Annotated in this window: 53 protein-coding genes; 16 read left to right on the top strand and 37 right to left on the bottom strand. The window is 43.3% G+C overall.

The window, feature by feature from the left end:
- The first annotated feature begins 220 nt into the window (after positions 1 to 220).
- Both F0145_RS25170 and F0145_RS25165 read left to right on the top strand, forming a co-directional pair.
- Positions 221 to 469: a hypothetical protein gene (locus F0145_RS25170; protein WP_223816230.1), complete on the top strand. Its 249-nt coding sequence runs from the start codon at positions 221 to 223 to the stop codon at positions 467 to 469.
- 131 nt (positions 470 to 600) lie between these two features.
- The gene (locus F0145_RS25165) at positions 601 to 867 is read left to right on the top strand and encodes a hypothetical protein (RefSeq protein ID WP_150093306.1); all 267 of its coding nucleotides are present in this window, start codon (positions 601 to 603) and stop codon (positions 865 to 867) included.
- A 35-nt stretch (positions 868 to 902) separates the two neighbouring features.
- Here the strand turns inward: F0145_RS25165 and F0145_RS25160 are convergent, their stop codons facing one another.
- Both F0145_RS25160 and F0145_RS25155 read right to left on the bottom strand, forming a co-directional pair.
- Positions 903 to 1757, bottom strand: coding sequence for a DNA/RNA non-specific endonuclease (locus F0145_RS25160; protein ID WP_150093304.1), 855 nt, complete (start codon positions 1755 to 1757; stop codon positions 903 to 905).
- 5 nt (positions 1758 to 1762) lie between these two features.
- Positions 1763 to 2020: a hypothetical protein gene (locus tag F0145_RS25155; protein ID WP_150093302.1), complete on the bottom strand. Its 258-nt coding sequence runs from the start codon at positions 2018 to 2020 to the stop codon at positions 1763 to 1765.
- A gap of 291 nt (positions 2021 to 2311) precedes the next feature.
- Between F0145_RS25155 and F0145_RS25150 the strand changes: the two genes are divergently transcribed.
- Complete coding sequence (locus F0145_RS25150; protein WP_150093300.1) at positions 2312 to 2767, top strand: LexA family protein; 456 nt, start codon at positions 2312 to 2314, stop codon at positions 2765 to 2767.
- Positions 2764 to 4032: a Y-family DNA polymerase gene (locus F0145_RS25145; RefSeq protein WP_150093298.1), complete on the top strand. Its 1269-nt coding sequence runs from the start codon at positions 2764 to 2766 to the stop codon at positions 4030 to 4032. Before F0145_RS25150 ends, F0145_RS25145 begins: the two co-directional genes overlap by 4 nt.
- Before the next feature lie 159 nt (positions 4033 to 4191).
- Here the strand turns inward: F0145_RS25145 and F0145_RS25140 are convergent, their stop codons facing one another.
- The 5 genes from F0145_RS25140 to F0145_RS25125 all read right to left on the bottom strand — a co-directional run bounded on the left by F0145_RS25140 (position 4192) and on the right by F0145_RS25125 (position 7467).
- The gene (locus F0145_RS25140) at positions 4192 to 4437 is read right to left on the bottom strand and encodes a hypothetical protein (protein WP_150093296.1); all 246 of its coding nucleotides are present in this window, start codon (positions 4435 to 4437) and stop codon (positions 4192 to 4194) included.
- Between the two features lie 580 nt (positions 4438 to 5017).
- Entirely contained in the window at positions 5018 to 5143 is a 126-nt protein-coding gene (locus F0145_RS26915) for a hypothetical protein (protein ID WP_262719958.1), read from the bottom strand.
- 99 nt (positions 5144 to 5242) lie between these two features.
- The gene (locus F0145_RS25135) at positions 5243 to 5680 is read right to left on the bottom strand and encodes a beta-barrel fold lipoprotein (RefSeq protein WP_150093294.1); all 438 of its coding nucleotides are present in this window, start codon (positions 5678 to 5680) and stop codon (positions 5243 to 5245) included.
- Between the two features lie 24 nt (positions 5681 to 5704).
- The gene (locus F0145_RS25130; RefSeq protein WP_150093292.1) at positions 5705 to 6811 is read right to left on the bottom strand and encodes a DUF3991 domain-containing protein; all 1107 of its coding nucleotides are present in this window, start codon (positions 6809 to 6811) and stop codon (positions 5705 to 5707) included.
- Positions 6812 to 6816: 5 nt separating this feature from the next.
- Positions 6817 to 7467 carry a DUF4099 domain-containing protein gene (locus tag F0145_RS25125; RefSeq protein ID WP_150093290.1) on the bottom strand — a complete coding sequence of 217 codons (651 nt, stop codon included), beginning with the start codon at positions 7465 to 7467 and terminating at the stop codon, positions 6817 to 6819.
- Positions 7468 to 7643: 176 nt separating this feature from the next.
- Here F0145_RS25125 and F0145_RS25120 point away from each other — a divergent pair, with 176 nt between their 5' ends.
- Positions 7644 to 8246: a M23 family metallopeptidase gene (locus F0145_RS25120; protein ID WP_190277639.1), complete on the top strand. Its 603-nt coding sequence runs from the start codon at positions 7644 to 7646 to the stop codon at positions 8244 to 8246.
- Here the strand turns inward: F0145_RS25120 and F0145_RS25115 are convergent.
- The 17 genes from F0145_RS25115 to F0145_RS25035 all read right to left on the bottom strand — a co-directional run bounded on the left by F0145_RS25115 (position 8243) and on the right by F0145_RS25035 (position 22926).
- Positions 8243 to 8602, bottom strand: a complete 360-nt coding sequence (locus F0145_RS25115; protein WP_150093286.1) for a helix-turn-helix domain-containing protein — start codon at positions 8600 to 8602, stop codon at positions 8243 to 8245. The genes F0145_RS25120 and F0145_RS25115 overlap by 4 nt on opposite strands.
- Positions 8574 to 10568 carry a type IV secretory system conjugative DNA transfer family protein gene (locus F0145_RS25110; protein ID WP_150093284.1) on the bottom strand — a complete coding sequence of 665 codons (1995 nt, stop codon included), beginning with the start codon at positions 10566 to 10568 and terminating at the stop codon, positions 8574 to 8576. The genes F0145_RS25115 and F0145_RS25110 overlap by 29 nt, the downstream gene beginning before the upstream one ends.
- Positions 10569 to 10574: 6 nt before the next feature.
- Positions 10575 to 11366: a conjugative transposon protein TraN gene (traN, locus tag F0145_RS25105; protein WP_150093282.1), complete on the bottom strand. Its 792-nt coding sequence runs from the start codon at positions 11364 to 11366 to the stop codon at positions 10575 to 10577.
- Between the two features lies 1 nt (position 11367).
- Positions 11368 to 12546, bottom strand: a complete 1179-nt coding sequence (gene traM, locus F0145_RS25100; protein WP_150093280.1) for a conjugative transposon protein TraM — start codon at positions 12544 to 12546, stop codon at positions 11368 to 11370.
- Positions 12533 to 12913, bottom strand: a complete 381-nt coding sequence (locus F0145_RS25095; protein WP_150093278.1) for a hypothetical protein — start codon at positions 12911 to 12913, stop codon at positions 12533 to 12535. The genes traM and F0145_RS25095 overlap by 14 nt, the downstream gene beginning before the upstream one ends.
- On the bottom strand, positions 12891 to 13499 hold the full coding sequence (traK, locus tag F0145_RS25090; protein ID WP_150093276.1) for a conjugative transposon protein TraK: 609 nt from the start codon (positions 13497 to 13499) through the stop codon (positions 12891 to 12893). The genes F0145_RS25095 and traK overlap by 23 nt, the downstream gene beginning before the upstream one ends.
- A 43-nt stretch (positions 13500 to 13542) precedes the next feature.
- Entirely contained in the window at positions 13543 to 14526 is a 984-nt protein-coding gene (locus F0145_RS25085) for a plasmid transfer protein (protein ID WP_150093274.1), read from the bottom strand.
- Complete coding sequence (locus F0145_RS25080; protein WP_150093272.1) at positions 14526 to 15149, bottom strand: hypothetical protein; 624 nt, start codon at positions 15147 to 15149, stop codon at positions 14526 to 14528. The genes F0145_RS25085 and F0145_RS25080 overlap by 1 nt, the downstream gene beginning before the upstream one ends.
- A 5-nt stretch (positions 15150 to 15154) precedes the next feature.
- Positions 15155 to 15826, bottom strand: coding sequence for a plasmid transfer protein (locus F0145_RS25075; RefSeq protein WP_150093270.1), 672 nt, complete (start codon positions 15824 to 15826; stop codon positions 15155 to 15157).
- Positions 15801 to 18245, bottom strand: a complete 2445-nt coding sequence (locus F0145_RS25070) for a TraG family conjugative transposon ATPase (RefSeq protein ID WP_150093268.1) — start codon at positions 18243 to 18245, stop codon at positions 15801 to 15803. Before F0145_RS25070 ends, F0145_RS25075 begins: the two co-directional genes overlap by 26 nt.
- Before the next feature lie 44 nt (positions 18246 to 18289).
- Positions 18290 to 18592: a DUF4133 domain-containing protein gene (locus F0145_RS25065; protein ID WP_150093266.1), complete on the bottom strand. Its 303-nt coding sequence runs from the start codon at positions 18590 to 18592 to the stop codon at positions 18290 to 18292.
- A 6-nt stretch (positions 18593 to 18598) separates the two neighbouring features.
- Entirely contained in the window at positions 18599 to 18916 is a 318-nt protein-coding gene (locus F0145_RS25060) for a DUF4134 domain-containing protein (RefSeq protein WP_150093264.1), read from the bottom strand.
- A 37-nt stretch (positions 18917 to 18953) separates the two neighbouring features.
- A complete protein-coding gene (locus tag F0145_RS25055) occupies positions 18954 to 19436 on the bottom strand; it encodes a hypothetical protein (protein ID WP_150093262.1) in 483 nt (160 codons plus the stop codon).
- A gap of 72 nt (positions 19437 to 19508) precedes the next feature.
- Positions 19509 to 19940 (bottom strand): hypothetical protein, encoded by a 432-nt coding sequence (locus F0145_RS25050; RefSeq protein ID WP_150093260.1) that lies wholly within the window; start codon positions 19938 to 19940, stop codon positions 19509 to 19511.
- A gap of 122 nt (positions 19941 to 20062) precedes the next feature.
- A complete protein-coding gene (locus tag F0145_RS25045; protein ID WP_150093258.1) occupies positions 20063 to 20689 on the bottom strand; it encodes a ParA family protein in 627 nt (208 codons plus the stop codon).
- Positions 20690 to 20710: 21 nt separating this feature from the next.
- Complete coding sequence (locus tag F0145_RS25040) at positions 20711 to 22288, bottom strand: relaxase/mobilization nuclease domain-containing protein (RefSeq protein WP_150093256.1); 1578 nt, start codon at positions 22286 to 22288, stop codon at positions 20711 to 20713.
- 197 nt (positions 22289 to 22485) lie between these two features.
- The gene (locus F0145_RS25035; RefSeq protein WP_150093254.1) at positions 22486 to 22926 is read right to left on the bottom strand and encodes a plasmid mobilization protein; all 441 of its coding nucleotides are present in this window, start codon (positions 22924 to 22926) and stop codon (positions 22486 to 22488) included.
- 257 nt (positions 22927 to 23183) lie between these two features.
- Between F0145_RS25035 and F0145_RS25030 the strand changes: the two genes are divergently transcribed.
- Both F0145_RS25030 and F0145_RS25025 read left to right on the top strand, forming a co-directional pair.
- Positions 23184 to 23450 (top strand): hypothetical protein, encoded by a 267-nt coding sequence (locus F0145_RS25030; protein ID WP_150093252.1) that lies wholly within the window; start codon positions 23184 to 23186, stop codon positions 23448 to 23450.
- Positions 23451 to 23497: 47 nt separating this feature from the next.
- A complete protein-coding gene (locus F0145_RS25025) occupies positions 23498 to 23746 on the top strand; it encodes a hypothetical protein (protein WP_150093250.1) in 249 nt (82 codons plus the stop codon).
- Here the strand turns inward: F0145_RS25025 and F0145_RS25020 are convergent.
- The 4 genes from F0145_RS25020 to F0145_RS25005 all read right to left on the bottom strand — a co-directional run bounded on the left by F0145_RS25020 (position 23743) and on the right by F0145_RS25005 (position 25716).
- Entirely contained in the window at positions 23743 to 24024 is a 282-nt protein-coding gene (locus tag F0145_RS25020) for a hypothetical protein (RefSeq protein ID WP_150093248.1), read from the bottom strand. The genes F0145_RS25025 and F0145_RS25020 overlap by 4 nt on opposite strands.
- Positions 24025 to 24066: 42 nt before the next feature.
- Positions 24067 to 24300 (bottom strand): hypothetical protein, encoded by a 234-nt coding sequence (locus tag F0145_RS25015; protein WP_150093246.1) that lies wholly within the window; start codon positions 24298 to 24300, stop codon positions 24067 to 24069.
- Positions 24301 to 24542: 242 nt separating this feature from the next.
- Positions 24543 to 24731, bottom strand: coding sequence for a hypothetical protein (locus F0145_RS25010; RefSeq protein WP_150093244.1), 189 nt, complete (start codon positions 24729 to 24731; stop codon positions 24543 to 24545).
- A gap of 49 nt (positions 24732 to 24780) precedes the next feature.
- Positions 24781 to 25716, bottom strand: coding sequence for an ArdC family protein (locus tag F0145_RS25005; RefSeq protein WP_150093242.1), 936 nt, complete (start codon positions 25714 to 25716; stop codon positions 24781 to 24783).
- 379 nt (positions 25717 to 26095) lie between these two features.
- Here F0145_RS25005 and F0145_RS25000 point away from each other — a divergent pair, with 379 nt between their 5' ends.
- The 6 genes from F0145_RS25000 to F0145_RS24970 all read left to right on the top strand — a co-directional run bounded on the left by F0145_RS25000 (position 26096) and on the right by F0145_RS24970 (position 31889).
- Entirely contained in the window at positions 26096 to 26866 is a 771-nt protein-coding gene (locus tag F0145_RS25000) for a ParA family protein (protein WP_150093241.1), read from the top strand.
- A 35-nt stretch (positions 26867 to 26901) separates the two neighbouring features.
- Positions 26902 to 27192, top strand: a complete 291-nt coding sequence (locus F0145_RS24995; RefSeq protein ID WP_150093239.1) for a hypothetical protein — start codon at positions 26902 to 26904, stop codon at positions 27190 to 27192.
- 476 nt (positions 27193 to 27668) lie between these two features.
- Complete coding sequence (locus tag F0145_RS24990) at positions 27669 to 28232, top strand: Crp/Fnr family transcriptional regulator (protein ID WP_150093237.1); 564 nt, start codon at positions 27669 to 27671, stop codon at positions 28230 to 28232.
- An 81-nt stretch (positions 28233 to 28313) separates the two neighbouring features.
- Positions 28314 to 28733: an inner membrane protein YiaA gene (gene yiaA / locus F0145_RS24985; protein WP_150093235.1), complete on the top strand. Its 420-nt coding sequence runs from the start codon at positions 28314 to 28316 to the stop codon at positions 28731 to 28733.
- Between the two features lie 186 nt (positions 28734 to 28919).
- Complete coding sequence (locus tag F0145_RS24980) at positions 28920 to 30047, top strand: DNA alkylation repair protein (RefSeq protein ID WP_150093233.1); 1128 nt, start codon at positions 28920 to 28922, stop codon at positions 30045 to 30047.
- Positions 30048 to 30962: 915 nt separating this feature from the next.
- Positions 30963 to 31889 (top strand): replication initiation protein, encoded by a 927-nt coding sequence (locus F0145_RS24970; RefSeq protein WP_150093231.1) that lies wholly within the window; start codon positions 30963 to 30965, stop codon positions 31887 to 31889.
- 353 nt (positions 31890 to 32242) lie between these two features.
- On the opposite strand, the gene F0145_RS24965 is transcribed toward F0145_RS24970, so the two are convergent.
- On the bottom strand, positions 32243 to 32923 hold the full coding sequence (locus F0145_RS24965) for a recombinase family protein (protein WP_150093229.1): 681 nt from the start codon (positions 32921 to 32923) through the stop codon (positions 32243 to 32245).
- Between the two features lie 1400 nt (positions 32924 to 34323).
- Here F0145_RS24965 and F0145_RS24960 point away from each other — a divergent pair.
- On the top strand, positions 34324 to 35517 hold the full coding sequence (locus F0145_RS24960) for a DUF3800 domain-containing protein (protein WP_150093227.1): 1194 nt from the start codon (positions 34324 to 34326) through the stop codon (positions 35515 to 35517).
- An 8-nt stretch (positions 35518 to 35525) separates the two neighbouring features.
- Here F0145_RS24960 and F0145_RS24955 read toward each other — a convergent pair whose 3' ends face one another.
- The gene (locus tag F0145_RS24955; RefSeq protein ID WP_150093225.1) at positions 35526 to 35816 is read right to left on the bottom strand and encodes a hypothetical protein; all 291 of its coding nucleotides are present in this window, start codon (positions 35814 to 35816) and stop codon (positions 35526 to 35528) included.
- A 1129-nt stretch (positions 35817 to 36945) separates the two neighbouring features.
- Between F0145_RS24955 and F0145_RS24950 the strand changes: the two genes are divergently transcribed.
- On the top strand, positions 36946 to 37506 hold the full coding sequence (locus tag F0145_RS24950; RefSeq protein WP_150093223.1) for a cupin domain-containing protein: 561 nt from the start codon (positions 36946 to 36948) through the stop codon (positions 37504 to 37506).
- Positions 37507 to 37708: 202 nt separating this feature from the next.
- Here the strand turns inward: F0145_RS24950 and F0145_RS24945 are convergent, their stop codons facing one another.
- The 3 genes from F0145_RS24945 to F0145_RS24935 all read right to left on the bottom strand — a co-directional run bounded on the left by F0145_RS24945 (position 37709) and on the right by F0145_RS24935 (position 39899).
- A complete protein-coding gene (locus F0145_RS24945) occupies positions 37709 to 38587 on the bottom strand; it encodes an IS3 family transposase (RefSeq protein ID WP_150093221.1) in 879 nt (292 codons plus the stop codon).
- 17 nt (positions 38588 to 38604) lie between these two features.
- Entirely contained in the window at positions 38605 to 38985 is a 381-nt protein-coding gene (locus F0145_RS24940) for a hypothetical protein (protein WP_150093219.1), read from the bottom strand.
- Positions 38986 to 39137: 152 nt separating this feature from the next.
- The gene (locus F0145_RS24935) at positions 39138 to 39899 is read right to left on the bottom strand and encodes an NUDIX hydrolase (RefSeq protein ID WP_150093217.1); all 762 of its coding nucleotides are present in this window, start codon (positions 39897 to 39899) and stop codon (positions 39138 to 39140) included.
- 102 nt (positions 39900 to 40001) lie between these two features.
- Between F0145_RS24935 and F0145_RS24930 the strand changes: the two genes are divergently transcribed.
- Positions 40002 to 41666: a carboxylesterase/lipase family protein gene (locus F0145_RS24930; protein WP_150093215.1), complete on the top strand. Its 1665-nt coding sequence runs from the start codon at positions 40002 to 40004 to the stop codon at positions 41664 to 41666.
- Positions 41667 to 41855: 189 nt separating this feature from the next.
- Here the strand turns inward: F0145_RS24930 and F0145_RS27080 are convergent, their stop codons facing one another.
- The 4 genes from F0145_RS27080 to F0145_RS24910 all read right to left on the bottom strand — a co-directional run bounded on the left by F0145_RS27080 (position 41856) and on the right by F0145_RS24910 (position 43827).
- The gene (locus F0145_RS27080; protein WP_223816232.1) at positions 41856 to 42203 is read right to left on the bottom strand and encodes a transposase; all 348 of its coding nucleotides are present in this window, start codon (positions 42201 to 42203) and stop codon (positions 41856 to 41858) included.
- Positions 42204 to 42368: 165 nt separating this feature from the next.
- Positions 42369 to 42548: a winged helix-turn-helix domain-containing protein gene (locus F0145_RS26395; protein ID WP_223816231.1), complete on the bottom strand. Its 180-nt coding sequence runs from the start codon at positions 42546 to 42548 to the stop codon at positions 42369 to 42371.
- A 193-nt stretch (positions 42549 to 42741) separates the two neighbouring features.
- Positions 42742 to 42951 carry a hypothetical protein gene (locus F0145_RS24915; RefSeq protein ID WP_150093211.1) on the bottom strand — a complete coding sequence of 70 codons (210 nt, stop codon included), beginning with the start codon at positions 42949 to 42951 and terminating at the stop codon, positions 42742 to 42744.
- A 204-nt stretch (positions 42952 to 43155) separates the two neighbouring features.
- Positions 43156 to 43827 (bottom strand): hypothetical protein, encoded by a 672-nt coding sequence (locus tag F0145_RS24910; RefSeq protein ID WP_150093209.1) that lies wholly within the window; start codon positions 43825 to 43827, stop codon positions 43156 to 43158.
- Between the last annotated feature and the right edge of the window lie 325 nt (positions 43828 to 44152).

Below are 44152 nucleotides of genomic sequence, written 5' to 3'. Positions count from 1 at the left end.
TGCGGTCTGCAACAAGCTGCTCAAACAAGCTTTTGCCATTGTAAAATCTGGTATTCCCTACCGCCCTGATTTTACTACTATTTCCGCCTAAGAAGCTTGACTTTTAACACAGTTCATGTTAAACTGAGCTAGTTCATTAAGCTTGTTGGGGATCTTCTCTGTATTAAAACTGTACTTCACCGCCAAACATTTTCTTAGACGTAAATCGTATAATTCTCTCATGGAATTATATGATTTCAACCGGTATAACATGGCCCATCGAGCAGCGGCCGTTTGGGAGAAGGGACACTTCTTAGCCGTGCGGCAAAGTGGTGATTGTAGAATCTGTCTTTACGCCATGGGTAAGTTTTTTGCCGAAGTCTGGTACCAGACTGATAATAATCAAATTGAGTTAGTCCGAGGCTTTAAAAGTATTGCTTGCCTGCAGCCTTACCTGGAGCTGGTGGACCTATCCGATATTATATCCTAGACCTAAATTATAGCAAACAAATGAAACAGGTTGTTCTTTTGGCAGCATTCGCTTTAACGACACTCGGCTGCCGGCAGGCGAAAGCACCGGCCACGCAGGCCAATGAGTTTTTTCATCTGATAATCTACGAAATGGAAGTTAGACCCGCTAATAAGTACCAGGCCTTTGTGGTTTATCCCGATGAGCAGGGAAAGCTCGATAGCGTACTCACCGCAAAGCCTTGGCGGCATGAATTCAAAGCCAGCACCGGTACCGTGCTCCGCGCCCAAGTAGCGGCCCGCCCAATTGACCCCGCTGAAAAAACGCCCGGTATGGTCCGCTTTAAAATCTATGTCGATGGTGCTTTGGTCAATAACAGTGTGAGCCGAAGAGCCGATATAGAACATAAAGTGGAGTAGCTAATCACAGACCAAAAGAGCGTGAATGCTGGCTGCTATTGCGTAGGACCATTATCTACTTTGGCTTCCAGGGCTACCTGCAGCTGTTGAGAAAGCGAAGAAAGTAAATCATAACCGGTTGTACTTTCAATTTCATCGATACTGGTGCGATAAGTACCCCAATCCGAACGTACCGTCTGGTTATTGGGGGTATTTACTGCTATCACGCGGGTGCTGCTGGTAATACGATTCAGGTCATCATTGCCCTCCGGCAAGACCACCAGCACTTTCCAGATTTGTGCCGGCACCGTGACCTTTCCATCCGCTATGGTTTGTTTCCTGCCATTACTGCCCGTACCCCCTACCCCATAGCTGCCCATAATCACATACACTTCCTGGCCATCCCCAACTAAATCCCGGGTATAATCTTCCAGGTTCGCCCAGGCTTCCTGATTGTTCTTAGGGGCCTGGGGAATCATGTTGGTCATGAGAAAGGTAGCTGAGTTATCTTCCTCCGTTTTGGTTCTATCGGCCGAGGGAACGTTATGCCCTCTATCAAAGCCACTGCCACTATAGGCAGATGGCCCTACTCGGTACCAACCGGCCGGTAAGGTATTATCTGCCCGGAAATCATCCTGGCGGGGAGCGGAGCCTAACCAGTCCTGGCTTACGTGCCAGCTCACCCAATTAGGCGTGCCACGGTCCCGGCTGTAAGAGAAGGTGTACTGTGGTTTTTGGATAAGAAAATTAGTAGCATTAGTTGGGTCAGCCGTGGCATTACTTGGATTACCCAGCAGCAGATGCTCGCTGGGAATCAAATCTATTGTCCTGGCCGGGGCAACTTCGGTTTCTTTACACCCAGCCAGCACGAGGATAAAAAACAAAAAGGAGATTAGTTCTTTACTACGCATGCGTTTTACTTCACTACGGAGTTAATTACGGAGGCAATCTCTTTCAGCAGATTAACATCCTGTTTAACCCCCTTCTCTATTTGAGCGGCATCCAGCACCGGCCGATAATTTCTTTCTTCATCCGGCTCAAACATAATCCAATGTCCGTCTACCTCCACCTGTATTTTATGGGTATAGCCGGTCATGAGCACCTGAGCCGGGAAGGAAAGTTCTTGGCCTTTATAGGTAACGGGTATTTCTAAAGAATTATCGAAGGTATCCATAGTAGGGGAAACGCAAGGTTTATATTTAAAGTTGAAGGCTTGTTTTTACTTCCAAAGCTAAAGGGTTGTGACGAGCATCATATTTTTACCTCTCCTGTAACTTCAAACGGCTGTTCATAAGGGTCTGACTAGCAGCAAGTCTTTCCGGTTTACCCCTCCCCTTTTTTCAAAAAGCACCTGGTTGCACTTTGTTGTACTAAATAAATTAGTAAATATTTACTAAATATGATATATAAAATTTACTTTTGTTCGTATATGCTAATTATATTAGTTTAATCTTACCAGTAGCTTATGAACAAAGTAAAAAATGCAGACACGGTCCATTGGATATTGTTAGGGTATGATGCGGAAACCAAGCTGCCTTTATTTAGTTCTTACGTCAAAGCTGGCTTTCCTTCCCCGGCCGAAGATTATGCTGAAGAGCGCATCAGTCTCTTAAACTTTCTATCGGGTAATCCCACCGCCACTTTCTACGTCTTGCTGGAAGGAGATTCCATGATTGACTTTAACTTATTTGAAGGGGATTTACTCGTGATTGACCGCTCCCTGGAAGTCCGTTCGGGAGATATTATCCTGGCCAACCTGGATAATGAGTTTACGGTTAAAATGCTCGAAATTACCGAATCTGGGGCCAGGCTGGTCCCGGGTAATAAGAAATACGCACCGGTTACTATTACTAAAAATTCAGAATTGGAATTACTCGTCTGGGGCGTAGTACGGGGCATTGCCAGGAGGTTCCGCAAATGACTAGCTTGTTCCTCCATGCCGATATTAATAACTGTTATGCTTCTATCTTCCGGATTTTTAAACCAGAGCTGAATGGTGTGCCCTTGGTGGTCCTGAGCAACAACGACGGCTCAATCATCGCCCGGTCCCAGGAAGCCAAGGATTTAGGCATCCAGATGGGGCAACCATTTTTTGAAGCCAAACCCATTATTGACAAATACCAGGTACGCGTTTACTCCAGCAACTACCCACTTTTTCACGATATGAGTACCCGTTTCCACCGGACGCTGGGCACCTTCTCGCTTCACCAGGAAATCTACAGCATCGACGAGGGCTTTTTAGACCTGGGGAATTTCTATCAGACCAATCTGCAGCAGTATGGCGCGGACATCAAGCGAACGGTTTGGAAATGGCTGGGTCTGCCTATCTGCGTGGGCATTGCCCCTACTAAAACCCTGGCCAAGCTGGCCAACCGGATTGCCAAGAAATCAAAAAAAGCCCAAGGCGTTTTAGTCTTAAACCAGCCGGCACATATTACGGCGGCCCTCAAAATCACGGACGTCGGCGACGTGTGGGGCATTGGCCGGCAGTATGCTACCAAACTCCGAAACTTCGGGGTACTAACGGCCTGGGATTTAGCCAATGTAAACGATGCTTTTGCCAAAAAACATTTAACCATTGTGGGTTTACGCATTGTAAAGGAGCTGCGCGGCGAAGCCTGCGCGGATTTGGAAATTGAACCACCGGCGAAGAAAGGTATTTGCACCAGACGCTCCTTTGGCCAGCCGGTAATGTCGCTGGATTTGTTGCAGGAAGCGGTAGCCACTTATATGACCCGCAGCGCTTTTAAACTGCGAAAACAAAAAAGCCGCTGTTCGCAGTTGAGCGTTTTTGTGGAAACCAACCCTTTTAACCCGAACCAGGCCCAGTATAACAATTGCAAAACCATTCAGCTGCCGGTGCCGACCAACTCTACCCTGGAACTGGTGAGCTATGCGCTTACCGCCTTAAAAGCCATTTACCGCGAAGGTTATAAGTACAAGAAAGCGGGTGTACTCCTGGATGATATCAGCCCAGCCACGGCCATGCAGGGCAATATTTTCGATACCATTGACCGCGGCAAGCACCTGGACCTGATGCAAACCCTGGATTTACTAAGCAGCAAAATGGGCAGCGGCCTGGTAAAAGTAGCCAAAGAAGGTATGGAGAAATCCTGGAAAATGAGACAGGATTATAGTACGCCGTGTTATACCACGCGCCTGGAAGATATACTGGTAGTGCGATAAATTAAAAATAATCCTTAAAAGCTAAAGACAGGGGCTTTGCCATTGGACTAGCGGTTAAACCCCAATAAGGTCGGCGAATCTTAAGGTTACTTAGGCTATTATAAGATTGATAGTTATTCGCTTATGAGATTGTCCGTTCTTAATAACAGCTGTAAAGTGCTACTGATTATTAAAGAAACTGAGCAGTATTTCTATTGATAAAACTACGCCGCATAAACCCATAAGCAGTTGCCAGAATGGCAGCAGCCAGCCATTGAATACCGGTTTAAGAAAAATAAGACCAATGGCCATTAAACTATAAACCACCCAGACCGGTGCGTTTTCTTGCCAAAGTAAAAGCAACATACCAATGAGGAGCGGTATTGCTGAAAAAATAAATTTAGGAGACAGTTCTTTTGTTGCCATTTATAAATAATGCATAATCAACATACTTACTACATAAACAGATGAAAACTGCGACGAACCTATGGTAAGGGGATACTATTTTTCCACTTACTTCCTGCCATTATTATGTGTCAGCTTAAACAGATAACATGAAAACACATAGGACACTACCCGTCATGTTAAAAGCAAAAGAAATCATGCTGAGGGTCTTGTACGTTTCCTTTTCCATAAATTCTTTACGGTCATTCAGTGTAAGCAAAAAGGTACAAATAACACCGATAGTTAGGCTGACGATAATAATATAAGGTATTGCGTCCATGATTCTCAGTTCTTTGTATTAGGATAAAATACCAATAAGCAATAAATACCTATTCCAAACAATTACGATTTATCTTTAAGCAGGGTGCCAGTAAACGAATTTTACAAAAGGGAAGAAAAGAGAACCTATACAACTATAGTACGCTCCACTATACTATTATTCCGTCAATTGATTCCCAATGTTACTTATATTACTTATGATTCTTTATTACTTATCATATAATAATTCGGCACACAAATAAGATAATATTACTGAGCCCTATAAAAACATAGTAATACAATATTACTCATCAGCTAAAAAGAAAATACTAGCGGTGGGCAACGTATTCCCCGGCTGGGCGCCTTGCCAACGGTCGTTCGCTGGTCCGGAACTTACCCGCATTTCCGGTACCTGGCTTCTGGTATCCATCGGACCGGACGCTGATACCAGTTAGACAGCCTGCTAACCAATTGCTGTCAGTTATTTTTAGCTAACTTTTAACAATAATCTCAACGGAATCTAGCCCTTTCAATTAGCCTTATAATTAAGATCCTCGCTTTTGTCTCTTGTTACTTCTGTATAAGTAAAGCTTTTCTCATCCAGCAATACCCCATTCTTATAGACGGTAAACTTCATGGTCATAGTAGCAGGACCAGACTGAACCGGAGAAAACCCGGTTATTGTCGAAATTTCTAATTCTTCTACATTGTCCGCTTCTATAGAGAAACTAGCAGCCTTTAAATCATCGCCGATTAAAGCTGCCGGCACTATGTCGTTGGTACCCCTATATTTAAACTCTCCTCCGCTGATAGAAATAATTTTATTGAATTTCTCATAATCTCCGCTTTGATTGAAGTCTACCCGGAAAGAGGCTGTATTGGGTGTTGGGTCAGAACCATCCTTACCACAACTAGCTAGCAAAAGAAACAGTGCTAAAATGCTACTTAAGTACGATAAACTTTTCATGGAAGTAGGCTTTAAGGATATTTACTATCGTAGCTTTATTTTGTTTATTTGAGAGGCATTTTTTGGATGAATAATATCATTAAAATCCTTAAATGGTATTCCATTCCTGTTCCCACCCGTAGCTTTATGCACAGTCACGTTTGACCGGATGCCGGAAGCCTTTTCAAACCTAGCCAGGCTTATCTTATCTACCGGAATTTCAAAGCTTTTGCCTTCCACTTTAAACAAAAGGCTATCCGCCAATTTCTGCGGTAAAGGAACATCCTTGCCGGTTACGTGGATGGCCAAAGCGATATCGTACATTTTGCCTTGATAGTCATTATCAAAGGCCGTATGTTTTTTTACATCAGCCCAATACCTTACAGCTCCCTGTAACTGGCCCTTGGCTATACCGCCGCCAAAAGAAATAAAAGCGGCGTTATCTAAATCAAGCTTATGTTTATATAGCTGGTAGAAGCTCATTAGGTCAATGGGATTCTCCCCAAATAGAACGTTCCTGGTGCGCGCCGGGCTGCCTACAAAATCAGCTATCCACATTCCGTTCTGCCGGTCACTGCCCGCGGCTACTCCTTTAAAACCATAATTCCGTAAATCCCATCCCACTATTATTTCACTGCCTGGTTTGGTCAGAGGGAACCCTATGTTCTCGTAGGGTCTGCCGGTGGTTTCTTGCGTATCCTTAACCAAGTGAATAAAGGGAGAAAACCGCTTTATCGTATCCATATCCAACCCTCTTTCCTGGATGAGATAGTGCAATTTAAACACAGAAGCTTTAGGAGCTTCGAAGCGGCTTGTATCAAATGCTATCGGCGCAGGGGGGGTGTACTTTATAGGAATGCACTGAGACTCGTTTACATAGGTTTGGAGTACCTTATTTACGCCGTTAATGGGGTGTTCATAGCTAATGTTAAACTTATCGAGCCTATTTTTCACGAACTCTATTATATCCCCCCGGTCCTGGGTACCATTCCGATTATAATAAAGCTTTCTGGCTGGGTCAATCAGAACGGTATCGCCATCCGGGTGCTTAAATTCCAGGGTTACGCGTCCCTTTTTCAAATCAACCCGGTAGCCCAAAGATTCCGCCACTGCGGTTATGGGAACGTTCTCTCGGTAGTCCTGAAAAGTCATGACTTTTACATTTTAATACCCCGGCTTACATTTTCTTTCCCTTTTGTAACATCTAAATTGGAATTGCGGCCTTGCTCCCTGGCTTGTTCAACGGACGTTATGATGTAACCTCTGCTCTCATTTAAATCGAGCCGGACAACAATAGCTTCTTTGGTGGCCTTGCCTTCAATTTCTATGGCCAGCCCGTTTCTTAATTGCTCTTTCTGCGCCGGCGTTAATACGGTGTCCTGGATAGAATGCGGTATCTGAATGGCCCCTACCCGGGCACTTAGAATTTCTTTTGTGTCTTTATCCAACTGGTGCAGATGGGGTTCTATGGTGCCGTTATAGGACTTAGACGCTTTTACAATCGGCTCCCCGGTCAGCATTTTAGCCCATTGCTCAGGCGAGGCCTCAATGGTATTTATTGGTTTAGCCAGAATGGGATGAACACCCAATGACAAGGTATTATCCGGGTTGCGGGTGAGGCTCAGCTTAGCCTGGGTCTGCATCGGCTTCATCCCTTCTCCCAATTGAATTTTCAAAGAGATTAAACCCGTCCGGTGCCCGTTAAGCAAATCGGCCAAGTCCTGAGGTTGCATGGTAATTACATCCCTTCTACTCATTCCCAACTGCTCAAATTGAGCGTACGGCAAATCTTTAATTTGGAAACTCATAGCAGATATTATTTAAATGTATTTTTAAGAATTATATTTGAGTAAATATACATATTATAAGAGGATTTACTGACCAGCAACCAAAATTATTTCTTTTTTATATACCATATAAGTATAATTGCAAACATTATATACAATATATGAAAACGCTAAAAACACTATTTATTGTTCCTGTAGTGGCTTTTTACACAGCTGTCTACGGCCAGTTCAACACGATTAAGCAGGTAAAAAATCTGCCGCAGGTACAAGTGGATGCGGCTACAGCCAGGACAGGGATAGTGGCGATAACATCGCCTTTACAAGCGATTGACTCCACCAGATTTAAACCGGTAGCAGGCCCCACTGGCACCGGGGTTTCCATGCCGCTTTCCAGGCCGGTTATTAATAGTCATTTTGGGTATCGGGTAGACCCTTTAACGGGCAAAGAAAAGTTTCATGATGGCATCGACTTCAGGGGGTATGCTGATTCGGTAATGGTCATTATGCCAGGGGAAGTAAATAAAGTGGCTTATTCCCGAGGCTTGGGAAACTATATTGAGGTGAAGCACGGTGATTTTCAAACCACCTACGGCCATCTGTCTTTGGTGATGGTCCGGGAAAAAATGAAATTAAATGCCGGCATCGTCATCGGTATAACTGGTAGCACCGGCAGAAGCACCGGAGACCATTTGCACTTTGCCATCAGGCACCGAGGCCAGAACATAGACCCCGTCCCTTTTTTAGATATAATTTACCGGACCCTGAAATTACAAGCCCGAAAAAAAAACAGCGGCAACTAACAACTCCCTTCCTTTTCGATAATGCTGATAATATCGGTTATCTGGTCCGAGAACTCTGTTTTTAAAAGTTTCAACCGCTCTACCGCAATACTGTTGTAAACTAGCGGTTGGGATAAATTTTCAGATTTTTTTATAACTTCAAATTCCTCTGAAAACATGGAATGTAGGTGAAAGTGTTCTCCGTAATAATTAACGAGCTGCAGGAGCATCTCCAGGGTTCCTCCTATTCCATTTTCTAAGCGTGATATCTGGTTTTGCTGTACCTCCAACGTCGCTGCCAGTTCTTTTTGAGAAAGTTCCATCGCCTTCCTAAGCATTTGCAGGCGTTCACCCAGATCGGTTATGGTTAAGTTCATGCGTGTAGAAGTGGTCTTTTAAGGATTCTATTTCCCGGTTGATTCTGGCAAAGTTCTGATCTAGGATATAATTTCTTTCCCCATCATCACCAAAATTATAAAATATTGGCATATTAACATATAATTCTTCCTCCTGTGATATGAATTTTACATCCAGGTCGATTTTACAGTTATAGGTGCTGTTTACGTGCTGCCCGTCGTACTTGGTGTTATCAAAAGCCACCTGTGCCACCACCTCCCCGGCAGCCAACGTGGCTATTTTAGAAGCTGGAATTAAGTCGCCCATTTCCTCATTCATCGACATCGAGGTGCTGCTGCGGTCAATGCTGATTCCTTCCCGCTGCTGCCTTACCTTACCAAAAAGCTTTTCCAACCAATCCAGCGTATCCTTGTTTCTGACGGATCCGGAAATAACATTAGCGGCCACCGAGCAAATGGAATCAGCCGTTTCCTGACCGTATTGCTGCTTCAACTGGGGCAATTCCTGTAAGCCCAGTAAAACGGCTATTTTGTTGCTTCTGGCCGTGGCAATCAGGTTCTCTACCTTGTGCACGTACAAGGTTGGAGATTCGTCTATAATCAGGCCACAAGGCAAGTTCCCTTTAGAATTGATAAGCTTGGTCATGCGATTCAGAATAAGCGCGTTGCAGGCGTTGTTAATGCTCTGCGTGGCCGGGTCATTGGCGATTACCACCACCGCCGGATTATTAGGATCTGTAATTTTAAGCTCAAAATCATCCCCGGAAAGCACCCAGAACGTTTCCCTGGTGGCTAACCGGCCCACGTTAATTTTCAGGGTACCTATCTGGCCCTCCAGTTGGTCAAAAGCTTTGTGTTGGTAGGCACTCCGGAAAGGAGATAGTAAACTGATTAATTGCGGTTCTGAAAACAGCATTTCAAATATTTCATCATAGCCCAGGTTTATAAAAGCCAGTACGTGCGGGAAAGTAGAATACTTGCCGCCCTGGTGCCGGCTCAGAAAAAAGATGCAGCTGGCCAGAAAGTTTACCGCGGACTGAGTAAAAAACTGCGCAACCCCGGATTCTTTATCGCTCTTCATCAGGCTTTGCAATAAGGCCTCGGCCGTTTCGGTGGCATCAGCCAGCGTAGGCAGGTACTTGGGTTTTAGCGGGTTAAAACGGCGGCTGTGCGCCACGCTGTTAAAATTTATCACGTGGAATTTAAAATCCTTCAGCGGGCCCTTTTTCTTGTTGAGCAGGTAATGGTAATAAGCCATTTTGCCCAGGTCCGGAAACTTAAAATCATAGATAGCCATGGCAAACCCTTTGGCCAGCATCTGTTTAATAAAAGGGTTGACAATGGAGTAAGACTTACCGGAACCAGGGGTACCAATGAGCAGCGTAGCCCGGAAAGGGTTAACAATATTCAAATAGCCTTTATTAATTTTCCGCTGGTGATAATAGAGCATGGGGATGTTAATGCTGAAGGGTGTTTCCATCAGCTGTTGGCTTTGCGCGAAGGATTCATTTTCTATGTTGAACCTATCTTTCATCAAGCCACTCTGGATGTGCTTGGAAATATTATCCAGCGCCATGTTTATCATCACGGCGCCCACCAGGGAAAGGACCATGTAAGCCGCATCATACCAGGTAACTTCGAAGGCTAAAATTTTAGTTGTTTGGTGGAAGTAGAAATAAACCGAGCCAAAGAAAAAAACCAAGCCCATCAACAGCGGTAAAAAGATGTGCTTAACCGGGTTAAAGTTTAAGTTCTTCCGGGCCTTGGTACCGATGGCCACCATTAAAATCAGCAGGAAGGTAAAAGCCTTGGCGTAATAGATATCCTGATAGATGCCGATGCGTTGCAGCTTGGATAATACCGGCTGGATGCTGGCGGTAAACCCGGCCTCCGCAAATAGGAAAATCAAAAACTCTAAAAACAGCACAAAGTAGACAAAGCCCTGCAGAAAGGAATGGAGCTTTTTTAGTTCGCTTGATTCTTCCATCGCTGCCTACAAAGTATCTGCCTTTAATACATCCGAATAATCGACTTTCAGGGAAATAGCACGGCCGGAAACCTGTTTTTCGGCTATCTCAATGTTAAACACCTTCTCCTCCGGGAAGCTGAATTTCTTGAACACAAACACGTTGCGGTACCGGCGCTTAAAGCTATCCTGGTTAAAGAGCCGGTGCACCGGCTCGACTTCTAACTGCTGGAAATTGGTTGATTTCACCTGTTTTTTATCCTGGATTTTAAACCGGATTTGGTCTATATCATAGCTGATATTGGTTTTATTTTTCAGGGAAAGGTCAATAAAGAAGTAATCCCCCATGGTATAAATGTTATTCACGGCGGCCACCACCTTATCTTTTCGGGTGGTAACGGCAGGCCGCTGCGCCTTGTGCTGCATGGCCTGGAGCGAGAAGCTTTTCATCTCCTGCACACTCATGGATACTTCCGGATTTAAATATTCATCGACCTGGGTAGGATCAATTCTCACCTCGGTGCTGGCCATGGCGATAGGCGCATAAGTAAGTTTATACTGGACCAGGTACCGTTCCCCTACGATGGTGACAACACCCAGCCGGGGATTGGTTTTCTTGGGCTTGATGCGAAAAATATTATCCACCGGAATATCGCCGGCCACGTCGTCGGTAGAAATATCGACGTACTTGATGGGGCCCGGGCTGACAATGTGGGTAGAAATACATTCATTCACATAAATTATTTGGGGCGGTTGGGACTGACTGAAAGCAGCAAAATCTATAGCCAGCAGGGCCAGCAGCGTCATGATATTTTTCATATTATAGTTTTTTGGCCTTGTTATCAATTAAATAAACTATCGTGTTGTATTTGAGCTTGGCTTTGTTCTGCTTCACCGCCTTGCCTACGGCCCTGGTGGTGGTCTGCGCCATTTTATCCATCATGGAGAAAAGCATTTGATTGGTGTTTTCGGGGTTATCGCCAAAGTCAATCGTCTGGCCACTGGTAGTGTTGGAGGCCAGCTGCCTGGTGAACTCCCGGAACTGCGAACCAGGCACGTATAAACCAGCTAAACCGTCGTTATCATAAATGCTTAGGTCTACCGGTATAATCTGGTTACCATACAAAAGGGAAGAAACCGTAATTTCCACCCGTTGCGCATTGAATCCCGAAACAATGCCGTACAGATAGGCACCTTTTTCTATCTCATAATCACGCACGTAAATATCATCCAGCAGCCTTATGCGAATGCGGCCACCCTCCCGAACCTTCAGACCTTCATCCAGGATAGCTTTTATAAATTGTTCCTGGCCATCATTGCGGACGGTGTTGAAATATGCGGCGTTGGGATTGGCTGTTTTGCGAACGGCCAGGGGTTCCGGGGCCTGCTCTTTGGCTGCTTTTGGCGGGGCTGCAGCCTTGCTGTAAGCTTTTTTACCCTTTGCCTGCTCCTCGTCTGCTTTCCCGAGGCTGTCAATAAAGCGCATTTGCTCTTTGAACAGGCGCATTTCTTTCTCGTAGGCGGATTCACTTTTTTGGTAGAAGCGCGGTCGGGAGCTGGCAGCGGGTGCGGTAGCCGCATAGCGGTTCCGGTTGGCATTTTGCCTTTCCTGTACCTGGCTCATAAACTCGGGGCTTTGCCTACCGGTAAGAATGGCGTTGTTAATGCTATCGAGCATCCGCTTTTCCTTATCGGTATACACACTGCCGTATGGTTGCTGCTCTCCGCCTTCTTCCTCCAGTTCCTGGATGGCAGAATAATCCGTGGTGTATTTATGTTCTTCCAGGCCGGCCCCCAGTTTATTGTTGATACCTTTCTTTTCCAGGTTGGCATCGGGCAGGGTGGTTATAATTTCATCGGTTTCCTGTAAGCCATGCTTAGTTTCCAGGGCGGTGGCTGGCGGGAAAGTTTCCAAATACAGGTAGTTCAACAAAAATGAAAAAGGCAGCACAATTAAGGGCAACACGTATTTGGGCTTTTTAAAATCAATCTTTTTCATCTAAAATTTTATTAAGGTCTCTATTGATTTCTTTTAGCAACAAGCTATCCTTTAGGGTCAGACTATCCGGATTGATGGCCTTGGTTCTGCCGTAAAGGGTGAGCAGATCCAGGATGTCCCCGGTAATGGGTTTGCCGGCTGGCGGGGGTGCCGGGGCGCTTATCCGGTTCAGGAGGGCGCCGGCCGAACGGTTGTAGTCTTGCTGATGGGTAGCTTTTGTAATCAGGAAAATAGTTACGGCTACCAGGAGAATAAGAAACATGGCGGCAATGACCTTATCCGGCTGTTTCTCGGCATAAAGCCTGACTTTCTCCCTAGTGCCCGAATAAAGCCCAAGCATGCCATTAAAAGGATTTCTTTGCTTCATGTTCCAGGTCTTTATTGACTACTGTTTTCCAATTTTTGATTATTAGCCCGTGCGGGTTGTTTTCGGTGCGGGGCACGTCCTGCAAATCCCCTTCGGTTACCAGCAGCCTTTTTAAAATGGAAGTTTCCCGCTCTACCCGCTGCCTGGCGTAATAGCGGAAGTGCCGGTGCTGGTCTACCACAATACTATCGGTCTGGATGGTAAGCAGGGCTGAGCTGGCCAGGATGGAATTGTAATAGCCTTTTTCTTTCAGGTTGTTGTATTGGGCCAGTCCGCTTTCATCCACCAGGTACATGGCTTTGGTCAGGTTGTTTTTGATGTAAGCGTCGTCCGGAGGAAGCGTAAAAAAAAGCAGGTGGAACATATTGATGTGGCTTTCCATTTCTACCTGCCGGTTAGCTCCTAAATCCGTCTGCTGGACCAAAAGGGGAACATTGTGGTCTATCACGTAGAGCTTTTTGCGCTGCTCGTTAATAAGCGAATAGGCAAAAAAGAAAGTCATTCCGGCAATTAAAAGGCTCGTTAAAAAACTGCCGATGCTGATAACAAAGGCCAGTTTTATTTTATTTTCGATTTTGTTGATCATAATTCCCTCACTGAGTTTTTATAAATTCTCTCTCAACCTGTCATTATTTGAGCATGCCGGTACCGGCGCGGGCTACGGTGGTAAAGGCCTGGCTCACGCCCGTGGTATTGATTATCCAGGTAGAAATAACTGGGATGCAGAGCATGGACAGGGCCGCCATCAGCAGCGAAACAATGTAAAACCCTACCCCGCCGCTGGCCTGGCTCACGTAGGCAATGAACAACTCTTCATTCTCCATTACCGCTTTTAAAATTTCTATTTCCCGGTCCTGGCCATACCGAACCAGGACAAAAGAAATGGACATAATGATGTAGGCAATGGTGGAATACAGGCCTACCGAAATGTAGCGACCTATCCAGGTGAGGTAAGAATCGCGGAAGCCGGGAAAGATGCTCAGGGCAAAGGAAAACGGCCCTAGAATGACCAGAATGGCGGCGAAAATGATTTGAAACAGGAAAACGATATAGACACAGAACTGGAAAAGAACAATTACCAGGTACTCCAAAAGCCGCATTAAAGCAAAGTTGAGTTGGGCGGTTAGCATCAGGTAATAACCTTTCATTTTATCCAGCACCGGCGATAGGTCAATACCGAGCTTTTCCATCCAGTCCTTTTCTCCCGTTTCACCTTTTACCTGTTCAAAGCCCCCGGTGTCCTCGCTCATTTTTTTAGCTACCTGTTCCAATAAGGCTAAGCGCTCCAGGTGGCCATGCTCTACCGTGGCAATCTGCATTTCGTACATAGATTTAGCGGTGTCATTGACCACGGTAATAGGGAAGTTCATCACCTCGATAAAGCTGCTCCACAGCACAATGACCAGCGTTAAACCAAAGGGCCGCAGCAAGGGCATTATCTCCATGGTTTTGTCGCCGGCTATCATCTTATAGGCCTCCATCGCGAAATACAGCAGCATGGCAATGGCGGCGATGGCCTGCGCGTCGGAGTAAAAATTAAAAGTCAGCTCCGCTATATCCAGGTACAGCGTCTGCATTAAATCAAAAATGGTTTGGTCAATAAGCTCGCGCATTATTTCTGAGGAAGGGTTTTACTGGTTTTAAAAAGGGTGATGATGCGCAAATAATAGCCCCGCAGCACGGTTAAATCTTCCAGCGCTATTCGGAACCGCTCCGCCTTTTTAGCATCTGCCTCGTAGGATTCTTTGATTAATGTGATATCGCCATTGATGCGCTCCTGCTCACCCTTGAGGGCCAGCAACATATCGAAATCAACCCCTGCCGTAATAGCTTCGGCGTTTAGCAGGGCAATGCGGTTATTTAAGGTTTTTACCTTGTTTTCGTAGAGCAGGTGCCAGCTTTTATTCAGGCTCCGGTCTGCCATTTTAAACAGCTCCTGGTCCCGGATATCGGTTACATCTTTATCTTCCTGCTCCGTATTGGCCAGGTTAATTTTAGTAACGGCCAGCAAAGGCAATAACTGTTTCAGGTTGCGCCGGTCCGGGCCAGTGCGGTACTGGTTGTGAAACAGAATAAAATACCAGCGCGGGTTAAACCGGTTCCACCGAGTCATTACCTCCCGCTCCAGCTGGTAGCGGGTATTGGGACTGGTCACCGGTACTGCAGCGGGAGCTTGTGCCGTCCCTTCTGCAAAAAGGAATACCAACAGCCAACTGATAAGTAAATGTTTTCTCATGACCCTTACTTTCTTCTGCTTTTGTATTCATCCACTAGGGACTGAGCAATGGCTTTGCTGTTATTGGGGTATTTTAAACCCAGTGGATTCATGGCTTTCCAAAGTCCGGCGTACTTGGCTAGCCGCATTTTCCGGTTAATGCTGTAGGACAAACCCCGCATGATGCGTAATTCGTCTACCACGTGGCGAATTAGGGCCAGCCGCTCGGAATTGCTCATTAGGTTTACATCGGTGCCCACCACGGCTACCTGGTAGATGTAGGTAAACAGGTCAGCGGTCCGGTTAATTAATTCCAGTTCTGTTTTGACGGCAATAATCATTAATTCCGGATCACCTTTGGCCGTCTGCATCATTTCTGCCTGGTAGGTGCCTATATCCTTGGCAATGGTAGAGGCATAAATGATGTTTTTGCTTTGCCCGATAATGGATTGCACCGATTTCAGGGAATTGTACATCTTTTCTTCCAATTCCTTAATCTCAATCATTTTCAAAGTAATGGCCTTCTGGAAGGTGGCAATTTTGCTTTCATTATCCTTGATGTCATTCAGCGCAGCCTGTTGCGCGGTATGATTTATCACCAGCGTAGAAACCACGGTGGGGTCAAAAACAACTTGCTGGGCCAGTACCCCCCTGGCACTCCAGACCAGCATACTAAGCAGGTAGAAATACTTTTTCATGATATTGCCGATTTATAAGATTGGTGAAGTCATTTAGCTTTAGGCCTGATTGCCGGAAGTCCTGCACGAACCTGTCTAATGCTTCCTGATAGCTAGGGTATTGCTGCAGGTAAAGCGCCACCGCTTCCTTTTCTTTGCGCTCCGTGGTAAAGGTGAGATACTCGTGCAGGGAAACTTCTACCCCATACACTTCGCCCCTGGCTCCCCGCTTGATATAAACCTCTTTGAAGCGGCCCCGGCCCTCGTGGTTGTCCAGGTTGTTAATCGTGAAGATTTTATTTTGCTCCACTTCATTCAGTGCGAGCAGGTTGGCAATTTCTGAGAAGTTGTCTTTGAATTTGGTCTGGTCCAGCAGACAGATGGTGTCCGAGTTATTGATAATGCTGTTCTTTACCACCGCATTGCCGATAATATCATCCAGCTCCTGGGTGACGACCACCGCCTCACCCCAAAATTTTCGGACCGTTTTATAAACATACAGGATGTAACCGGCCATCAGCGGCGAGGCAATGGCTTTCCAGGCTTCTTCAATAATTAAAGCCTTGCGGTTCTTCTTATGACGCATTTTCTGCAGGAACACGTCCATAATAATGATGGTGGTAAGCGGGAAAAGTATTTTATGCTCTTTGATGGCATCTATCTCAAAAACAATAAACCTATCGTCAAACAGACTGGAATCCATTTCATTGTTCAGGATGGCCCCATACTCGCCGGCTAAACAAAACTTCTTCAGAATGAACCGGTAACTTTTCAGGTCGAATTCAATGGTTTCCTTTTCGGTTATCTCCGCGATTTTGGAAATAGAGAAATCATAAAAGGACTGAAAAGAAAGGTACCTGGCCTCTCTTTGTTGGGCATAAAAATCCTCGTAGTAGGCCGATATCACCGAGGAGATAACGCTATCCTCTATTTGGTTGACAGCGCCTGCCGCACCTTTCCAGAGTAAGCCGATGAGTGATTTTAAGAACTCCCGCTTTTCTTCGTTAAACTCCTCCCGCACAATCCGGAAAGGGTTCATGGTAATGGGCTTTTCTTCGCTGTAAGTAATGTAGCGGCCACCGTAGTACTGGCACAGCCCGGAGTAGCTGTGGCCGGTATCTACCAGGATAATATCCGTGTCCTGCAGCGCATATTGCCGAATCATGTGGTTCATGAAAAAGGACTTACCGGTACCCGAGGGCCCCAGCACAAACTTGTTCCGGTTATTCATGCGCTGGGTATGAATAGGTAGATCACTGGTGTCAATGGCAACCGGGATGCCTTGCCGGTCCGAAAACAAAATCTGAAATTCGGAGGCCTCATCCTGGAGCAGGCTTTCCTTAAACAGCAGGCAAATGGCGGCATCAGTGGTGGTCTGAAATTTATCGTAGTGTTTCAACTCCTCCTGGTTGCCGGGAATAGCGGCCCGGAAAAGCTCCAGTTGGTTAGTGGCTTGCTTGGAGGGAATGATGCCAAAACTAAACAGGCTGCTTTCCAGGTAATTGGTAGCCCTATCAATCACCTGGTCAGGGGCCGAAAGGATAATGTTATAGTGGCCGAATACCAGCAGTTGATTGTCCCTGGCTATATCGGTCATTACCCGGTCAATATCTGCCACGGCCAAATCATTGGCCGGGTCTGGCATGGAAGTATGCTTTTTTCTTTTAGCCGCAAGCTTGGCCAGTTCCAGGCGCTGGTCTGGTATCTGGATGGTTTGGTTATAGGCAATACAGTTGGTACCGGGTATCGCATGCAGAAAGTGCATCAGATCCACCGGTAAGCTATAACCTAAATTCAGATCGGTGTGGGGCTTGATGGTAGCCGGAAAATTAATTTCGTCAATGTCCACCAGCGAAATACTTTTAACCGTACGGTTACCGATTTTGATGCTCTCCTCCGAAGCGGAGAAATTGTTAAAGGAATAAACTTCATCGGAAAAATTAAAGGCCACAAACCGGTTCAGCAGGCTTATTATCTCCTTTTCTTTTAAAGGGACCGGCTGAAAGTTACGATTCTGCAGCACATCCACTACCTTGGCTACATTGCGCTCAAAATTCTTAAAATCTTTTTCGTCGTAGGTAAAAAATGTGGTCCGCTTCACATTCCGGGTGATGGTGAGATAAGTGGTAATATCCCGGTATTCCCGGCCGGTAAAAGCCTCGTTGTATTTTTGGCTTAAATAATCCGCGGACGCCTTCCCCCTGAACTTCTTTAAGGCCAGGATATCCAGCTTCTGAACCGTATACCCAGCTCCCAGGATTTTAATAATGTTGCTGAAAACATGGTGAAAATCCTGGTAGGCGGCAACGTCAGCGGAATATTGCAATACCGGATTGGTAATTTTTATAATAACCGAATGGTCGCTTTTCTCATGAAAAAGTACAGCGTAGGCATAGGTTTTAATACCTATGAAGGGTCGGGAAAATTCTTTGGCTTTCATAACGCACAAAAAGTAAAACGGTAAAGCAGCGAGGGGGAACAGTGCTAGGGTCTGGGGGTTCGCCTAAATTGCGGAGTAATGATATAGTTGCCGGCTGACCTGGTTTTGGTATGCAGGCCGTTTTTCTGTTGGTTGTGAATAAAAAGCATACCGCCTAAACCGATAACGATTAATCCCACCATTCCCGCTAGGGCGTGTACCAAGGTGGAAAGCAGTACGGCTGCTAAAAAAGCAAAAAGCATACAAGCCATTCCCCAATAGATAAACTTTCCTTTCAAAGATTTAAAAACAAGGGGCCGTTGCAACCCCTTATACACCTTAAATCCTTTTCCTTTATCGGGCTCCATAGCGGTTTAGATCCCGAAGAAAGCTTTGATAACGGTACCCACTAACATCAGGAAGATACAAGAACCCATCCAGCCCATAATAGACTTTTGCACGTCATTGTCGCCGGTGTTCCACTTGATGTAAACCCGAACACCACCTATCAGGCCAACCACCGCGCCAATGGCCAGGATTAAATTACCAATCGGGTCAAAGTAAGTGGCCAACTCGGAAGTGCCAGCATCAATGCCTGCCGCGCCCTGGGCGTTCGCCGCTAGCGCAGCGGTAATACCCAGCATCAATAAGAAGGCTCTTTTGGCAAATGGGGAGAAAAAAGAAGTCTGCATAACATTTAATTTAAGATGTTAAAAATGAGGAAACTGATTAAAAGGAAATGGATTGCGCTTCCAGCCTGGCCTGGTCCCTTAAGGATTGGAGATAAGCCGTTACCGATACGGCCTGTCCCTGTACCGGAATTTCTATTCTATCTGCCGCCGGTTCCTCCTGGTCAATTACACTGGCCCAGTCTTCGGCCTCCGCTGGGGGTGCCGGTTCAGCCACAGCCGGAGTGGCTAGTATTTCGCTGTTTTGTCCGGCATTATCAGCCGCGGAAGCATTAGTCGCCACGGAAGATGATGGCACCGGTGGTTCGGTCTGGTGAACTTCGACCGGCTTTTCTTCATAATCCGCTTTATGCACGAGTTGGGCCTTTTCTTCTTCGGCCATTAAATCGCTTACTTTATAGTGGATACCGGCTGTGGCCGCTATTTTAGGCCTTCCGGCCACGAAGAGGTCAAACAGAAAATTGAAGCCGTACCAGGCCAGGTAAATCGCAATAATTACCGTTATAAAGTTTCCCCACTCCATGATCTGCTATCTTAAGTTAATTGTTAAGTGCTATGCTAACCGTTAAATAGGAGCCAGGAATTGGAGTTAATGTCAATCAAAAAACAGGTTATCTCTTTTCTTTTCTCTTAAGACTTTTATCAGTTCTTTATGCTGTAATAAGAATTGTTTTAAAAGGTAACTGGCCAGCACATTGGAGTTGATCTTCGCCTCTTTCCTTAATAAATCCAACGCCTCACCGATGTTGTCATCGATATAAACCAGTCGCCGGTTAAAGCTAAACCCCTCTTTTTCCGCTTTTAATAGCTGTTGCAGTTCTGCCAAGCTACTAAAACCTGGCGCCTGCTGCCCGGTAAGCTTTTTTTTAGAGGTAGCCTTCGCTTTGTCGGCGCTACGGCTTGCCGGGGTGGGCTTGGTAATTGCCACCGGCTGAACCGCCGCCTTATCATCGGCGGGTGTTACTACATCGGGTGCCTCGTTATTTTCAAGGGCGCCTCTAATCTTGTTCAACAAATCCTTGCTCATAACAAATATACATTTAATAAGAATATAAAAAAATAAAATATCTTTTTAATATAAAATAATTTTTAAATACGTTATTTATAATTGTTGTATATACAAAAAACGTATTAATTTATATAACTTATCTATATTATATATTTATTATAGATATAATCGAACGGCTCCTGAATCAGGGACCGGGCTTCGCTGCTGATAGAAACCGAATCGATGCGTTCCAAGGCTACCCGTTCCGGAATTTTGGGGGCTATCGTTCCATAAGCAGCCAGCACCGCTCTTACCTGATCTTCGGTTTCATATTTTACCGTACCCTTAATCCGCATGGGCAGGTAAACAATTTTAACCGCGGGGTTTACATGCTGCGCTACCTTGGAAAAGAAAAGCGAGCTTTCAAAAATTGATTTTTCGTAAGCAAAAGGGCAGATAACCAGGTCTGCATCCCGGATAATGGCCAGCATGTTATCATCATCCAGTTGGCCGGGTGTGTCCAGCAAAACGTGGCCTTCTCCTTTCACCTGTTCCAGGGCCTTGGCGTATTTGGGATATTGTTCCATATCCAGTTTCATTACTTCGTACAAGGGCTCATTGGCATACATTTGTTTATCGCCTTCCCACCGGGCAAAAACCGTCTCCTGGTAGTCCATGTCTAAAATGATGATATTCTCCTTTTTGTCGAGCACCAGGTAATTAGCCAGTAACAGCGTTACGGTACTTTTACCTACGCCTCCTTTTTGGTTTGCCACAATTATTTTCATCTGTTTTTATTGTTTATCCGGTTACTGATTCCGTTTTCTTTTGCGCTGGTTCGCTGGTTCCTGCTCGTCTGCGGGGGCTGCCATACTGTTTAAAACCAGGCCCAGGACCTCTTCCAGCGTTCCCTGGCTATACTCCCCCAGCTGACGATACTCCGGCCGGCTGATGCGGTCCGCATCAATCATATCGACGGCGCGATAATCTAACTTGCTATCGGTTAATTCCGCCCAAGGATAAAGTACCTGGCGCTGCTTGTCTATCAGGAATACCGCCTCTCCTTGTTTGGCAAAAACATAGTTATTTTCGCTGGCGATATCCCCCAGGTTTTTGCCGGTAGCCAGCAGGCTGTTTAGTTTATCCGCCATCATGATTCTGTTCTGGTCCCGGTCCGCGGCTGGCGTCCGGGAGCCCAGCCAGGCGGCATCTTCTATTTTCAGGAACAGGAGGCGGCGGATTATTTCCGCTTCCGCCGGACTATGGATGGCAAATTTTTGCGCTTCATACAAGCGGTCCTGGTACAGGGCCTGCTGTATTCTTTCCCGGGCTATACTAAAGCTTATTTTTTCTTCACCGGTAATTTTAACCTGGCCGGAAGTAGCCAAATCAAACCCCAGTTTCGCCAACGCGCTTTTAAATTCCCGGTACCGCAGGCTCCGGATTTCTACCATCGTCGAGATGAGTTCCCCGCCGGCTTGCAATTGGTCCTCCCGGGAAGCAGCTGCAAGCAAAGCCGCCAGGGGCATGACCTGGGAGCCTTTCAAAACCTGGCCTTGGGCATGATCCAGGATGCTGTAGCCATAGGGCATTGCTTTTCCCTTAGCCGTATGGAAAACCACCTCTACCCCGAATTTATCTTTCATAAACGCCGAGAACTTTTCGGGCGTAAGGGCGGGCTTATACTTGCTAAAAAGGGCTTTTAGTTGTTGCGTTCTTTCCCCGGGTTCCTGGTAGTTTTTAATTTTATTTGCTACCAGGTCGTTCTTTATTTCATAGACCACCCTGCCGGCCCGAATGAATTGATACTGGTTATCCTGGGGCTTTACCGTAATGCCTTGGCCTTCCAGTATCATTTTAAATTGCGCCTCCGAAGAAAAGTTATAAGCCAAAGCCCTTTTAACCTGCTGACTTACCTCCTGGCCGGCATTCTGTCCTAAAATTTCTTTCATCACCACCTGGGAACGCACGCGCTCGAAAGAATCATTAATTTTCAACCCCGACTCGTCTACCCGGCTGGATACCAAATGAACGTGGTTATTGGCCGTGTCTTTGTGGAAATAAATTAAATACGGGTTGTTTTTATAGCCCATCCGGTCCAGGTACTGCTCGGCAAAATCTTTCAGCTCGGTACCGCTGTAAGTCCTTCCTTCGCAGGAGATAACCGCGTGAAACTGCGGCTTTTCAATCATCCCCCTTTCATTGGTAGACCAGGCTTTAAAGAATTGCTGGTACTCATGGATGGCGCGGCCACCCGCACCACCGTTTAACTCCAATAAGCCAAAGTTCTCGGCGGCCATCAGCTCGGCCGTCCCGGCACTGACCTTATTCTCATTGTATTCCACCCCGGAGAAGCTGCCGGCGGAAGAAAGAATTTTAACAACCATAAAACCTCCTTGCCCTCAAAAGAAAGGGATAAACCTTAAACCAGGGGCAGTCCTATTGGCGGAAATGCCCGTTACCCCTGGCGCATTAAATAATAAACATTGTTTATGGTACATTGAACATTGTGTCATAAACATTAAACATTGCGCCATAAACAAGGTGCCAGCAGCCATGCTTCACCCGCAGCGCGTCACCATCCCTATTTCTGGGCGAGGGCTCTCAGGTAGGCCCGGATGGCCAGGGTGTACTCCTGCTGAACCTCGGTCATCTTTTTAAAGCACTGGTTATATTCGGCCAGGAACCGTTGGTCTACCATATTATTCTTATCCAGGTAATTGACATACCGGGCTATCTGGTTGATATTATGGCCTACTTTGTTCAATTCCGGATTTAATTTATTTAAAACTTTAAATAATTCCTGCGGATTGTGGCTTACTTTGCCTTCTTTCGACAGCAGCTTTTTCCGAAAATATACCAGGGGCTGTTTCCAGCCTAAATCTTCCGATTCTTGATATAAGGCTGTCTTTTCCGTTTCGGTAAATTTGATAATCACCTGCTTGTTCCGCAGTTCTTTTTGGTCTTTCCGGGGCCGTCCCCCCTTGGGATTCCAGGTTTTCTGGTCTTCTTCTTTTTCTGCCATGCTGTAAAAAATAGGAGTTGCGACTATTTTTACCCCGGGCGGCTAGGCGTAGCCAGCAATCCGGGCATTTAGTTTTCGTATATACGAAAACACATCTTGCAAAGCAAACTCCCACCCCTTCCAAGAGTAACTTTTTTTGCATTTTTTATTTTTCAGAGGGGAAGAAAGTGGGGATGAAAGTCGTATTAGGTAATTATAAAAGATTTAGGGGTTTCCTTACGTTTTAAATAGATTCATAAATACCGTTTAGATAAAATATGGAAAACACGATTGCGGCAAGTAAAGAACTAGAGCTGCTGCGGCGGGAATTAATAAATAGTGGTTTTGCGGTTGGGGAAAGTAAGTTTCCCCATACGGTTTATGCCATAAAACCGGCGGGCATGTTTAAGAATGGTCTGGGAAAAATGGCTATTGAATATTGGGCAGGCAGGGAACAGTTTCTGATGATGGGCCATTTCTACAAAACCGTAGCGGAGGTTATTTCTTATTTAAATAGCCAGAATAAGGGTGCCACTCCTATCTAATACCTGCTAAATTCGTTTAATATGCTATGAACTTAGTTTAATAGGCTATGAACTTATACCAGTTCAACCGTCATAACATCCAAGGACGAGCGGCATTAATTTGGCGGCAGGGAATCTTTTTTGACTTCCGCGATGAGGGAGAATATAGAATCATCCTGCATGACATGGGCAATTTTTATGCGGAACTCTGGTATGATGCGGATATGCACCATATAAAACACGTTAGGGGCTTTAGAAGCCTGGAGTGCTTAGAGCCTTACCTGGCTACCATCAAGCTAGCGGATATGATGGTTTAAACCTGCTCTTTTTTAGCGGAACTTTCTTGCAGGACTAGCGCATAAAGGGCTACCGAATCTATCTTTAAGAGGTTGGCTATCGCATTGAGTTCGCCAAGCTTTAAGGTCATTGGATTCTCCAGCTTCTCTTTAAACCGGATATTGTTGGTATTAATTTTTTTGGCGACTACACTGTAAGGGGCCACATCGAACAACTCCTTAAATTCCTTAATTAAGCCTTGATCAAAAAGTAACTTAGCTTTTTCAAACTTTTTATTCGCAATAGCATCACTACTCATAAGGGCTATGTGTATTTTATAATGGCTAAAATATTCGCCTGCCTAAAGCTGGCCGAGCTTGATTTGGTTTAGGTAGGGGTCTAGTTCTTCAATGCTTTGGAATGCCCGAACTTCCTGAATTTCGTTTAAATTATGGTTATAAACTACCTCGGCGTAAAAGCCATCCATATCATACAAGTTGCCTATATCCTCGCAGATGTTTAGAAATGAGCCGAAATGCCAAACGTGCTCGGCGCGTTCTGCCTGAGTTAGTCTTAAAAAATCTTCAAGTACCATATTTTATATTTAATAGCGCTGGCGAACCAATTCTCGCGGCCATCTCTAGCTAGTAGAATAGATCCGTTGCGCTTTCGCGGTTTACCGTTCCTAGTTGTTTTTCCTTTTCATGCCAGAGGCAAATTTTAATAAAAGCAGCAACGTAAATATATACGTTTTCTATCTAAAAAAGAACATCCTATTAAATAGTGGAAATTTAAAATTTTATAAGAAAAACAAACCCGCCTTTCGGCGGGCGGTACCTAATACTTTGAGTAAGATTTTATATAATCACATAAATTAGAGTATTTAGTATGAAGCTTTAAAAAGTTGCTTCTATGGACCGGTTCTTTTTCTTTTTCAGCTGCTGCTTTCCAATAAGTGGCGGCTAAATCAAGAGAAATTTTGATTGTTTCAAAATCTTCCTTTTCTAATTCGATATTTATTTTCATAATCTTATGGATAAAAAGTACCTGCCTTGCTACAGGCAGGCTTTAACATTTAGGCTGCCATTGCTACATTTTTCTCTTCCTCATGCTCGGCTGTTAAGCCTAAAATAAAACTGGCTGCTTTAAAAGCTTTGGTGCTGGCGTAGATTAGCATGGTTTTATCATCCTTTAATCTTTTAATCCAGCCTTGCAGATAGGCTACTGAATTTTCAAATACCACCTCTTTTATACCGGTAACAGCATTTAAAAAGCTAGCTCCCATCTCGGCTACTAATTCTTCCTTGGAATAATTCTCATCCCCGAACCGGGTTGCTTTATCTGCTTCCGTAAAGCGATTTAATCTTATTTCGTGGCCAGTAGCGTGGATCAGTTCGTGAAATAAAGTAGCGTGGTAAGCCTGAGCATTCACAAAGGTTTTAATAAACGGCATCTGCACCTTGTCAGAGAATGGCATGTAATAAGCCGCTGCGCCGCCATGCTCTATGTTAGGAGCCGGTACCGGGTAGTTATTTACGACTTGCTGGCAGGCTTCTATTATTAAGTTTTCGTTACGGCTTATATTGGTGGGAAGGACAAAATCAACCCCTTCTACCTGGTCAATGTTGAAAACAGTCCAGATAAAAGGAACAAATTTGGTTTGTACAATTTCTTTGGTTTCGCCGGCCGCAGTGTTTTTTTCGTCAATGGTGTTAGTAAAAATTTTCCAGAAGATAATCTGGGCACCCTTTTCACCTTTTCTAACATGGCCACCTAATTCTTTGGCCTGTTGAAAGGTGATGAAATAAGGGGTGGTGTAATTTCTTTTGCCTGTAATATAGTTCAGGTAAAAGGCATTAAAACCTTCGTAAGGACGTTTAGATTGGTAATTTTTTGGTAGTCCATAAGAGCTCCAGGGCTTTTGCCAAAACACATTGCCTTGCTCTAATTGGGCAATAACTTCATTTGTTACCTGGTCAGCTAATTGCGAGAACTTTTCATTAGGTGTCATAAGGTTAAGATTTAAAGTGTTCTTGTTTGATTAATTGCCTATATAAATATATACGTTTTCTGTACAAAAAAGAATATTTTGTATATATTTATTTATCAACAAAAACAAGCTTTTTCTTCCCTTTTGTAAAAACATTGTTTGTCACTTCAGGCATGCAGCTGTCTCATCAACTTACCTATTCTTGATTTATCGGTTTTATTTGTGACCAAAGCAATCTATTTTACCAATGATTTAGTAATAAAAAAATATTCACTATGTAATAACATAGTAATATCAAGCATATTTATTACTTTTAACAAGATATTAATAAGTAACTTTTTTTATTGGTTAACATTCCATTATTTTGGAGATTACTAGTAACAAAGTTATAAAGTAACATATGAAAGTCTTTGCCCTTCTCAATCATAAGGGTGGTGTCGGAAAAACTACCAGCACCATTAATATTGGTGCCGCGCTTAATAGGGCGGGTAAATCTGTTTTGCTGATTGACTTAGATCCGCAAGCTAACTTATCGCAAAGCTTGGGCATTCAGGAACCTGACCAGACCATTTACGGCATCGTTAAAGGCGATTACCTCGCTGGCAATGCCATATTGACTATTAGGCCTGGGTTAGATGTTATCCCTTCTACCCTGGATTTAAGCGGTGCTGAAATAGAGTTAAGTACCAAAATTGGCCGGGAGCTTATTTTGCGGGAAGCAATTGAACCCTTAAAGAAGAAGTACGACTTTATCTTAATCGACTGCCCTCCATCGCTGGGCTTGCTTACGGTTAATGCATTAACTGCTTCGGATAGAATTCTGGTCCCGTTGCAGGCCGAGTTCTTGGCTATGCAGGGACTTGCCAAAATGTTGGAAGTGGTTTCAATCATTCAGAAACAGCTGAATAAATCCTTAGAGTTAGGTGGAGTTTTCATTACCCAATATGATAGTCGGAAGGTGCTGAATAAAAATGTATTTGATACCATCACGGAACACTTTCCGAAAAAAGTCTTTGCTACTAAAATTCGCGATAATGTTGCTTTGGCGGAGGCACCGGCTACTGGCCAGGACATTTTTACTTACAATAGTAAAAGCGCGGGCGCTGCCGATTATGAAGCATTAGCGGGAGAAATATTATCCAAGCATACTAAGAAGAAAAGCACAAGATAACATAATAATAAAAAACATATAGTAATATCAGTAACATGGCAAAGAAAAATTTCTCAGGTGGATTAGGCAAATTGCTGCAGAGTACAACAGAAAATGCGGAGCAGGAAGAAGTGCAGGAAGCAAATGAAGCAGTAGAGCCCACCAAATTTCCCGAGCGCCGCACTACCTTTGTTATTCGGGAAGATTACCTGGATAAAATATCCGCAATAGCTTATTGGGATAGAACCTTGCTTAAAGATCAGATAAACGCTGCCTTGTCTGCGTACATAGAGGAGTATGAAAAGAAAAATGGGGAAATTAAGGTGGCACCCCCTAAAAGAAAATAGTGGACTATATATCCTGTCCTGCTGCAACAGGACCTACTGGATTTCCATTATTGTTTGGGTAGGAGTTTTAGGCTTTTTAAATTTAGGTTTCTTCTTAGGGAAACAAGAAGATAAGCTGAAGATCCAGTGCAATCCTTTATAAGAAGGTTTACTATCTCTGGACTCGCTGGAATATTAGGAATTGGAATACCGGTGCTTCTAAATTTCTTCCTAAATAGAACGGTACTTCAGGATAATTTTACAATTAACCTGAAAAAATTATTTATAAAAAGTTCTCTAATTGTATTAACAGCTTGTTTTGTCGGAACTTTAGTATTTATTCTAGCTTAGAACAGAAAGAAAAAGGAATTACTTCACCCAACCAAAATTAAAGTACATTTAAACGGGCCATAGCAGCAGTACGTTGGCTTTATTTTAAGAACATTTTTTCTGACAAAGAAATTCTAATTCCATATCTATAGTACAAGAGCCTTAAAATGAATGCATTGTTTAATTGCATATCGCAATATTATCCTATTTCTTCAGGAGCATGGGAGGCCCTTTCCAAAGCATCAACACAAATAAAGATTTCAAAAAATTCTTTTCTAATCCAAGAAGGAATGGTGTGCAATAATTTGTACTTTCTGGAACAAGGTTGTTTGCGTGGCTATTATAACCTGGATGGGAAGGAAATTACCTATTGGTTTGGCTTCGAAAATAATTTCATTACTTCTTTTTATAGCTTTATTTCCCGGAAGCCGGGGGTAGAAAACATACAGATTTTAGAAGACTCCACCTTGTGGGGGATTAGTTATAAAACTTTAAACCAGTTGTTCGATTTTCATAAAGACCTAGAGCGCCTAGTCCGTATTATAAATGAGCAGTATTATATTAAACTGGAAGAGCGGTTAATGGCCATGCAATTTAAATCGGCTCGGGAGCGGTATGAACAGCTTATGGAAACTTCTCCCCATATTCTGCAAAGAATCTCTCTCGGGCAAATTGCGTCTTTCCTGGGTATCAGTCAGGAAACGTTGAGCCGAATCCGAAGCCAGGTATAATATTCATTTTTTTTGACTATTGTCAAAAGAAAGGATAAGTGTCTGCTATACCTTTGATTCATCATTCAACAAAAGACAAAAATGAATCAGAAACCATCCAATGCATTTATGGCGGCCTCTTGGGGCACTTTACTTACTGGTGTAACAGCATACATAATCGGGCTGTGGAATGCCGACATGTTGCTCAACGAAAAGGGTTATTATTTTACCATCCTCATGTATGGTTTATTCTCTGCTATCTCTCTCCAAAAAAGTGTGCGCGACCAACTGGATGGTATTCCGGTTACCAATATCTATTATGGACTCAGTTGGTTTTCTACCATGCTGGCGGTGGCGTTGCTGGTAGTGGGGCTTTGGAATGCCGATATGCTCCTTAGTGAAAAAGGGTTCTATGCCATGTCATTTATTCTAAGCCTTTTTGCTGCTATTGCGGTTCAGAAAAATACCCGAGACAGTTTAGGAAAAGAAGTGCCTGCTAAGAACAATGTTGAAGTATATTAATTGTTAAGCAGGAATTTATTATAGCGTATAAAAATGAGAAGCTCCCGTACAACACTTTTAGAACTTATCGTCCTCCATTCTGGAATTACCTCATCCTTTCCAATTATTCTATAAACGGAACAATAAGTAACGATTAAAAAAATTGCCTAACCTTGTTTAAACACACCTAATAAGTTCCTGACACGCATGGCTTTGATAAAAGATATTTACTCCCCTACCTTTTATGACCGTTTGGCGGATAGCCTGCAGGCCGAAGTATCTGGGTTCAACAAAACTACTTTCCTCAGGCAAATATTTACGCCCGCTTTTGCCACAATGGAATGGAAACAACGCCTGAAGCACACCACCCAAGTGCTGCACACCTTCTTTCCGGTTGTGTTCCCAGAGAGCGTCGCCCTGCTGCCCCGAATAATCAATCGTCTAAAAGCCGACGGCTTTAGAGAAGGAAGGCTTGAGTTTATGTTTCTGCCGGATTATATCGAAACTTATGGCCTCCACGATTTTGATAATGCCGTACACGCCCTGGAGTTTACTACCCAATACATAAGCTGCGAATTTGCCGTGCGGCCGTTTCTTTTAAAATATGGAGAACGCATGATGCAGCAAATGTTGCAATGGTCTAGCCACCCTAGCAGCAGCGTTAGGCGGTTAGCCAGCGAAGGGTCCCGGCCGCGTTTGCCCTGGGGCTTGGGTGTACCAGCCCTAAAAAAAGACCCTTCACCTATCCTGCCTATCCTAGAAAATCTCAAAAACGACCCCTCCGAATCGGTACGCCGCAGCGTAGCCAACAACCTGAACGATATTTCCAAAGACCATCCGGAACTGGTGCTGCATCTAGCTGCCACTTGGAAAAATACTACCCCAGAAACCAATGCTATTCTAAAACACGCCTGCCGCACCTTGTTAAAACAAAGCCATCCCGCAGCACTCTCCCATTTTGGACTGGCTTCTACCCAATTGGAGGTAAGTGGATTTGAGGTATTAACTCCTCAAGTCAGCATTGGGAGTAACCTGGAATTTAGATTTGTCGTGCAGAACAAGGCGGATACGGCTCGCACCATAAGACTGGAGTATGCCCTGTATTACCGGAAACACAAAGGTCAACTTTCAAAAAAGGTTTTTAAAATAAGCGAACGGATCTACGGCCCTGGTGAAATGGCCGTGATTGTGCGCAAACAAAGTTTCCGGACCATCACCACCCGCACGTTTTATGTCGGCGAACACCAGGTTGCAGTACTGGTAAACGGGCAGGAAACCAAGACGCAAACCTTTACCTTAGTAGCCAGTATTCTTGAATTTTCCGGTACCGAGTAGCTAAGCCATTCATAACGTGTTTTCGACTACTCGGCTTTTCGATAGCTTCCTAGAATAAATCACCTGGCCTCTCTTTTGAAACTCTGCTACTATGCTACTAGGTCATCCAAGTCTCAGAGCGAACGTCCTAACCAGCTTGCAGACCACCACTGTATCACCTGCCCGTAGTTGGCCTAACAACTTCTCCAACTCCGGTCGTTCTTTGCGTTTTGGAAGGCAAAAGCAGGGCTCAAGAATACGATTTCATCAGCTTATTTTTAATCAACTACAGTAAGTGCATGAGGAAGTCGAGACTTAATTTCCTGCTTTTGCCAAGCCTTTTACTTGGTGTAATTAGGAAAAGATTAAACTTATAACTGGTCCTCTTCTTTACTATCGCTCGATTCTAAATCTCGTCGCAGTTGCTCCTGCTCCCGAATAGCTCCCACGTTGCCGTTTTTAATGGCCTGACAATAAGCAATAACATTTACTTTATTTCTTTAACTTAGCCCGACACATTATGATTTACTAATATTTTTAGCCATTGAGAAGCTTATCTGCTTATAAAACCTGTTTTTTCGCGCGGCCCAGTTTCCTCTCTTTAGCAGATACTTGCTCCCTTTTTGACTTGTTCACTCAGATTCATTGTATGTGGCCAAATAAAACTCCCTAAATTCCTTATTCAGATCACAAATTTGTGAATACTTGAATTATTTGATCTATTTGTAAGGCTCATAAGACACAGATTATTAAACTGATACGTAAATTTCAAAACAGATTTAATAAGCCTATAAACAGGTTTCATAAGCTTATAAACAGATTTGATAAGCGACAAAAACAGATTTCATAAGTTGATTAAACAGATTTCATAAGTCAATAAACAGAAATACTTAAAGTCTCTGTTTTTTCTCAAGCCTTTTATATAAATTGGGCCCCATGGAACAGCTGGAAATTAAAGAAACCAAAATCCAGGTACGGCATCATAATGTAATAACTAATGCCAGGCACGAGCTTTCAGCGGTGCAACTGGACATATACTTTATGATGCTCTCCCGGTTAAAGCCTGGTGATAGTAAGGACACCAAGTATACCATCAGCGTTAAAGAAATCGAGGAGTTAACTGGTCGGCAGTGGAATTACCAGCAGTTGCGGGAAGCTACTGCCGGTCTGATTGGCAAGGTGTTCGAGATTGAAGAAGAAGACGGACTGCTGCAAGTAGCCATGATGAGCAGCGCCAAATATTTAAAAGGCCAAGGCCGTATTCAACTTTCTATTGCGGAAGATTTAAAGCCGTACCTGGTAGACCTAAAAAACAATTTTACCAGTTTCCAGCTCTTCTGTGTACTTTCCATGACTTCCAAGTACGCCAAATGGCTCTATGTGCAGTTTTCGAGGTGGAAAGATTTAGGTGCTATGACTTTCGAAGTGGAGCAGTTACGCTACCGGCTGAACCTGAAAGACCCGTCTGGTAAAGCGCCCGAACAGTACAAGCAATGGGGACAGTTTAAAGATTATGTGTTAGAACCGGCTATTCGGCAAATTAATGAAGTATCGGATTTAAGGGTGGCCTATGCGGTAACCGAAAAGAAAGGTAAATCTATTCACAAACTTACCTTCACCATTAAAATGGTTTCCCAAGTACAAACGGTTATTCCTTTCGAGTCTGAAGAATTGGACCGGGAAGCAGCCCAGTTGAAAGGACGTCTAAGGGATATTGGAATATTAGACACGAACCTCATCAGCAAAATTCTTAATAGTACTGAGCTCCGGAAAAAAGCCAATAAATGCCTCTACGATATTTCCCTCCGCCGGAAAGATATCAATAACCCAGGGGGTTACTTTCGGACAACATTGGGCATATAGACTTATAAAACCTGTTTTTTGTCGTTTAGCTTATAAAATCTGTTTTTAAGCTTATAAAACCTGTTTATAGGCTTATCAAATCTGTTTTTTGTCGTTTGACTTATAAAACCTGTTTATAGGCTTATCAAATCTGTTTTTGTTGCTTATAAAACCTGTGTTTTCGGTTCTTGACTTATAAAACCTGTTTTTAATATAAAATCTACTGAAAGGCTTCTAAAATATTTAAATCTTAATTACATATGTTTAAAATGGGCCTCAAAGCGTTAGATGTGCTCAGCTAAAATATATGTTTTATTTACTCACCCTATCACAGCTTTCTTCACCCAGAGGAAACACCAAATGACTTTCAGGTCTTAAGTACTAGCTAAACGTTCGTAGATTCGCTGCACCTGCACCGCCTGGAATGCCCCTCCCCTACTGGCCTTAAATCCGGCATTGTTTAGTTCCAAAGCAATTTCTTTCCAGGCTTTATTTTGTTGGCGGTGCAACTGGATAAGTGCCGCTGCCCGCTTATTGTTTTCATTTGCCCGAGCCTTATTTTTATTTACCGCCACGGCCAGGTGATTAGCGGTCTTATCCGTAAAGGGAGTGCTTGCTTTCCGCCACTCCCCCTGCCGTTTGGTTTTTTCCGCTAAAGCATTAGCGGTTCTCAGGCTGATCAACTCCCGTTCCCGGTCGGCGATGGCCATAAACAATGTAAGCGTAAATTTATCCAGGTTCGGAATATCACAACTCTCCAACCTACCATCCAATTCAGCATAAATCCAAAGTGCTTGCTCGGTGTTCCGGCTTAACCGGTCAATCTTGGCCACCACCAGCACGGCCTTCTCTTTTTTGCACAAGGCCAGGGCCTGCTGCAACTTCGGCCGGTTACTAATATCCTTGCCGCTGACATTTTCAGTAAATTCGGCAATAATATTCTTCCCGTTGTAAAAATGGTCCAGGTAAGTTTGCTGGGATTGCAAGCCCAATCCGGATTCTCCTTGTTTTTTGGTGGATACTCTTATATAAGTAACGTACTTGGTTTGCTGCATGGGTAAAGTCTGCCAATTTTACAGGTAAAGATAAAGAAAATTCGTTCTATTTACATTATCACTACGCTCGTAGTGGTAATGTAAACAGCAGCTTTGAGGGATTCAGGCAAGCGGTAACCCGTAGATTATTGCCTGAGAAAACAGCATTCCTTTTAAATCACCACTATCGGAACAATCACTTTCGGAGAATAGATGTAAAAAGGAGGCACCAGGTTGGAAAACGACACGTATGCTCACTTTGTTAAATGAAATAGTAGCCATTGGCACTTTACTTCCGATAACAAAGAAGAACCATTAAAAGCAGTTGATGAGCAGGTGGGTCACTTGGTACCAACATCTGGTCCAGTTGAGACCAGGACCTTAGTAGCGGAAAGACCGGTCAGCAGAATCATCTTATCTTATCGATAATATAGTAACATTATATTACAAATAAGGTGATTGATATTAATTACTTATGCGGATGGTAATATCAGATGATAAGTAATAAAACAATATTACTAATAAAGAATTATAATAATAAAGATGTATGATGTTGGAATGTTATGGAAGTATATAGTAGTAAGATTACTAAAGTTATCTAAGATTAAAATATTACGTCGAATTAAAGTAATACAATATGATTAGTAATAAATAGATATTAGCAATATTTATTTATAAAGATAATAGTTTAATATACATACATATTATTAGTAATAAATATGTTTTAGATTATAATACATAGGTTATTCTTAACAATAATTGAATATAAATAATAGAAGATATACAATTCATGAAGTAATATATTATTATACAGCATTAAAGTAATATTATATGCTAAGTAATACTATACTATAAGCAATAATCTCCTATGATAGTACTATATTAAAAGCTTGTAATGTTCCCAATAATCTAGAATTATGAATTCTATTGCATAGCGTAATAGTATAACGAATTAATATATGCATAAATATTATTGCGCTTTCAGTAATTTAATATTACTTAACACCTTATATTATTAGTAATATTGTGGACTTATTAATTTAATAATACTTATAACAAATATGTATAATAACCTTTTTTTACTATTAATAAAGTATTCTAATGTTCTTCTGATAAATCACTGATTTATAATAAATTAAAATTTAATTATTAACTTATATACTAAATCAAACAACCGCCATAACTGCTTTATAAGCCTGGTCACCAGTTTCTCGATATATTAGATAAAGATTACAAAAGGGAAAAGAAGATTCAAATCTAATTTCCAGGGAAGCAGTCTGCAAGGGTAAGCTTGTCAATCAGGCATACGTTATATAAAAGAGTAAAGCGTCACCCTAAAGAATTTCTACCGGAAAGTCTTCTGGCATCCAGAATAATTTTTAACTTGGATAGATAATAGCTTTGCTTTACGTACCAGGTTTATGCAACACCTACACCTCTTTGTGGCCGAGTTTGGCAATGCCAGTTTAAACCAGCAGCCAGCTGGCAGCTTCTCTCATTATGTACTGACTGCCGTCTTAATCGAAGAGGCGAAATTAATGCAAGCCCGAGAGCTGCAAGCGGACATCAGCCAGCGCTTTTTCCAGGGACATCCGATTCAGTCCAGCCGGATACCCGATGATGAGCTTGGCTTTCAAATGCAAGTAGCTATTTTGCAGGAGCTGCGGCAACTGGACTTTCTGGTGCTTAGCCTAGTAATCAATAAAAGCAAAGTAGTAGGAGAGGGGCTCAGTCAACAGGAGATTTTTTACAAGTACTTCAACCGCATCTTCCTCAAGCAATTCCCCCAAAACTTTACCTCCTTTTCCATCCATGCCGACCAGGTAGGCTGGCCCGGATTTCAGCGGAGCTTACAGCATTACATCCAGACCAAAGTCATTCAACGGGATTTGTTTACCCCCGACCGCACTTACCAGTTGGTAGAAGATAGACTGGCAGAACCCTTGGTACAACTGGCGGATTTCATCGCCGGCTGTTTAGGTAAGATTTATTGCACCAGCCACAGCCACGAAAAAGCCGCTTTCTTATTTGACCTATTGCACGATAGAAGTTTTGTAGATTTTTTCCCTTTCGAGAAAACCGACTTCTTGCTATCTATTCCGGAACATGACCAGGAGAAAAACGAGCTCATCGCCCAAATAGCAGCAGCCTCAGCCCGCGAAGCCTTAGCCCAACACCACCGGCTTTCCGAAGAGGCGCAGGCGGTATTACAATACTTATACTTGATGTTCCGCACAGCACCGGATAGATTAGTAGAGAAGTACGAAATAATTGAAAAACTAAAAAAAGTGTTCCCCAACTTCTCGGAGCAGCAACTGCGGGTTTGTATTCAGCACCTGCGAGATGATGGTGTACTGATAGTGAGTATACAAGGTAAGTCTGGCTATAAAATACCCGATAGGGTAGCCGATATTGCCGGCTTTTACAACCGTTACCTCAACAGCATTGTGCCGATGATTAACCGCCTGAATATTTGCAATCGCAAGCTCCTGGTCAACAGCTTACAGCAAGTAGACCTGCTGCAAGCTAACTCCAACTATTCTATCCTGCATGAGCTGATTAAAACCTTGGATAAAGACAAGCAGCCGCATCCTCCTTTGGACCTGATGTCTTAATTAAGTTGTTATTTCTTGTCAGTTTTATGGCAGAATTGTTTTTCAAAGTCACTAAAGCGCATCATCGTAGCCGACAAACCTCCTGCCTGAGAAATTCGGAAGCGCATCACTAATTCCAGGGTTTCCTTATTCTGGTAATAGAAGTAGCGTTGCCCGCTATTGATCAGCTCCGTAGCTGCTATGCTGGTAAAGCTTTTCTGAAAATATTCTACTGACATCGACTTGGCCTCCCCATCAGCCAAATACCTAAAATAGCTATTTACTAAGTAAGGTAGAACATACGCTTCAAACTTGTCCATAAGTTTAGAACCCGGCCCTCATTCGAATAGTTCTACTGGTATTAATTATAAAAGTAGGGAATGGTACGAATGCCACGATTTACAGATAAACCCTACTTTTAAGAAAGAGGAATTCAGTAATAAGTTTCCTGCTTACAATTTCTAAGTTCGATTTCTAATACCAAGGCTTTAGCAGAACAATTTTTCATACCTCTACTTATATGGCTAAACCTTTTATTCAAACAATCCCAAATACCCTAAGCCGGGTGCCGACAAAAGAATATTACAAAAGGGAAGAAAAGAGAACCCATACAACAATTGTAGCTTTTTTATAATATTACTTTATTACTTACCTATTTATATTACTAATATTATTTTATTACGAATATTACTTTATTGTTTATTACATAATATTACAGGTAAGCTAAATCGCTTTTGCGAGTCCGGCGCTCACCAGTCCGGCATTGAACCGCCACTACGATTCCTAGACCCTTGTGTCAACGACAGTTTTAAGAACCTTTCCTGCATCATGTAAAATTTATAATCCCAAAACTAGATACTGTTTTAGCTTTGACCCTGAAGCAGAATATAAGGTTGACCTGGAAAAGGGCAAAATATATAAAGGTAAATCAGAAGTAAAGGTAGAAAAGCGGAAGAAACAGAATTCTCCTGTTCTAGCTGGTAGATGGCTATTAAATAAATGAAGAATAGTTAGGAAATGCTGTGCAGTAACCAAATTATGTTGTGCGGTAAGCTTTCCTAAAAAAATAATGGGGTTTTTAAGACTTTACTTAAATCTGCGTTTATGATTTATAACTCTACTGGAAATTTGTAATTATATTGAATATTTCCTAGAAAAATTTGACAAGTGGTGCGGGTAGCAGAAATACCTGGCTCTTACGAATTTTAATGGTGAATTTATGATTTGTAATTTTCCTTTTACAACTACCTCCACCAGGTAGTAAATGGATACATTTATTAGTGAGGATACTAGGTCTGCTTTACATAAGATGTGTTATAAGAAAGGTTTTGCTACCTTATTTTTGATAAGGAGCTTTAAAGGCTTTTGTTAAATTTTTGTATTTATAAAAGATAAAATGGTAAATTCAGGAATGTAAGTGCGCTTTTTAACTATTAAACTAGAGCCCCTATGAAAAGAGCTAATTTTTTACTCTCTTGTCTAGTCACTATACCGCTGAGTGGGTTTAGGAAAATGGAATGGCATAACTTAAGAGTTGATAAAGGGTTTAAGGTTAGTGCCGGCGAAGGCAGAGGCCAAGGCCACATAAAGCTGAAAGGGGTAAATTCCAATATTCTGGACGTTAAAGTATCTGGTAAGGATACCAACGGTGACTTAGCCATCTTTGAACAAACAGGATTGTCACCCAAACGAGGTACCCCTTTGCATATCCATCCTGCTCAGGATGAAATATTTAAAATAATCGAAGGCGAATATTATTTCCAAGTAGGGATGGACAAATACCGCCTGAAAGCCGGCGATACTATTTTTCTGCCTCGGAAAGTGCCGCATGCCTGGACTCAGATAAGCGAGCAAGCTAAGATGAATGTCATTGTTCAACCAGCTGGGAAGTTGGAGGAGTTTTTTGTGACGATGGCCGCATTCGTAGGAGAACCAACGAAAGAACAGATTGCCAAAATATTTTCAGACCATGAAATGGAAGTGGTAGGTCCACCTTTGAAAGTAGATTGATTTTGTATCCTAGATTTATCTTTAAAGGAAGAACCGATTGCTTATATTCACCAACAACCAACAAAAGAAATTATAATAGGCTTTTTTACCGAGCGGTTCTTTCTTTAATTTATCGGAGACTGATGCTAAAAAGGTCCTGAAACGGTAGGTTCCTAAAATAGGTTTACAGGTTAAACGGTTAAAGTTCTATTTACATTCTTGCTTAACTGGTTGGTATTGGTAAGGTTTTCTTTTCATATTTTCGCCAGCGCTTTTTAAGTGGGCCATCCTGCTGGTGAGCCTGAGCAGGCTTTAAATAATCACAGGAAGCATGAGGTCGCAGCTGATTATAAGCCAGAATGGATTTGGTAATAGCCGCCTTTGCCAAGTCAAAGGAGAGAAAGGCTCGGCAGTTAAATTCATCTTTAATGGTTCTGTTTATCCTTTCAGCCAAAGCATTTTCGCCTGGCTCTCCCTGATTGGTCATACTAATGCAGATGTTATTGGTACAGAGGAGTTGAATGTATTCTTTAGAGCAATACTGAATACCCCGGTCCGAATGATGAATTAAGCTTTCTTTTCCCTTTTGTAAACTCTTAACGGCCATCTGCCAGGTTGTCAGTGGCCCTTTGGTCTGTAAGGTTGTATCTAATGCCCAACCCATAATCTGGTGGGAATAAGCATCCGTGATTAAACTTAAGTAGCTAAAATCATTACCGGTTCGGATGTAAGTAATATCACTTACCCATAACTGATTGGGATAGCTAACGGGCAGTTCCTTGATGAGATTGGCATACTTGTAAAAAGGATGCTGCGAGTTGGTTGTTTTTGCCCGTCTACGCCGCTTAGAGCGCAGTAAATGATTTTCCCGCAGCAAGTCGTAAAGCTTATCTCGTCCTAGCTTTATCTGCTGCTCGGCTAAGAAGTCCGTGAGCAGATGATGCAACTTGCCTGTACCCACACCGGGTAATTGCTGGCGGATTTTTATGACTTGTGCTAGAATAAGCATCTGTTGTTTGTCATTCTTCTCTTGCTGGCATAACTGCTGGTAGTAAGCTTGCCTTGATTTTCCAAACAGCCCGCACAATTTCCCTAAGCCAATTAAGGGATATTGGGTGTTTAACTTCTGGACCGTTTGGAACCATACTTTTTTCTGATTTCAATATTTAGCTGCTTTTCAGCCACCGAAATCATCGTCTCTAAGGCGGTATGCTGGAGCTTTACTTGCGCTAGCTGCGCTTGGGCTAGTTCTTGCTTTAATTGTTCAACTGTTATCTGGGATGGCTTCTTGAGAAAAGCTGATTTGGGTCGATAATACTTTAACAGCCTGGTTCTATAGTACCAACGATGCCAAGCTTGTAAGTTGGATACCGAAAGCTGGTATTGCTTGGTAGATTGCTTAATACTTAACATACCAGAGCGAATTTCTTCGACAACCTTTCTTTTCTTTAAAGACGAAAATGCTTCTTTTACGTTTTCTTTTAATTTCCTTTTATTCATTGCTTTACATAATTGATGTAAAGCTATTTCAGGAGTTTACCGTATTTCATGGTGGAAAATTTCATTACGGTTTAACTGGCTACCTGCACCAATACCTTAATATTGATAACCTAAAAAATATAAATTACTGTAGCTTCCGGTAAACCTAGTAGTTATAAAAAGGACAAGTTGCCTTCCTGTAATACGGCTTCGTATTTTTCTTGGTTAAACCGGTATAAATACGGCGATTTAAAAGCGCCACCTTTCCGGCGTTCCGGAAAGCGTTCTAAAATGTTTAGACTTAATATTTTTCGGTGAAAGTTGCGGGGGTCTAGCGGTCGGTTTAAGATAGCTTCGTACAATCGTTGCAGTTCGGGCATGGTAAATTGTTCGGGCAGTAAATTTAAACCAATGGGTTGCCAATTTATTTGCTGGCGCAGGGCCTGTAAGGCGGCTTCAACTATCTGATTATGGTCAAATAGCAGGTTCGGAATTTCTTTTATTTCCCACCACTGGCATTCATCGGTAAATAAATCGGGCGTAGGATTCACTTTCGAATATTCTACCAAAGCATAATAGCCAATCGAAACCGCCCGGTTATACCAAAGTTCCGGATTTATCAGATGCTGCAGTTTGGTTTTAATTTCCGGCAAATTATATCGCACCAAATCTCCGAACACCTGAAATTGCTGGAGATAAATCTGGTCCAGGCCGGTCCGTTCTTTTAATATCCGGTAGGCCGCCGCATTAACTGATTCGGATTGTTGAATGGGCCCGCCGGGCAGACTCCATTCCTGGGTGCCTTTCCAGCGCAATAATAATACCCGCAACTGATCCTGGTGAAAGCCCAGCACAATGCAATCGAGGGTAAGTTGCGGCAAGTAGGCTGGTTCTGCTGCCTTTATGGCTATTGATTGTTTTTCTTTTGCGGGCATGAAGCAACGAGAATATTTTTATTATGTTATTTTGACATAATGATATTAATGACTATCATTATGTCAAAATAACATATTTATTCTTTAATCCAGCTAAAAGGCATGCGACTTCTACAAAAGATTTGTGTTTTATTCTTCCTGAGCGTCCAGGTAAGTTTACTAACCGTTGAGGCCCAAAATAAAAATGTAAGCACCAGCCAGGCTGCTAGCCCGGTAAAAACAGCTAACGGATTGTTGGCCGGTACTACCGAGAAGAGCGGTATTCGGGCTTACAAAGGTATTCCGTTTGCCGCGCCACCAGTAGGAGCGTTGCGGTGGCGCGAACCCCAGCCGGTTAAAAATTGGCAAGGCGTGCGCCAAGCAACTCAATTCGGACCACGGGCCATGCAATTACCCGTTTTTGGCGATATGGGATTCCGGTCGAATGGCATGAACGAAGATTGTTTGTACCTGAATGTCTGGACGCCCGCAAAAACTGCTCAGGAACGGCTGCCAGTATTGGTATACTTTTACGGCGGCGGCTTTGTGGCCGGCGATGGCTCCGAAGCCCGCTATGACGGCGAAAGTATGGCCAAACGGGGCATTGTGGCCATCACAATTAATTACCGCTTAGGCGTGTTTGGGTTTTTAGCACACCCTGAACTAACAAAAGAATCGCCGCATAAAGCTTCCGGTAATTACGGGTATCTGGACCAATCCGCAGCCTTACGTTGGGTGAAACAAAATATTGCGGCTTTTGGCGGCGACCCTGCTAAAGTAACCATTGCTGGGGAATCGGCCGGTTCTATTTCGGTAAGTGCCCAAATGGCCTCGCCGTTATCTAAAAATTTGTTTCGGGCGGCTATCGGCGAAAGTGGCGCCACCATTAATTCTAGCCTTGAACCAATTCCTTTGGTCGAAGCAGAAAAAATAGGAACCAGCTTTGCGGCGGAACTTGGTGCCAATTCTTTGGCAGCACTACGGGCTTTACCCGCGCAGCAATTGCTGGAGGCGGCTGGAAAAAGAGGTATTCCGGGATTCCCGGCAACCATCGATGGCTATTTCTTCCCGAAATCTCCAACGGCAATATTCGCGGCTGGCGAACAAGCCAAAGTACCTTTACTGGCGGGCTGGAACTCCGAGGAAATGACTTATATGTTTTTGCTGGGCCGCGAAAACCCAACCGTAGAAAATTATAAAAAGGCCGTTGAAAAGGTTTACGGCAGTGATGCCGATGAAATATTAGCGGTTTACAAAGTTAAAACCGATGCAGATGTAGTACCGGTGGCTACCGACCTGGCCAGCGACCGTTTTCTTGCCTATAGTACCTGGAAGTGGCTGGACTTGCACGCCCAAACCAGTGGAAAACCGGTTTACAGGTATTTGTTTTCCCGCCCACGTCCGGCTATGGTGCCCGAGATGGGAAATGCCTCGGCCGGTTTGGCTGGTGGTGTAGTAAAAGAAAATGCCCCGAATGCCGTAAAAATGCCGCAAGCCCGCGGAGCTGTTCATGCCGCCGAAATAGAATATGCCATGGGCAACCTGCCTTACAATAAAGTATACGCCTGGACACCGGAAGATTTTAAAGTATCGGAAACCATGCAGAGTTATTTCGCCAATTTTATTAAAACCAACAATCCCAATGGGCAGCGCTTACCCGTTTGGCCAGCTCTAAGTAAAGGCAAGCCCGCACAAGTAATGCAACTTGATGTAACCAGCGGCGCTAAAGCAGAGGAAAACGGTGGCCGGTATCAAGTATTAGATAAGCTGCATAAAAAATCAAAATAAGCAGTTAGCAAGATTGTAAGTGCTTAAATAATTAAATATTTTTCTAACCAGTTTATCCTAAATAGAAATATAATTTCTCATTCGGGAGATTCAGATTCGGATTAATCAGCATAGAAATTATTATAATCCGGAGAGGTTAAAAAGCATCTCCGGGTTTATCTTTTCTATAAAATTCTAATAATACTACTATCAATTAGTTTGTGCGCTTAAGTAGCTGAATAGGGTAAGGCTACTAATACGGTTCGGTTGCTGTTGATATTGGCGAACGAGATTAGCCAAATAATCCTCTACTTGTTGTTTATCTTCAAAGACCCTATTGCTAGTTTTAGCGCTTAGTTCTTCAAAGAAACGTTCTGCCGGATTAAGCTCGGGACAAGCGGTAGGCAACTTCTGCCATTGGAGAGCCTGCTGCTCTGACCAATTCTGAGCGGTATGTGCCGTTGCCCCATCCCCCATCAAGAGGGCTTGGTCTATTCCTTTTTCCTGTAGATGAACTTGGAGCTGTTGCAGAAAATAAGCAAAGCACTGCTTATCCAGGTGCGACAGTGAAGGGGCAGATGGCTACATACAAGTAGCCCCACGCATAACCCAGCTTCACCGGACATACCGGCCAATGTACTTGCCTGGTCCAGCGGCGGCGGGTACGGGTACCATAGCGCATTTCATCAGTGAAATAAAGCTGCTCCTCCCCGCGCTGCTGTTTTAGCTGAGAGAAGTTTTTTTAAAAGTTGCTTCTCCCACCTGGTCTTTGCGCACGTTTACCGGCCGGCCCGTCTTTAGTTTTACTTTCAGCCGCGAGAGCAGCACCGATATACCGGATTGCGAGTAAACAACCCCCATCTCCTGCTGGAGCCAGTGTTGTAGCTGTCCTTGGGTAGCAATATCATCCTGGTCTAGCCGCTGTAGCAGTCGGGCTTGTTGAAGAGAACTGATACCAACTTACCTATTACTTTCTTGTTCGTAGAATCAGAATATTGAAAAGAGAGCAAAATTATCCCTGCATTAAACAGGAAAATATTCCGTAAGTTGGTATGAGCTTGGCCCAGCCACCTTTGTAGCCGGTAGAAAGAAGCCCCTATAGGCCTTGACTAACGTACTGCTGGCTGTAGCGGCGTTGCAGGCCAATCATGGCTCCTGCTTCGGGCTGCGTATTGGCTTGACCGGCTTTCAGGTAACGAACAAACCGGACCCTGTCCCGCAAGCGTGCTTGCTTTTGCCCTTTCTCTAACTCCTGTAACTCCGCTACTGTTTTCTTTATCGCTTCTTGATAGTTTATCCTGCGCATAAGCTTCTAACAACTTAAGCGCACTATCCGTTTCATAGTGGTATCAGATTAAAGTTGCGTCTGATAAAGAAAGGTGTCCGCTCTCACCAGTGAACCTACTTCTGTTTCCTAAAGGGCAATGAGTTTTAAGACGAGAAAGATAACTCTTTTCGCTACTTATCATAACTTAACTTATAAGCCATAACGGTTAGGCTAAAAAGCCTTTTAATGTTTTGTATCTGTTATTGTGTGACGTATTTCTTCCTTTTTGAGCTTTTCTTCCCGAGTCCAAAAAGATCGTGGTAAAAAACTTTCAACTAACGATGCCTTATTAGTGCTTGCTTCTAGTATAGTTGGTATAAGAATGGTGTCTGCTTGTATAAGCATTCCTCTAATATGATCTTGTTGAAGAATTTTATCATCAAATTTGTATACCAGTTTACCATTCTTGAATACAGATTCTATTTCATCAAATGAATCGAAGTGCCCTTTCCCATATATAAAGTATCCTTCGCAATTAAAAGAAGTAACCGTTCTTTCATTGAGGACTAAGGGCATTCCAGAAATCCTGACTCCTAAAGTAAAAGTGTCTTTGCCACTTGTAATAAATAAGTTTTTAACCTGGTTCTCATATTTATTAGAAATTGAGTCAAAGACGAGGGCTACTTTTTTATCAGTATAATTGATTAAGCGGACACGTATGGGGAAGTGAGCCATTTCAGGCCAACTTAGTATACTGTCAACTTCGAGCTTAACGTCTCCTTCTTGAGCGTCGAGTAAAACTAGAGATTTAGTATTATGGCAGGCTACTACCAATAAAGGTAAAACAAGAAGCCACAGTATTTTGCAGCATCTTTGGAATGGAATCAGTTCTATTACATATTTCTTGCCTACCATAAATTACAAAACCACCATACTATTTAGGTAGCAATTACCATTTTGAAAAATACTTTTCAATACACATTTCTATTAAAGTATAGATACATCTTTCTCAATTTTCCATAATTCTAGTTTGAAACCTACACTTGTAAGTACCGGCGCCAGGCGTCGCCTTCTTTCCCTTTGCTTAAATAGTACAAAACCCAGAAAATTACTCTTATTTAACATGAACTGTGTTAAAAGTCAAGCTTCTTAGGCGGAAATAGTAGTAAAATCAGGGCGGTAGGGAATACCAGATTTTACAATGGCAAAAGCTTGTTTGAGCAGCTTGTTGCAGACCGCA

It is taken from the genome of Adhaeribacter rhizoryzae (genome assembly GCF_008629685.1).
In the GTDB taxonomy this organism is placed as follows: Bacteria; Bacteroidota; Bacteroidia; order Cytophagales; family Hymenobacteraceae; genus Adhaeribacter; species Adhaeribacter rhizoryzae.
Note: the sequence above shows the minus strand (reverse complement) of the source record. Positions and strands in the feature narration are given on the sequence as shown.

What these genes read in the sequence shown, in the direction of transcription:
- F0145_RS25170 (WP_223816230.1), top strand. Translation starts at nt 221, where the DNA reads ATGGAATTATATGATTTCAACCGGTATAACATGGCCCATCGAGCAGCG.
- F0145_RS25165 (WP_150093306.1), top strand. Translation starts at nt 601, where the DNA reads ATGGAAGTTAGACCCGCTAATAAGTACCAGGCCTTTGTGGTTTATCCC.
- F0145_RS25160 (WP_150093304.1), bottom strand. Translation starts at nt 1,757, where the DNA reads ATGCGTAGTAAAGAACTAATCTCCTTTTTGTTTTTTATCCTCGTGCTG.
- F0145_RS25155 (WP_150093302.1), bottom strand. Translation starts at nt 2,020, where the DNA reads ATGGATACCTTCGATAATTCTTTAGAAATACCCGTTACCTATAAAGGC.
- F0145_RS25150 (WP_150093300.1), top strand. Translation starts at nt 2,312, where the DNA reads ATGAACAAAGTAAAAAATGCAGACACGGTCCATTGGATATTGTTAGGG.
- F0145_RS25145 (WP_150093298.1), top strand. Translation starts at nt 2,764, where the DNA reads ATGACTAGCTTGTTCCTCCATGCCGATATTAATAACTGTTATGCTTCT.
- F0145_RS25140 (WP_150093296.1), bottom strand. Translation starts at nt 4,437, where the DNA reads ATGGCAACAAAAGAACTGTCTCCTAAATTTATTTTTTCAGCAATACCG.
- F0145_RS26915 (WP_262719958.1), bottom strand. Translation starts at nt 5,143, where the DNA reads ATGGATACCAGAAGCCAGGTACCGGAAATGCGGGTAAGTTCCGGACCA.
- F0145_RS25135 (WP_150093294.1), bottom strand. Translation starts at nt 5,680, where the DNA reads ATGAAAAGTTTATCGTACTTAAGTAGCATTTTAGCACTGTTTCTTTTG.
- F0145_RS25130 (WP_150093292.1), bottom strand. Translation starts at nt 6,811, where the DNA reads ATGACTTTTCAGGACTACCGAGAGAACGTTCCCATAACCGCAGTGGCG.
- F0145_RS25125 (WP_150093290.1), bottom strand. Translation starts at nt 7,467, where the DNA reads ATGAGTTTCCAAATTAAAGATTTGCCGTACGCTCAATTTGAGCAGTTG.
- F0145_RS25115 (WP_150093286.1), bottom strand. Translation starts at nt 8,602, where the DNA reads ATGAACTTAACCATAACCGATCTGGGTGAACGCCTGCAAATGCTTAGG.
- F0145_RS25110 (WP_150093284.1), bottom strand. Translation starts at nt 10,568, where the DNA reads ATGGAAGAATCAAGCGAACTAAAAAAGCTCCATTCCTTTCTGCAGGGC.
- traN (WP_150093282.1), bottom strand. Translation starts at nt 11,366, where the DNA reads ATGAAAAATATCATGACGCTGCTGGCCCTGCTGGCTATAGATTTTGCT.
- traM (WP_150093280.1), bottom strand. Translation starts at nt 12,546, where the DNA reads ATGAAAAAGATTGATTTTAAAAAGCCCAAATACGTGTTGCCCTTAATT.
- F0145_RS25095 (WP_150093278.1), bottom strand. Translation starts at nt 12,913, where the DNA reads ATGAAGCAAAGAAATCCTTTTAATGGCATGCTTGGGCTTTATTCGGGC.
- traK (WP_150093276.1), bottom strand. Translation starts at nt 13,499, where the DNA reads ATGATCAACAAAATCGAAAATAAAATAAAACTGGCCTTTGTTATCAGC.
- F0145_RS25085 (WP_150093274.1), bottom strand. Translation starts at nt 14,526, where the DNA reads ATGCGCGAGCTTATTGACCAAACCATTTTTGATTTAATGCAGACGCTG.
- F0145_RS25080 (WP_150093272.1), bottom strand. Translation starts at nt 15,149, where the DNA reads ATGAGAAAACATTTACTTATCAGTTGGCTGTTGGTATTCCTTTTTGCA.
- F0145_RS25075 (WP_150093270.1), bottom strand. Translation starts at nt 15,826, where the DNA reads ATGAAAAAGTATTTCTACCTGCTTAGTATGCTGGTCTGGAGTGCCAGG.
- F0145_RS25070 (WP_150093268.1), bottom strand. Translation starts at nt 18,245, where the DNA reads ATGAAAGCCAAAGAATTTTCCCGACCCTTCATAGGTATTAAAACCTAT.
- F0145_RS25065 (WP_150093266.1), bottom strand. Translation starts at nt 18,592, where the DNA reads ATGGAGCCCGATAAAGGAAAAGGATTTAAGGTGTATAAGGGGTTGCAA.
- F0145_RS25060 (WP_150093264.1), bottom strand. Translation starts at nt 18,916, where the DNA reads ATGCAGACTTCTTTTTTCTCCCCATTTGCCAAAAGAGCCTTCTTATTG.
- F0145_RS25055 (WP_150093262.1), bottom strand. Translation starts at nt 19,436, where the DNA reads ATGGAGTGGGGAAACTTTATAACGGTAATTATTGCGATTTACCTGGCC.
- F0145_RS25050 (WP_150093260.1), bottom strand. Translation starts at nt 19,940, where the DNA reads ATGAGCAAGGATTTGTTGAACAAGATTAGAGGCGCCCTTGAAAATAAC.
- F0145_RS25045 (WP_150093258.1), bottom strand. Translation starts at nt 20,689, where the DNA reads ATGAAAATAATTGTGGCAAACCAAAAAGGAGGCGTAGGTAAAAGTACC.
- F0145_RS25040 (WP_150093256.1), bottom strand. Translation starts at nt 22,288, where the DNA reads ATGGTTGTTAAAATTCTTTCTTCCGCCGGCAGCTTCTCCGGGGTGGAA.
- F0145_RS25035 (WP_150093254.1), bottom strand. Translation starts at nt 22,926, where the DNA reads ATGGCAGAAAAAGAAGAAGACCAGAAAACCTGGAATCCCAAGGGGGGA.
- F0145_RS25030 (WP_150093252.1), top strand. Translation starts at nt 23,184, where the DNA reads ATGGAAAACACGATTGCGGCAAGTAAAGAACTAGAGCTGCTGCGGCGG.
- F0145_RS25025 (WP_150093250.1), top strand. Translation starts at nt 23,498, where the DNA reads ATGAACTTATACCAGTTCAACCGTCATAACATCCAAGGACGAGCGGCA.
- F0145_RS25020 (WP_150093248.1), bottom strand. Translation starts at nt 24,024, where the DNA reads ATGAGTAGTGATGCTATTGCGAATAAAAAGTTTGAAAAAGCTAAGTTA.
- F0145_RS25015 (WP_150093246.1), bottom strand. Translation starts at nt 24,300, where the DNA reads ATGGTACTTGAAGATTTTTTAAGACTAACTCAGGCAGAACGCGCCGAG.
- F0145_RS25010 (WP_150093244.1), bottom strand. Translation starts at nt 24,731, where the DNA reads ATGAAAATAAATATCGAATTAGAAAAGGAAGATTTTGAAACAATCAAA.
- F0145_RS25005 (WP_150093242.1), bottom strand. Translation starts at nt 25,716, where the DNA reads ATGACACCTAATGAAAAGTTCTCGCAATTAGCTGACCAGGTAACAAAT.
- F0145_RS25000 (WP_150093241.1), top strand. Translation starts at nt 26,096, where the DNA reads ATGAAAGTCTTTGCCCTTCTCAATCATAAGGGTGGTGTCGGAAAAACT.
- F0145_RS24995 (WP_150093239.1), top strand. Translation starts at nt 26,902, where the DNA reads ATGGCAAAGAAAAATTTCTCAGGTGGATTAGGCAAATTGCTGCAGAGT.
- F0145_RS24990 (WP_150093237.1), top strand. Translation starts at nt 27,669, where the DNA reads ATGAATGCATTGTTTAATTGCATATCGCAATATTATCCTATTTCTTCA.
- yiaA (WP_150093235.1), top strand. Translation starts at nt 28,314, where the DNA reads ATGAATCAGAAACCATCCAATGCATTTATGGCGGCCTCTTGGGGCACT.
- F0145_RS24980 (WP_150093233.1), top strand. Translation starts at nt 28,920, where the DNA reads ATGGCTTTGATAAAAGATATTTACTCCCCTACCTTTTATGACCGTTTG.
- F0145_RS24970 (WP_150093231.1), top strand. Translation starts at nt 30,963, where the DNA reads ATGGAACAGCTGGAAATTAAAGAAACCAAAATCCAGGTACGGCATCAT.
- F0145_RS24965 (WP_150093229.1), bottom strand. Translation starts at nt 32,923, where the DNA reads ATGCAGCAAACCAAGTACGTTACTTATATAAGAGTATCCACCAAAAAA.
- F0145_RS24960 (WP_150093227.1), top strand. Translation starts at nt 34,324, where the DNA reads ATGCAACACCTACACCTCTTTGTGGCCGAGTTTGGCAATGCCAGTTTA.
- F0145_RS24955 (WP_150093225.1), bottom strand. Translation starts at nt 35,816, where the DNA reads ATGGACAAGTTTGAAGCGTATGTTCTACCTTACTTAGTAAATAGCTAT.
- F0145_RS24950 (WP_150093223.1), top strand. Translation starts at nt 36,946, where the DNA reads ATGAAAAGAGCTAATTTTTTACTCTCTTGTCTAGTCACTATACCGCTG.
- F0145_RS24940 (WP_150093219.1), bottom strand. Translation starts at nt 38,985, where the DNA reads ATGAATAAAAGGAAATTAAAAGAAAACGTAAAAGAAGCATTTTCGTCT.
- F0145_RS24935 (WP_150093217.1), bottom strand. Translation starts at nt 39,899, where the DNA reads ATGCCCGCAAAAGAAAAACAATCAATAGCCATAAAGGCAGCAGAACCA.
- F0145_RS24930 (WP_150093215.1), top strand. Translation starts at nt 40,002, where the DNA reads ATGCGACTTCTACAAAAGATTTGTGTTTTATTCTTCCTGAGCGTCCAG.
- F0145_RS24915 (WP_150093211.1), bottom strand. Translation starts at nt 42,951, where the DNA reads ATGCGCAGGATAAACTATCAAGAAGCGATAAAGAAAACAGTAGCGGAG.
- F0145_RS24910 (WP_150093209.1), bottom strand. Translation starts at nt 43,827, where the DNA reads ATGGTAGGCAAGAAATATGTAATAGAACTGATTCCATTCCAAAGATGC.